This is a genomic window from Bacillus sp. AC266, from assembly GCF_979253805.1.
This window is the reverse complement of record NZ_CEEDEC010000001.1, coordinates 981,994-1,039,664: the sequence shown is the minus strand read 5'-3', so window position 1 is coordinate 1,039,664 and position 57,671 is coordinate 981,994. Positions and strand designations below refer to the sequence as shown.

At 33.3% G+C, this 57,671-nt stretch carries 56 protein-coding genes and 4 pseudogenes (1 of these 60 running past the window's edge); 40 read left to right on the top strand and 20 right to left on the bottom strand.

The genetic code is table 11. The features are described 5' to 3' along the window. Both AC0IXC_RS05325 and AC0IXC_RS05320 read right to left on the bottom strand, forming a co-directional pair. Window positions 1-789, bottom strand: the 5' portion of a protein-coding gene (locus AC0IXC_RS05325) for a nucleoside hydrolase (RefSeq protein WP_471652677.1). It extends 153 nt beyond the left edge of the window; the window shows 789 of its 942 coding nt (coding positions 1-789); it begins with the start codon at window positions 787-789; its stop codon lies off the left edge, out of view. A gap of 33 nt (window positions 790-822) precedes the next feature. Next, window positions 823-1,425 (bottom strand): DUF2441 domain-containing protein, encoded by a 603-nt coding sequence (locus tag AC0IXC_RS05320; protein ID WP_016102044.1) that lies wholly within the window; start codon window positions 1,423-1,425, stop codon window positions 823-825. 229 nt (window positions 1,426-1,654) lie between these two features. Here AC0IXC_RS05320 and AC0IXC_RS05315 point away from each other — a divergent pair, with 229 nt between their 5' ends. The 4 genes from AC0IXC_RS05315 (at window position 1,655) to AC0IXC_RS05300 (ending at window position 4,100) form a co-directional block, all read left to right on the top strand. After that, window positions 1,655-2,140: a DUF2798 domain-containing protein gene (locus AC0IXC_RS05315; protein WP_471652676.1), complete on the top strand. Its 486-nt coding sequence runs from the start codon at window positions 1,655-1,657 to the stop codon at window positions 2,138-2,140. A gap of 398 nt (window positions 2,141-2,538) precedes the next feature. Then, window positions 2,539-2,679: a proline iminopeptidase gene (locus AC0IXC_RS05310; RefSeq protein WP_201033169.1), complete on the top strand. Its 141-nt coding sequence runs from the start codon at window positions 2,539-2,541 to the stop codon at window positions 2,677-2,679. A gap of 84 nt (window positions 2,680-2,763) precedes the next feature. Further along, window positions 2,764-3,291: a GNAT family N-acetyltransferase gene (locus tag AC0IXC_RS05305; protein WP_471652675.1), complete on the top strand. Its 528-nt coding sequence runs from the start codon at window positions 2,764-2,766 to the stop codon at window positions 3,289-3,291. A gap of 305 nt (window positions 3,292-3,596) precedes the next feature. After that, window positions 3,597-4,100 (top strand): GNAT family N-acetyltransferase, encoded by a 504-nt coding sequence (locus tag AC0IXC_RS05300; RefSeq protein ID WP_002031876.1) that lies wholly within the window; start codon window positions 3,597-3,599, stop codon window positions 4,098-4,100. A 333-nt stretch (window positions 4,101-4,433) separates the two neighbouring features. Here the strand turns inward: AC0IXC_RS05300 and AC0IXC_RS05295 are convergent, their stop codons facing one another. Together AC0IXC_RS05295 and AC0IXC_RS05290 are read right to left on the bottom strand one after the other, a co-directional pair. Further along, the gene (locus tag AC0IXC_RS05295; protein WP_088039354.1) at window positions 4,434-5,255 is read right to left on the bottom strand and encodes a class I SAM-dependent methyltransferase; all 822 of its coding nucleotides are present in this window, start codon (window positions 5,253-5,255) and stop codon (window positions 4,434-4,436) included. 45 nt (window positions 5,256-5,300) lie between these two features. Then, a complete protein-coding gene (locus AC0IXC_RS05290) occupies window positions 5,301-5,741 on the bottom strand; it encodes a MarR family winged helix-turn-helix transcriptional regulator (protein WP_050000737.1) in 441 nt (146 codons plus the stop codon). A gap of 672 nt (window positions 5,742-6,413) precedes the next feature. Between AC0IXC_RS05290 and AC0IXC_RS05285 the strand changes: the two genes are divergently transcribed. Together AC0IXC_RS05285 and AC0IXC_RS05280 are read left to right on the top strand one after the other, a co-directional pair. After that, entirely contained in the window at window positions 6,414-6,821 is a 408-nt protein-coding gene (locus AC0IXC_RS05285) for a GNAT family N-acetyltransferase (protein ID WP_002085668.1), read from the top strand. An 82-nt stretch (window positions 6,822-6,903) separates the two neighbouring features. Further along, entirely contained in the window at window positions 6,904-7,557 is a 654-nt protein-coding gene (locus AC0IXC_RS05280; protein WP_002031870.1) for an MBL fold metallo-hydrolase, read from the top strand. Window positions 7,558-7,683: 126 nt separating this feature from the next. Here the strand turns inward: AC0IXC_RS05280 and AC0IXC_RS05275 are convergent, their stop codons facing one another. Next, entirely contained in the window at window positions 7,684-8,307 is a 624-nt protein-coding gene (locus AC0IXC_RS05275; protein WP_471652674.1) for a TetR/AcrR family transcriptional regulator, read from the bottom strand. Between the two features lie 122 nt (window positions 8,308-8,429). On the opposite strand from AC0IXC_RS05275, the gene AC0IXC_RS05270 reads away from it, so the two are divergent. The 7 genes and pseudogenes from AC0IXC_RS05270 to AC0IXC_RS05240 all read left to right on the top strand — a co-directional run bounded on the left by AC0IXC_RS05270 (window position 8,430) and on the right by AC0IXC_RS05240 (window position 16,929). After that, window positions 8,430-10,664, top strand: coding sequence for an MMPL family transporter (locus AC0IXC_RS05270; RefSeq protein ID WP_328068374.1), 2,235 nt, complete (start codon window positions 8,430-8,432; stop codon window positions 10,662-10,664). Between the two features lie 448 nt (window positions 10,665-11,112). After that, on the top strand, window positions 11,113-12,693 hold the full coding sequence (locus AC0IXC_RS05265; protein ID WP_002031867.1) for a spore germination protein: 1,581 nt from the start codon (window positions 11,113-11,115) through the stop codon (window positions 12,691-12,693). Beyond that, a complete protein-coding gene (locus tag AC0IXC_RS05260) occupies window positions 12,690-13,793 on the top strand; it encodes a spore germination protein (protein ID WP_326996787.1) in 1,104 nt (367 codons plus the stop codon). Before AC0IXC_RS05265 ends, AC0IXC_RS05260 begins: the two co-directional genes overlap by 4 nt. Then, on the top strand, window positions 13,777-14,982 hold the full coding sequence (locus AC0IXC_RS05255; protein WP_033709055.1) for a Ger(x)C family spore germination protein: 1,206 nt from the start codon (window positions 13,777-13,779) through the stop codon (window positions 14,980-14,982). The genes AC0IXC_RS05260 and AC0IXC_RS05255 overlap by 17 nt, the downstream gene beginning before the upstream one ends. Before the next feature lie 198 nt (window positions 14,983-15,180). After that, window positions 15,181-15,279, top strand: a pseudogene (locus tag AC0IXC_RS05250) (GNAT family N-acetyltransferase); the annotation flags it as partial. Between the two features lie 54 nt (window positions 15,280-15,333). After that, a complete protein-coding gene (locus tag AC0IXC_RS05245; RefSeq protein WP_471652673.1) occupies window positions 15,334-16,230 on the top strand; it encodes a GNAT family N-acetyltransferase in 897 nt (298 codons plus the stop codon). Between the two features lie 186 nt (window positions 16,231-16,416). Next, complete coding sequence (locus AC0IXC_RS05240; RefSeq protein ID WP_002141729.1) at window positions 16,417-16,929, top strand: GNAT family N-acetyltransferase; 513 nt, start codon at window positions 16,417-16,419, stop codon at window positions 16,927-16,929. A gap of 228 nt (window positions 16,930-17,157) precedes the next feature. Here AC0IXC_RS05240 and AC0IXC_RS05235 read toward each other — a convergent pair whose 3' ends face one another. After that, entirely contained in the window at window positions 17,158-18,048 is an 891-nt protein-coding gene (locus tag AC0IXC_RS05235) for a DMT family transporter (RefSeq protein ID WP_471652672.1), read from the bottom strand. A gap of 114 nt (window positions 18,049-18,162) precedes the next feature. Between AC0IXC_RS05235 and AC0IXC_RS05230 the strand changes: the two genes are divergently transcribed. From AC0IXC_RS05230 to AC0IXC_RS05210, 5 genes are all read left to right on the top strand, one after another. Further along, entirely contained in the window at window positions 18,163-18,780 is a 618-nt protein-coding gene (locus AC0IXC_RS05230; RefSeq protein WP_471652777.1) for a helix-turn-helix domain-containing protein, read from the top strand. A 485-nt stretch (window positions 18,781-19,265) separates the two neighbouring features. After that, the gene (locus tag AC0IXC_RS05225; RefSeq protein ID WP_471652671.1) at window positions 19,266-20,216 is read left to right on the top strand and encodes a hypothetical protein; all 951 of its coding nucleotides are present in this window, start codon (window positions 19,266-19,268) and stop codon (window positions 20,214-20,216) included. A 241-nt stretch (window positions 20,217-20,457) separates the two neighbouring features. Further along, window positions 20,458-20,607, top strand: a complete 150-nt coding sequence (locus AC0IXC_RS05220) for an aspartyl-phosphate phosphatase Spo0E family protein (protein ID WP_098767787.1) — start codon at window positions 20,458-20,460, stop codon at window positions 20,605-20,607. A 114-nt stretch (window positions 20,608-20,721) separates the two neighbouring features. Then, complete coding sequence (locus AC0IXC_RS05215; protein WP_326996783.1) at window positions 20,722-21,450, top strand: alpha/beta fold hydrolase; 729 nt, start codon at window positions 20,722-20,724, stop codon at window positions 21,448-21,450. A 60-nt stretch (window positions 21,451-21,510) separates the two neighbouring features. Continuing rightward, complete coding sequence (locus AC0IXC_RS05210; protein WP_471652670.1) at window positions 21,511-22,905, top strand: protoporphyrinogen oxidase; 1,395 nt, start codon at window positions 21,511-21,513, stop codon at window positions 22,903-22,905. Window positions 22,906-22,970: 65 nt separating this feature from the next. On the opposite strand, the gene AC0IXC_RS05205 is transcribed toward AC0IXC_RS05210, so the two are convergent. After that, window positions 22,971-23,519 (bottom strand): hypothetical protein, encoded by a 549-nt coding sequence (locus AC0IXC_RS05205; protein WP_326996782.1) that lies wholly within the window; start codon window positions 23,517-23,519, stop codon window positions 22,971-22,973. Window positions 23,520-23,749: 230 nt separating this feature from the next. On the opposite strand from AC0IXC_RS05205, the gene AC0IXC_RS05200 reads away from it, so the two are divergent. Beyond that, a complete protein-coding gene (locus AC0IXC_RS05200) occupies window positions 23,750-24,301 on the top strand; it encodes a GNAT family N-acetyltransferase (RefSeq protein ID WP_002031946.1) in 552 nt (183 codons plus the stop codon). A 43-nt stretch (window positions 24,302-24,344) separates the two neighbouring features. Here AC0IXC_RS05200 and AC0IXC_RS05195 read toward each other — a convergent pair whose 3' ends face one another. Next, complete coding sequence (locus tag AC0IXC_RS05195; RefSeq protein ID WP_000286202.1) at window positions 24,345-24,530, bottom strand: cold-shock protein; 186 nt, start codon at window positions 24,528-24,530, stop codon at window positions 24,345-24,347. A gap of 86 nt (window positions 24,531-24,616) precedes the next feature. Then, complete coding sequence (gene cspD / locus AC0IXC_RS05190; RefSeq protein ID WP_002012849.1) at window positions 24,617-24,820, bottom strand: cold-shock protein CspD; 204 nt, start codon at window positions 24,818-24,820, stop codon at window positions 24,617-24,619. A gap of 382 nt (window positions 24,821-25,202) precedes the next feature. Between cspD and AC0IXC_RS05185 the strand changes: the two genes are divergently transcribed. The 3 genes from AC0IXC_RS05185 (at window position 25,203) to AC0IXC_RS05175 (ending at window position 27,620) form a co-directional block, all read left to right on the top strand. Further along, window positions 25,203-26,099, top strand: a complete 897-nt coding sequence (locus tag AC0IXC_RS05185) for a CPBP family intramembrane glutamic endopeptidase (RefSeq protein ID WP_033709068.1) — start codon at window positions 25,203-25,205, stop codon at window positions 26,097-26,099. A gap of 17 nt (window positions 26,100-26,116) precedes the next feature. Continuing rightward, window positions 26,117-26,758, top strand: coding sequence for a chloramphenicol acetyltransferase (locus AC0IXC_RS05180; protein WP_471652669.1), 642 nt, complete (start codon window positions 26,117-26,119; stop codon window positions 26,756-26,758). Between the two features lie 256 nt (window positions 26,759-27,014). Continuing rightward, on the top strand, window positions 27,015-27,620 hold the full coding sequence (locus tag AC0IXC_RS05175; protein ID WP_002031938.1) for a PRK06770 family protein: 606 nt from the start codon (window positions 27,015-27,017) through the stop codon (window positions 27,618-27,620). Between the two features lie 113 nt (window positions 27,621-27,733). On the opposite strand, the gene AC0IXC_RS05170 is transcribed toward AC0IXC_RS05175, so the two are convergent. Beyond that, entirely contained in the window at window positions 27,734-28,603 is an 870-nt protein-coding gene (locus AC0IXC_RS05170; RefSeq protein WP_341085884.1) for a LysR family transcriptional regulator, read from the bottom strand. Window positions 28,604-28,732: 129 nt separating this feature from the next. Between AC0IXC_RS05170 and AC0IXC_RS05165 the strand changes: the two genes are divergently transcribed. Beyond that, window positions 28,733-29,776: an aspartate-semialdehyde dehydrogenase gene (locus tag AC0IXC_RS05165; protein ID WP_471652668.1), complete on the top strand. Its 1,044-nt coding sequence runs from the start codon at window positions 28,733-28,735 to the stop codon at window positions 29,774-29,776. 109 nt (window positions 29,777-29,885) lie between these two features. Here the strand turns inward: AC0IXC_RS05165 and AC0IXC_RS05160 are convergent. Continuing rightward, window positions 29,886-30,316: pseudogene (locus AC0IXC_RS05160) on the bottom strand (hypothetical protein). A gap of 375 nt (window positions 30,317-30,691) precedes the next feature. On the opposite strand from AC0IXC_RS05160, the gene AC0IXC_RS05155 reads away from it, so the two are divergent. Next, the gene (locus AC0IXC_RS05155) at window positions 30,692-31,822 is read left to right on the top strand and encodes a C45 family peptidase (protein WP_326996781.1); all 1,131 of its coding nucleotides are present in this window, start codon (window positions 30,692-30,694) and stop codon (window positions 31,820-31,822) included. A gap of 44 nt (window positions 31,823-31,866) precedes the next feature. Then, complete coding sequence (locus AC0IXC_RS05150; protein ID WP_113768944.1) at window positions 31,867-32,130, top strand: hypothetical protein; 264 nt, start codon at window positions 31,867-31,869, stop codon at window positions 32,128-32,130. Window positions 32,131-32,229: 99 nt separating this feature from the next. Here AC0IXC_RS05150 and AC0IXC_RS05145 read toward each other — a convergent pair. Next, window positions 32,230-32,324, bottom strand: a pseudogene (locus AC0IXC_RS05145) (tyrosine-type recombinase/integrase); the annotation flags it as partial. Between AC0IXC_RS05145 and AC0IXC_RS05140 the strand changes: the two are divergent. After that, window positions 32,322-32,636 (top strand): hypothetical protein, encoded by a 315-nt coding sequence (locus AC0IXC_RS05140; RefSeq protein WP_193653904.1) that lies wholly within the window; start codon window positions 32,322-32,324, stop codon window positions 32,634-32,636. The pseudogene AC0IXC_RS05145 and the gene AC0IXC_RS05140 overlap by 3 nt on opposite strands. Window positions 32,637-33,788: 1,152 nt before the next feature. After that, window positions 33,789-34,040: a DUF3947 family protein gene (locus tag AC0IXC_RS05135; protein ID WP_002085634.1), complete on the top strand. Its 252-nt coding sequence runs from the start codon at window positions 33,789-33,791 to the stop codon at window positions 34,038-34,040. A gap of 363 nt (window positions 34,041-34,403) precedes the next feature. On the opposite strand, the gene AC0IXC_RS05130 is transcribed toward AC0IXC_RS05135, so the two are convergent. After that, on the bottom strand, window positions 34,404-36,311 hold the full coding sequence (locus AC0IXC_RS05130; protein ID WP_471652667.1) for a YVTN family beta-propeller repeat protein: 1,908 nt from the start codon (window positions 36,309-36,311) through the stop codon (window positions 34,404-34,406). Window positions 36,312-36,743: 432 nt separating this feature from the next. Here AC0IXC_RS05130 and AC0IXC_RS05125 point away from each other — a divergent pair, with 432 nt between their 5' ends. Together AC0IXC_RS05125 and AC0IXC_RS05120 are read left to right on the top strand one after the other, a co-directional pair. Next, the gene (locus AC0IXC_RS05125; protein ID WP_162836442.1) at window positions 36,744-36,896 is read left to right on the top strand and encodes a hypothetical protein; all 153 of its coding nucleotides are present in this window, start codon (window positions 36,744-36,746) and stop codon (window positions 36,894-36,896) included. A 1,146-nt stretch (window positions 36,897-38,042) separates the two neighbouring features. Further along, the gene (locus AC0IXC_RS05120) at window positions 38,043-38,339 is read left to right on the top strand and encodes a heterocycloanthracin/sonorensin family bacteriocin (RefSeq protein ID WP_471652666.1); all 297 of its coding nucleotides are present in this window, start codon (window positions 38,043-38,045) and stop codon (window positions 38,337-38,339) included. A gap of 308 nt (window positions 38,340-38,647) precedes the next feature. Here AC0IXC_RS05120 and AC0IXC_RS05115 read toward each other — a convergent pair whose 3' ends face one another. Next, entirely contained in the window at window positions 38,648-39,550 is a 903-nt protein-coding gene (locus tag AC0IXC_RS05115; protein ID WP_471652776.1) for a LysR family transcriptional regulator, read from the bottom strand. A gap of 129 nt (window positions 39,551-39,679) precedes the next feature. Between AC0IXC_RS05115 and gabT the strand changes: the two genes are divergently transcribed. The 6 genes from gabT to AC0IXC_RS05085 all read left to right on the top strand — a co-directional run bounded on the left by gabT (window position 39,680) and on the right by AC0IXC_RS05085 (window position 47,292). Continuing rightward, window positions 39,680-41,005, top strand: a complete 1,326-nt coding sequence (gene gabT / locus AC0IXC_RS05110) for a 4-aminobutyrate--2-oxoglutarate transaminase (protein ID WP_201067276.1) — start codon at window positions 39,680-39,682, stop codon at window positions 41,003-41,005. A gap of 14 nt (window positions 41,006-41,019) precedes the next feature. Then, the gene (locus tag AC0IXC_RS05105; RefSeq protein ID WP_201067278.1) at window positions 41,020-41,709 is read left to right on the top strand and encodes an MOSC domain-containing protein; all 690 of its coding nucleotides are present in this window, start codon (window positions 41,020-41,022) and stop codon (window positions 41,707-41,709) included. A 262-nt stretch (window positions 41,710-41,971) separates the two neighbouring features. Beyond that, entirely contained in the window at window positions 41,972-42,856 is an 885-nt protein-coding gene (locus AC0IXC_RS05100) for a GNAT family N-acetyltransferase (protein WP_002031966.1), read from the top strand. A 33-nt stretch (window positions 42,857-42,889) separates the two neighbouring features. Then, complete coding sequence (locus AC0IXC_RS05095) at window positions 42,890-43,486, top strand: DUF1349 domain-containing protein (protein WP_002127357.1); 597 nt, start codon at window positions 42,890-42,892, stop codon at window positions 43,484-43,486. A 262-nt stretch (window positions 43,487-43,748) separates the two neighbouring features. Beyond that, the gene (locus tag AC0IXC_RS05090) at window positions 43,749-45,503 is read left to right on the top strand and encodes an ABC transporter ATP-binding protein (RefSeq protein ID WP_471652665.1); all 1,755 of its coding nucleotides are present in this window, start codon (window positions 43,749-43,751) and stop codon (window positions 45,501-45,503) included. Continuing rightward, window positions 45,496-47,292: an ABC transporter ATP-binding protein gene (locus tag AC0IXC_RS05085; RefSeq protein ID WP_326996772.1), complete on the top strand. Its 1,797-nt coding sequence runs from the start codon at window positions 45,496-45,498 to the stop codon at window positions 47,290-47,292. The genes AC0IXC_RS05090 and AC0IXC_RS05085 overlap by 8 nt, the downstream gene beginning before the upstream one ends. A 65-nt stretch (window positions 47,293-47,357) precedes the next feature. Here the strand turns inward: AC0IXC_RS05085 and AC0IXC_RS05080 are convergent, their stop codons facing one another. Further along, entirely contained in the window at window positions 47,358-47,645 is a 288-nt protein-coding gene (locus AC0IXC_RS05080) for a tyrosine-type recombinase/integrase (RefSeq protein ID WP_445662205.1), read from the bottom strand. A gap of 262 nt (window positions 47,646-47,907) precedes the next feature. Then, entirely contained in the window at window positions 47,908-49,128 is a 1,221-nt protein-coding gene (locus tag AC0IXC_RS05075) for an ATP-grasp domain-containing protein (RefSeq protein WP_061675815.1), read from the bottom strand. 123 nt (window positions 49,129-49,251) lie between these two features. Between AC0IXC_RS05075 and AC0IXC_RS05070 the strand changes: the two genes are divergently transcribed. Beyond that, entirely contained in the window at window positions 49,252-50,349 is a 1,098-nt protein-coding gene (locus AC0IXC_RS05070) for a YheC/YheD family endospore coat-associated protein (protein WP_471652664.1), read from the top strand. A 271-nt stretch (window positions 50,350-50,620) separates the two neighbouring features. Beyond that, complete coding sequence (locus tag AC0IXC_RS05065) at window positions 50,621-51,151, top strand: hypothetical protein (RefSeq protein WP_002031980.1); 531 nt, start codon at window positions 50,621-50,623, stop codon at window positions 51,149-51,151. Window positions 51,152-51,860: 709 nt separating this feature from the next. On the opposite strand, the gene AC0IXC_RS05060 is transcribed toward AC0IXC_RS05065, so the two are convergent. Both AC0IXC_RS05060 and AC0IXC_RS05055 read right to left on the bottom strand, forming a co-directional pair. Then, window positions 51,861-52,721 carry an exosporium protein D gene (locus tag AC0IXC_RS05060; RefSeq protein ID WP_088039370.1) on the bottom strand — a complete coding sequence of 287 codons (861 nt, stop codon included), beginning with the start codon at window positions 52,719-52,721 and terminating at the stop codon, window positions 51,861-51,863. A gap of 174 nt (window positions 52,722-52,895) precedes the next feature. Then, window positions 52,896-53,480, bottom strand: a complete 585-nt coding sequence (locus AC0IXC_RS05055) for a LysE family translocator (RefSeq protein WP_001128091.1) — start codon at window positions 53,478-53,480, stop codon at window positions 52,896-52,898. Window positions 53,481-53,597: 117 nt separating this feature from the next. Here AC0IXC_RS05055 and AC0IXC_RS05050 point away from each other — a divergent pair, with 117 nt between their 5' ends. Then, the gene (locus AC0IXC_RS05050; protein ID WP_326996768.1) at window positions 53,598-54,155 is read left to right on the top strand and encodes a helix-turn-helix domain-containing protein; all 558 of its coding nucleotides are present in this window, start codon (window positions 53,598-53,600) and stop codon (window positions 54,153-54,155) included. Between the two features lie 322 nt (window positions 54,156-54,477). Here the strand turns inward: AC0IXC_RS05050 and AC0IXC_RS05045 are convergent. After that, window positions 54,478-54,928: pseudogene (locus AC0IXC_RS05045) on the bottom strand (BclA C-terminal domain-containing protein). A gap of 323 nt (window positions 54,929-55,251) precedes the next feature. Here AC0IXC_RS05045 and AC0IXC_RS05040 point away from each other — a divergent pair. Next, the gene (locus tag AC0IXC_RS05040) at window positions 55,252-56,298 is read left to right on the top strand and encodes a DUF4183 domain-containing protein (RefSeq protein WP_471652663.1); all 1,047 of its coding nucleotides are present in this window, start codon (window positions 55,252-55,254) and stop codon (window positions 56,296-56,298) included. Between the two features lie 65 nt (window positions 56,299-56,363). Here AC0IXC_RS05040 and AC0IXC_RS05035 read toward each other — a convergent pair whose 3' ends face one another. After that, the gene (locus AC0IXC_RS05035) at window positions 56,364-56,654 is read right to left on the bottom strand and encodes a DUF4183 domain-containing protein (protein ID WP_002189596.1); all 291 of its coding nucleotides are present in this window, start codon (window positions 56,652-56,654) and stop codon (window positions 56,364-56,366) included. A 477-nt stretch (window positions 56,655-57,131) separates the two neighbouring features. On the opposite strand from AC0IXC_RS05035, the gene AC0IXC_RS05030 reads away from it, so the two are divergent. Then, the coding region (locus AC0IXC_RS05030; protein ID WP_471652661.1) for a collagen-like repeat preface domain-containing protein at window positions 57,132-57,671 on the top strand (540 nt) is incomplete at its 3' end.

Genomic DNA, 57,671 nt, shown 5'->3' with positions numbered 1-57,671 from the left:
TGTTTTTGCAAGATCAGCTTTCCCAACAAACGCAGCAGTTAATACATCCCACAAATAGTAGGTAGAGTTAGTTGAAAAGTGAACGAGAGGGGGGACCATTGCATAGCATTGACCAAGGAAATCAACACCAATATACTTACGCTCTTTTGCCCACTGTTCACGTATGTCTATAGTTAGCGGAACCTGGTTTGTACTTTCTAGAGTTACTAAATCAATGATTATATTAGCATTCCAAACACGAGCTACTGCTTCGGGATCCCAAAATGAATTCCACTCGGCTGTTCCGTCATGTTCTGGCTCATGTACATTGCCTGCAGTACGAAATGTACCGCCCATCCAAACGAGACGTTCAATTTTATCTTCGATTATTGGAGATTCATATAGTGCACGAGCAAGGTCAGTCGGGGGCCCTGTAAATAATAAAGTTGTTTTTCCATCAGTTTGTAGAAGAGTCTCTATTATATGATGATGTGCAGGTTTTTTTGATGCAGGTGTAACAACTTTCCCAAACTCATTTAAAATTGGTAAAGCATCTACATAAAATGCATGCATCCGCCATTCTTTTGGAAATGGGTTTTTCCCACGAGAGTTGGACGCTGCTACCTCAATATTATTTTTGCCGAAGCGATCTATAATTTTACGACTGGCAGACATTGCTGGTTCTAAATAACAATCTGCAGGAATAACTGAAACACCTGTAAGTTCTACATTTTCCATCTGGAGTAGTAAAAATAGTGATATTAAATCATCTACACCACCATCATGATTGAAGTACACTTTTTTCATCATTTTAATCTCCATTCTTTAATATTTAACCAGGAATTAAATTTTAATTGATGAAAAATCATCAATAATTTCCACCACTTCAATTCTCCCATTAATCAGTAACTCAGGAAGTTCATTTCTAACGTTTCCTTTCCAATACTCTCTAGCTTGTTCCATTTTTTGAGCGAAAGGAATACCATCTTCTTTCGGCAAAAGGTTTCCATCACCTTCAAAAGAACTTCCGATTACTCGTAGTTTAACAATCTGCAAAACTTCTCGATTATAAGAATCAAATAGCGCTTTCCATTTCAAAGCATCCTCATAGCTTTTGGAAGCATATAAGCAAGACAACCTTGAGGGATATTCAGGAAATTCTTGCAGTCTAACCATTTCTACAATCGTTTCTCTAACCGCTCTAATTGTTTGATCTATATAATTCAGAACTACTTTAGCATTTTCATTATTTATATGTAATTCCTCATTGATATAATGCCTTTTTAAAATTTGAATGGAGTCTTCATCATTAGAATTTAATTGTTCTCTTTCAAAAAAGAAGTGATAGAGGGTATTAGTTTGATTTTTGTCAAAGTGAATGATTTTTCCGATACTCATTGTTTTCCTTGTAACGATGTGATATGCGTAAAATTCTGCTTTATTCATGGTTATCCTCCTAGTAGTAATTATCATATAATTCAATATTAAATTTAATAATTCAACATCAGAATATATAAAACCTTTGTAAGTAAAAAGTTATAAAGTGGGAGGATTGGAGTGAAGAGTGGAAGAAATGCACGTAAACGCTTTAAAAATGTTCACAAAATGTTCACTTACGAAGGGGTTTCCAATATCGATATAATGACAAAGACTCAAAGAGAAGGGATGATGAAAATTGCCAACAACAAGAAAGGAAAACCTCCAATTTGGTATGATGATGTGCCTCGGGATGGTTATCGTTATGACGTTTTACAATTTATTAATGAATGGAGCAGGAGGACCAATTCATATTAAGGAAATCGCATTAGAACTAATAATTGGATTTATTATTGCGCTATTAATTGAAATATGTATCGTTGGACCGTGTGCGAAAAAGATTGTATTTGCATTACCATTTGATAAATCAAAAAAAGTAAACATGATTATTGCGATGGCAACAACAATGGTAATCGGAATGGTATTCTTTATGTCATTTTACGGAATGGCTATGATGTATTTACATAATGGGTTACATGGTGACTCATTCGCTTCAATTTATTTCTCGATTTTCATTAAAAATTTCATTATGGCGTACCCACTTCAATTAATAATAATGGGACCTCTTGTACGTTTCTTATTTGGAAAGTTTGTTTTGAAGAATCAAGGTGTTAATGTAGCGTAGTCAAAAATGTTTTATTTGATTATGAAAATTAAACAATAAAATGAATTCAATGTATCGAAAGAATTTGAAATGCATGTTAACAAATGTATTATTGAAGTTATGTGAAAGTGATTTAGTTAGGATAATAAACCTCTTAGTGTATGTTGTTAAAAAGCTGTACCTTTTTTGTATAAGGGTACAGCTTTTGTTGTAATATTTGTTTGGAATTTATATGGGGAAATGTAGCGATTATTCACCTGTAAAAAAATTAATATCAATTTAAAGGAGAGAGTTAAGTATGTAAAGAAAAAATATAAGTGAATGTGATCTCGATTTGTGGTGGAATAAAATACATTTAGTAGTTAGTTAAAAATGAAAGTCTAATAGTAAGGGTATTATACATAAGGGAGAGACGCAAAGTGATTAATTATATGTTAAAAGATGGTGAACGATATTTAGAAATATCTGATATTGTTATATTTGAAAATAGTGCACATTTTCCAGATGTCGAAGAAACAGATAATGTATGTGAAACGATTATAGGGTTTTTAGAAATATAGTATAAACACACGGATAGGATTAATTGCTTGAATATTGAATTATATAAGGTGTGAATTGTTTATTTAAGAACGGGAGGAAGCAATATGATTGAATACAGAAAAGCAAGAGTAGAAGATATACAAGGGATTATTAAAGTGTGTTCAGATGGTTATAGAAATACATATCCAGGTTTGTTGCCCCAGCAATACATAGAAAGTACGATTAAGGAATTTTACAATGAAGACAGGGTGAGAAATGAAATATTAAATATTAGCCAAGAGTGGAATGGCTGGTTTGTTGCAAGTGATAATGGAGAAATACTCGGTGCTGGTGGAGGTGGTTTCATTGGCAAAGAGACAGCAGAGTTATTTGTAATATATTTAAATCCAAATAGAAAAAGAGAAGGCATTGGTACAGAATTACTTTCTATAATTGCAAATGATCAAATTGAACGAGGTGCAAAAGAACAATGGGTTTCAGTTGCAAAAGATAATGATATGGGAATTCCATTTTATGAAGCAGTTGGATTTAAATACCAAGATGAAAGACCAGCTTATGGGCTACCTGTAGGCGAAGGTTTCACATCTATTCGATACAAACGTGAGTTAGCAATTAGCTTAGTTGAAAGATAAGGAAAAAAGACCTCGTCCGAATTAAATTTAGTTTATAGTTGTTGAAATCAATAAAAGTAAAGGCAAGGACCTATTTGATATGTATAATATGTTTTTTCCTTTATATTATAGTTAGTTTTGAAAAAAGTTTGATAAAAAGGTCTATTTTGTAGGGTAATTACCTATGCATAAAATAACACTAATTTTTTGTACACTGTTGCTATAAATTCTCGTGAGAGTTGGAAAATAGCCGGGTTTCCAACCTGATGTGGTGATGAGGTGCGAAGCTATTATGAGTGCAGTGATATAACTAGGAGGTTTCCACTATGACAGCTTTATTTAAAGCTATGGAGTTCCAGCTGAAAACTGAACGACTTGATCTGAGTATGTGGGAGGAATCCGATTCAGTCTGGATGAGAAAATTAATTGGCGAACGTGGTGTGGATATACCAACCCTTGACGCCGTTCGTAGCATGCTTATAGAGATGCGTAAGAGAGCAGGCGAAAATGGCATTTCCCTTCTCACTATTCGCCGACGAGACGAAGGTGATTTCATCGGATATTGTGGCTTGATTATCGGTCGTTCCACACTGGAAGAGCCGGAGATCGCATACGAGTTGTTCCGCAGTGCTCATGGCAAAGGCTATGCGACTGAGGCAGCATCTGTTGTGCTGGACGCTGCGATTGCTACGGGGCGCCACAGACTTTGGTCGACTGTAGGCGCTTGGAATGTTGCGTCCTTCCGGGTGTTAGAAAAGATAGGATTTAAGAGGCATCACAGTACGTGGGACGAGCGCGGTGAGATTGTTTGGAACGTACGCGACCTTTAGAAATCCCGGACCTAACTCGAAACTATTGAAAAGGAGAAGAGGTCATTAGTTTGGGCAAGAATCCAGATAAAGATAAAATAACTGATTTATAATTCAAATAGTGACAAACTATAACTGAAGCATGTCCTCCTCCCAAAACCAATCGAACGTTTCAAGTTATATATCTTTATTATACTGATTAAACTAAATATTTATTGTTTACTTATTTCATTCATTATGTAAATAAAAAAGGATAGTTAGCCCTCATAATGGACTAACTATCCTATAGATTATTATATGAATTTAATAAAATCGAGGTCTTCTTTTATATATGATTAATATATTATAGATTTATCATTTTTTAAACCGTATATGAACGAACTTCAACATCTTTATTAAATTTACAATCCGCATCATAATTCGTGTACTTCCATCCCAATCTTTATTTGTAGGTATATGTTTAAAGAAAGGGGAGCAGCTTAATATTTTTATGTTAGAAGACCACTTTTCTATTGTCTTTGGATTATTTACGTAAAAATACATCATAGCGCCGTTATTACCAGATTTTTTTACAGTAGCATTCGAAAGTGTCAGTGCGAACTTTGATTCGGCATCAAAATATAACTCTCCTCCAGGAAAACGTTTTGCCATAGCGACAAATATCTCCTTCAGTTCTTCTTCTTTAAAGTAATAAAACACACCTGCTGATATAAAAAGAATACCGTCTTTTGGATCATATTTTATATCGTTGAACCAAGAAGTGTCAAAAAATGATTTGGCAATGCTTATATTTCGTGGTGTATCTTCAATTAATGTTTTGCGGAAAGCGATCGCATCAGGCAAATCAAGGTTATACCACTGTATAGTACCGTTATCAATTCTTGAAAAAGTAGTGTCTAGTCCAGAACCGATATTTACTATAGTAGCATTCGGATGTTTTCTAATAAATTGTTTAATAGTATCGTCTATTTTTCTTGCACGGGTAATGTAAGTGATACATCCATATTCGCCAAATGTATCTGCTATTTTAGAAAAATCAAAGTCGCATTCTTTAATAATCCGAATAGCTTCCGTATCATCTAAAATATCCTTGTTTTTCTCACTACCATATGCTCGTCCCCATAGTGGAATAAGCATAGTACTTTGAACTGATTGTAAATCTATTTCTTTAACCATGAAACGTCCTCCATTTAATAATAAAAAAATATCATATATATATGATTAGTCGTTATTTAGCATTTTTGATAGCATTTTATTTGTTTTATACAGTCCGTAAGTTAAATCACGTTGATCTTCTTCACTGAGTTTTTCAAGATTACTAGTGAAATTATTATAAATTTGTTTCCATCTTTCATAATGTACTTTTTCAGCTTTATCTGTTAAGGAAATTAAAACAGCTCGTTTATCTACTGTATCTTGTTTTTTTACAATGTATCCGTTTTGCTCTAAATTACGAACGGTTACACTTAATTGTTGTTTAGGTATGTTTAAATAACTAGCAATCATTTTTAAATTTACAGCGACTTTTTGCTGGGCAATATACTCAATTATGTGTTGCTCTAAATGTGTAAATTCAGTGGATTTCTCTGATAATAATTTAAAAGTACCTGACATATTTAATAATAAATTCATGTATTCGTTTATTAATTCTTTATTAGTCATTATTTTTCGTGTCCTTTATCAATTTAGTAATTATTTTATTACTATTTTTACTTGAAATCAAATAATAACATTGATATTAGTAATTGTTTATTTACTAATATCAATGTTATTTAAATCGTGAGCGATGCATTAGAGGAAAAGTTAAAGTTTTTTATGAGCGGTGAGTAGAAAGATTATAAAATATTACTTTATACATAAAAAACTAATGAAGCCAATGTCTTTTTCAGTCATTATACTATTAATAATTTTATGGTAAAATCTTTTACATAATGAAATAAAGGGGTAGTATTCTATGGGTTATTTCTCAAATAGTTTATTAGTTTTGTTTGTTCTTATCGTATGTAGCTGTATGATTTTTGGTTGATAATATAATGATGGATTGATATAAAAGAAGGTATCTCACAAAGATGAGATACCTTCTTTTTCTTATAATTGTAATTTAGATTCAGTATTTGGTGATGGTTGAAATGTATATATTTTATACTCACCATTAGTTGATATATTAAACAAATATTAAATAGAGAAATATATATGGTACCAATCTTATTAAGTTCCTTATGTTTTTAAAGAGAAGGAGTTTCATTTTTTCTTATTGAAGTATTGTTCTAGTCAGTTTAACGACGGTCAAAATTTTTTTGGAATAAAACAAAAAGGATGATAGGGAGTATTTACATGAAAACTATTTTAAATTACACGATTGAACCCCCTAAAGATTTCAATGAATTATTAACTATGTATGAATCTTTAGGATGGAATTCTCTTGAATTATCGGTTAATGAGTTAGAGCAAATGTGTAAGCAAAGTTGGTATGCAATATATGTTTTTGATGACCAAAAGTTAGTAGGGATGGGACGTGTTATATCAGATGGTGTAATTACTGGCATTATTTGCGGAGTGTGTGTATTACCGGAATATCAGTCCAAAGGCATTGGAAAGGAAATAGTGGAACGATTAATCCGGCACTGTGAACAAAAACGAGTTATTCCACAACTTATGTGTGTTGAAGATTTAAAATATTACTATGAATCAATTGGATTTGAGGAATTTTCGATTGGTATGACGAAACATATTAAACGATAGCGAGGCTTTGTAATTTAGAATTACTTGTTTATCAGGCCAATTTTTAGATTTCAAAAATTTCATTATAAAGGAGAATAATGTTATGGAGATTGCTAAAGGGGTAGAGATGTTACATCTTGAATTTCAAGAGTATATTATTCACCCAATTCTTTTATGGGATGATGAAATGGCAGTTTTAATAGATACTGGATTTCCTGGACAAATTGAAGATATACGAATAGAAATGGGTAAGGTTGGAGTATCGTTTGATAAACTAAAAGCCGTGATTTTGACGCATCAAGATATAGATCATATAGGTAGTCTTCCTGAACTATTACAAAACTGTGGAAGTAATATAAAAGTCTATGCTCACGATCTAGATAAGCCATATATCGAGGGGGAGTTACCTTTGTTGAAGGATGCACAAGTACAGAATCCACCAAAAGGAAAAGTGGATGATACTTTGGTTGAAGGCCAAGAACTTCCATATTGCGGTGGTATTCTTATTATTCATACCCCAGGGCACACTCCTGGTCATATTAGTTTATATTTGAGACAAAGTAAAACTCTTATCGCTGGGGATTCAATGTATAGTGTAAACGGAATTTTAGGGGGAATTCATGCCCCAACTACTTTGGATATAAAAGAAGCGCAAAATTCTTTGAAGAAGTATTTAAATCTAGAAATTGATTCTGTAGTTTGTTACCATGGTGGATTAAGTAAGGGGAATATAAATGCACAAATTCAAGAGCTATAGATAAGAATTTTTTGTTAATCGGTGCTAAAGTATAATTTAATTGCTAGTATATAAATAAAACCCTTAAATTAATAAAGAGCATGTTTGAAGGAATTTCAAATATGCTCTTTATTAAATATAATCAATTTAATTTTGATGACTTAATCCATTCCAATAAAACGAAACGATTTCTTTTGCTAATTCATCTATATTTGCAAGAGTAGGATTGTGATTCTCATCTTTAAAATTCCCGATTGATAATAAAGCGACGAAAGCATGGGCAGCAAATTTAGGATTTCCTTTAGGAATTTCTCCAAGGAGAATTGCGTTATCTAGCGCTTTTTCCAACACTTCATACATGTTATCCTCGGCATTTTTTAATTCCTTTAATTGCTTTTCAGATAAAGAAAGTTTTGCATCTTTCATAAAATTATTCATATCAATATCCATCGTTGCGTGTAAGTATACTGTAGCAAAGTTCAATAATCTTTCTTCCAAAGTTTTATTCGTAGAGAGTATTTGATCCATATTTTCTCTTATGCGCACCATCATTTGAATCATAGTAGCGGTAAATAGATCAGCTTTTGTTGAATAGTAATAGTAGACAGTTGCTTTTGTAACTCCACATTCTTTCGCGACCTCATCCATTGAAACAACTTGATAATTTTGAGTGAGAAATAACCTAGTTGCAACTTCTAAAATGATTTCTTTTGTAGACTTTGTATTTTTATTTTGACGAGGCCTTCCGAGAGGACGTTGTTTTTGATCCAAATACATTCGCTCCTGACATTTATTATTGAGATAATTATAACATAATTTTTTAATCATTCTTGATTAATTAACCGACCAGTATATATAATTAATATTGGAGGAAAAAAGGAAGGTGGGGTTTTATGAAAAAGCACCCGTTACATATGTTAGGGAGGCTTGTAGCAGGGAAGAATACGCAATGGATAACTTTATCGGTATGGATTCTTATTACATTAGTACTTTCATTTACGTTACCACAAGTAAACAGTACGAAAGAACCGAATCCGAAAAATTTACCTGAAACAGCTATGTCACAGCAAGCTGAAGCACTTATGAAAAAAGAATTTCCTAATAATGCAGGAAACCCGTTGTTAGTTGTATGGCATCGGGATGGTGGATTAGAGTCAAAAGACTACAAATTAATACAGGACGTTTATAAAGAGTTAAAAACGGACCCTTTAAAAGAACAATCATTGTTACCACCATTTGATACAATTCCAGAGCAAGTATTATCAAAAAGTGCATCAAAAGATGGTACATCATTTGTCACACCAATATTTTTTAATAAATCTGCTGGAACGGATATATTAAAAGGTAATTTAGAAGAGTTACGAAAAATAGTGAATAGTAAAGTGGATGAAGATCCGTTCAAACAAAAAATTACCGACTCTGGTTTACATGTTCGATTATCTGGACCTGTAGGTATTCAAACGGATGCGGTAAGTTTATTTAGTCAAGCTGATGTGAAATTATTAGTTGCTACTGTACTACTAGTATTGGTTTTATTAATTTTACTGTACCGTTCACCAATTTTAGCAATTTTACCTTTACTCGTTGTTGGTTTTGCATACGGAATTATCAGTCCGACACTGGGCTTTTTAGCAGACAATGGATGGATTAAAGTAGATGCACAGGCTATATCGATTATGACTGTCTTACTGTTTGGAGCAGGAACGGACTATTGTTTATTTCTTATTTCAAGATATAAAGAGTACTTGCTAGAAGAAGAAAGTAAGTATAAAGCATTGCAACTTGCGATAAAAGCATCAGGTGGAGCAATTATAATGAGTGCACTTACTGTAGTATTAGGGTTAGGAACGTTATTACTTGCTCATTATGGAGCTTTTCATCGATTCGCAGTTCCATTTAGTGTGGCTGTTTTCATTATGGGAATCGCTGCTTTAACGATTCTTCCAGCATTATTATTAATTTTCGGTAGAGTTGCATTTTTCCCGTTCATACCGAGAACAGCTGAAATGAATGAAGAGTTTGCAAGAAAGAAAAAGAAAGTAGTAAAAGTAAAAAATACTAAAGGATTCTTTAGTAAAAAACTTGGGGATATTGTTGTACGTAAACCGTGGACAATTATTATGCTAACCGTATTTTTATTAGGAGGCTTGGCTTCATTTGTACCGCGTATTCAATACACGTACGACTTATTAGAATCATTCCCGAAAGATATGCCATCACGCGAAGGATTTACATTAATTACGGATCATTTTTCAGCTGGAGAATTAGCGCCAGTAAAGATTGTAGTTGATTCAAAGGGAAAAGATTTACCTATTAAACAAGAAATAGAGAAATTATCTTTTGTTAATAAAGTGAAAGAGCCAATGAAGGGAAAAGAAAATAATCAATTGCAAATGTATGAAGTTTCTTTAGTGGAAAACCCATACTCAATTGAAGCATTAGATCAAATCCCTAAATTGAAAAATAGTGTAGAAAAGGTATTAAAAGATGAAGGAATTAGTAAAGCTGAGAATCATTTATGGATTGGCGGAGAAACAGCTTCCTTATATGATACAAAGCAAATTACTGAACGGGATGAAGCGGTTATTATTCCGGTTATGATTAGTATCATCGCTTTACTTTTACTCGTGTATTTACGTTCAATCGTTGCGATGATCTACTTAATTGTAACTGTCGTTTTATCTTTCTTCTCTGCATTAGGAGCAGGCTGGATTTTACTGCATTTCGGTATGGGAGCTCCCGCGATACAAGGTGCGATACCGTTATATGCATTCGTATTTTTAGTTGCTTTAGGAGAGGATTATAATATCTTTATGGTTTCTGAAATATGGAAGAATAAAAAGAAACAAAATCATTTAGAATCAGTTAAAAATGGTGTTATACAAACAGGTAGTGTAATTACATCCGCAGGTTTAATTTTAGCAGGAACATTTGCAGTATTAGGTACATTACCAATTCAAGTTTTAGTTCAATTCGGTATTGTGACAGCAATTGGTGTATTGCTAGATACATTTATTGTAAGACCACTGCTTGTACCTGCGATTACAGTCGTTTTAGGACGCTTCGCTTTTTGGCCAGGAAAGCTTTGGAAAGAAGAAAAGCAATTACAAAAAGAAGATACTTTATAAAAGAAGATATTTTATAAAAGAAGGTTGCCGATAAAGTCAGTAAAACTGATTTTTAGGCCACCTTCTTTTTTGTTGGTCTGATATAGAATGATCATTTTGAATATACAATGAAAAATATAGATGAAATGTAAAATGAAGTTTTAAGTGCATTAAAATTTTTCTTATCAGACATAATAATTCGTAAGAAATTCCAATTGAGTGAGGAATTTCTAAAATTATTTATCGTTATAGGATGATTAAAATGTGGGACATGATTGTTTTGTATGTACCTGAGTGGAAAGTTTTTATACAAGCCTTTATCGTACTATTTATTCCATATATAATTTCAAGATTTTTTAGTTGGATTCGCACATTAGAAAAAGAATAATATAACGAACTACATTCAAGTGAAAACAAATATTGATATGTAAAGAAGAATGGTATAAGAAGCTTTTTTGGAGAAAGAGTGATGAAGGTGAAAGCTCAAGATTCAATGGTTAATCAAAGAAAAGATCAAAGTAATACATATGAAGATGAGCCCACTAAAGTTCCTGAATCCTATTTTACAGGTAATTTCAATTTAGATTTAGAGGTTATAAAAAAAGAGGCTCTTGATAATTCGGACGTTTATTGTCGAGAGTTTAATATCGGCGGGACTAGCATCCGGGCAGTTCTTGTTTTTGTAGAAGGATTGTCAGATAAGGATCTTATTGATATGCACATTATGAAATCATTAATGTGTAAGTTTCCTGATGAGTATAAAGATGAATCGTCTAATATGAAAGATAGTGTTTCAAAAGAGTTTATTAAAAACCGAGTTCTTCCTATTAGTGGAGTGGAAGAAGTGCAATCTGTGCAAAAAATGATGTCAAAGGTGTTAATGGGTTCAACGGCGTTATTTATTGATGGACTATCAGATGTATTAATACTTAATACAAAAAAAGGGAAAACACGCAATGTTGAAGAGCCGATATCAGAGGGGACGGTCAGAGGTCCACGGGTAGGTTTCACAGAAGTTTTGTCGGATAATACTGCTTTGTTACGGTTACATGGTGAAAACGAAGGATTATCTTTAATAAAGTTTCATGTGGGAGAACGAGCAAAAAAAGAATTGGTCGTTGCCTTTATGAAAGAGATTGCTGATTCGGAATTAGTAGAAGAAGTTAAGAAGAGAATTCAGAAAATTAATATTGATAATGTGCCAGAGTCAGGTTATGTAGAACAACTTATTGAAGATAATTATCTAAGTCCTTTTCCGCAAGTACAGAGTACGGAACGCCCTGATAAAGTAATCGCTGCACTAATGGAGGGAAGGGTTGCAATTCTATTGGATGGAACACCTTTTGCGTTAATTGTTCCGGTTACATTTAGTATGATGATGCAATCACCTGAAGATTATTATGAGCGCTGGATACCAGGTACGCTGATTCGGTTATTACGCTTTGTAACAGCCTTTATTGCTCTTTTTGCTCCAGCTCTGTACATTTCATTTATATCGTTTCATCCCGGATTGATTCCGACTAAGTTAGCAATTTCAATTATAGGAGGACGAGAAGGCGTCCCGTTTCCTGCAATTATAGAGGCCTTGTTTATGGAAATTGCTATCGAAATTCTACGAGAAGCAGGGCTGCGATTACCTAAACCAATTGGTTCAGCAATGGGAATAGTAGGAGGGTTAATCATTGGACAAGCTTCTGTAGAAGCAGGAATTGTGAGTCCAATTATGGTAATCATTGTGGCGGCCACAGCTATTTCTTCTTTTGCACTTTCTCATTATAGTACAGCAATTCCATTACGTATTCTTCGCTTTGTAGCTATGTTTTTTGCTTCTGTATTTGGATTATATGGAGTTGTGCTATTTTTCCTCTTTATATGTAGCCATATTGCAAGGCTTAAAAGTTTTGGTGTCCCTTATGCTAGCCCAGCTGTCTTATATCAATTTACTGATTGGAAGGATTTTATGGTTCGTATGCCAATTCAGATGATGAAGCGGCGTCCGAAAATGTTGAAATTAAAAGACTATGTACGGAAAGGAAGTGAAGAGGAATGATTACGAACTCAAAGGATAAAATTCCTACTTCACAAGCAGCTGTTATTCTTATCAATTATATACTTGCGATCGGAATTCTCACTTTACCTAGAACCGCGGCTGAGAAAGTGAATACACCTGATGTTTGGATAACGGTTATTTTAGGTGGATTAATTGCGATGGTTGCGGGTGTAATTATCGTGAAGTTAAGTCAACAATTTCCTGAAAAAACATTTTATCAATATAGCCAAGAACTTGTAGGGAAATGGCTTGGAGTGTTAATTAGTTTATTGATTATCGGTTACTTTTTTACACTCGCTTCATTTGAACTAAGAACGTTGGAAGGTATAACAAGTTTCTTTCTACTAGAAGGTACGCCTGACTGGGCTATTATTATGCCATTCATGTGGATAAGTCTTTATTTAAATTTAGGCGGAATAAATGCGATAGCACGTTTATTTGAAATTATTTTTCCAATTACAGTTTTTATTTTTTTAGTGACATCTTTTATGAGCACTGGAATATTTGAACTCGATAATCTTCGTCCTGTATTAGGATTAGGTATTGTTCCTGTACTAAAAGGTCTAAAAACAACAACTATGGCATATTCGGGAGCGGAAATTATGTTGTTACTATTAGCATTTATGAAGAAGCCATCTCAAGCTGTAAGGGTTGTAATAATTGGCACTATGATTCCTTTATTTTTTTATGTCATTACAGTTGTAATGGTTATTGGTGCGTTTTCTATCGATGGGGTATTGATGAGAACATGGCCTACAATTGATCTTATGAGAAGCTTTGAAATTCAAGGGTTAATTTTTGAACGGTTCGAATCTTTGCTATTAGTAATATGGATAATGCAAATTTTTGCAACATATACGATTTGTTATTATGCAGCTGCTTTAGGATTAGCGCAGCTTTTTAATAAAAATATTCATTCCTTCTTGTATGGATTACTCCCAGTAACATATATCGTTGCCGCAATTCCGAAAAACATAAATGAGTTATTTGAATTTGGAAATATGATTAGTAACGCAGCAATAATTTTATTTGGTATTCTTCCGTTTCTTCTCCTTATGATTTCGAAGGGGAGGAAAAAAAGGCATGAACCAAAATGTTAAAGGTAGAAAAAATATAATTAGAATAATGTCAATCGTTTTTCTCTTATTACTGACAGGATGCTGGAGTAGTCATGAAATTGAGGAGTTAGGTTTCGCCGTAGGTATAGCAATAGATAAAGAAAAAGAAACAAAGATTGAGAAAGAAATTGAAGAAAAGGGCGGTGGATATAAAAAGAAGAATTTAATAACAACCACCTACCAATTTGTTAAAGCACAATCATCATCAGATGGAGGGAAAGGTGGAGTATCACAACAAAAAGGTTATATGAATGTTGCAGAAACAGGAGATTCTCTTCATCAATCAATACGTGAAGTTGCATTAAGAAGGCAAAGGCCTATCATTTTTCATCATACGAAAGTAATAGTTATTAGTGAAAGTATTGCTCGAACATATAATTTAACGCAGTTATTGGACATCTATGTTCGTGATAATGAAATGAGACCTAGTTGCCTTATTATGGTTAGTAAAGGGCTAGCTAGTGATGCGTTAAAATCAAAAGAATCAGGAGAAATTCCAGCATTTCGCTTGATTGAAATCGAGGATAATGAATATAGATCCTCACGAATTTTACCGCCGATGCCACTTGCAAAACTACCAGGAAAGGTGAAATCCGGGGCGAGTTTTCTTTTACCAAATGTGATTTCTATAAACGGAGAAGTGAAATATGTAGGTGCTGCTGTAATTAAAGGGCGTACAAAAAAACTTCGTGGATTTTTGAATGAAAATGAATTAGAAGGCTTAATGTGGATCACTGCAAAAGGGAAAAGTGGCTTAGTGAAAAGTTATGATAAAAAGACGAAAAAATTAGTTATGTATGAAGTGAAATCTATGAAAAGTAAAATTACGCCCCATGTTAAAGGGGATAAAATCTCTTTCGATGTCAATGTGCAGTCTGTGGGACGGCTATCTGAAAACTGGTCTGAATCAGAGGAAGCTTTTAAAAATACATTTCTCAAAAGGACGGAGCAATCTGCGGAGCAAGAAGTGAAGCGATTAGTGAAGCATACATTACAAAAAATTCAAAAGGAATATAAAACTGATGTCGCTGGCTTTAATACTAGTTTGAAAATCGAGTATCCAAAAGTATGGAAGAAAGTTGAAAAGGATTGGGATAAAGTGTTTAGTAAGGCACCAATTAAATATAATGTTAAGCTAACCATTGAAGACTATGGTACGGAAGGCGCATAACGAAGAAATAATTAAAAATATACAAAAGCTCTGAAGCATGAATTTTTTATAAAAATGCTCCAGAGCTTTTTATTGTGCAAGTTTATTGTATTTAGCAAATGAATGAGAAGATAAATATCCCGTTTTAATATTCTTTATTTTGTAATTATTTATAAATGCTAGTAAATATAATCGCTAAAAATAGGAGTAATGAATGGAAAATTAGATTGGGTAAATGTATTGGAACCATTTCATCCAAGTAAAGATGATGTTCCTTATGTAATAATGGGAAAAGTATTAAAAACAAAAGTGAATTAATAACTTTGTTGTACATATAAGTTATTGGTTTGTAACATTTAAGGGGAAAACAAAATGACGATAATATCTATTGAAAAAGCTACAATTTTAGATGCTGAAAAGTTGACAGAAATAATGAAAAGAACATTCGATGAAGAAGCAAAACAATGGTTGTGTAATCAAGATGGTGTAATTGATTATAATATTCAACCACCAGGATATTCATCAGTTGAAATGATGAAATATTCGATTGAAGAACTGGAATCTTTCAAAGTGATAATGAATAAAGAAATTATCGGGGGAATTATAGTTACGATTTCTGGTAAGTCTTACGGTAGAATTGATCGTATATTTGTAGATCCTAAACATCAAGGAATAGGAATTGGAGCACAGGTTATTGATTTTATAGAAGAAGAGTTTACAAGCGTAAGAATTTGGGATCTTGAGACGTCTAGTAGACAGATTAATAATCATCATTTTTATAAAAAAATGGGCTATGAAACAATTTTTGAAACGGAAGATGAGTATTGTTATGTGAAAAAAATAAAGATAGCTTTAAGCGAAGAAAACTTAGTTAAAAATAAAGATATGAAAAATGGTCAATACGAAAACTGTAATTTGGCAAATACAGAGTATTATCAAGTAAATTTAAAAAATAGTTCATATGTTAGCAGTAATGTAAGTCAATCAACCTTTAGAAATATTAATTTTAGAAATTCCTCATATGCAGATTTAAATATTTCTGGCAGTAAATTTAATTTTGTGACTTTAGGTGGAGTTCAATTTAGAGATACAAGCCTTGGAGAGGATAAAGATCCTATTTCATTTGATAGATGTGATTTGGAAAGTACTACAATACGTAGTAGTAATCTGAAAAATATTGAAATAGAAAATTGTGATATTACTGGTATGAAAATAAATGGTATTTCAGTAGAAGAACCGCTTGAGTTGTATAATAGGGTAAAAAATTAAATAAAAAATCACTTAGCATATTCTAAGTGATTTTTTCATTTTGAACGAGAGGGAATATAAGAGATGATGTTCAAAAAGCGAATATTATATCGAAATAATTATATAAAAATAACACAAAGAAATAAGGGTTGGCAGGATTTTAATATGGGATATTAGAATATGAATATTTGAATGGAGGGGAAAAAGATGGAGATTAACGTTAGAGCAGTAGAAACACAAGATGCTAGAGCAATTCATCGTATATGCATACAAGATGATGTTTTACCTTATATGGTTTTCTTACCTAGTATGCGTGTAGATGCAATGGAGAATAGAATTCGAAATTTAGCACAGAATCAATTTGAATTTGTAGCAGAATATGATGGAGAAGTTGTTGGATTTGTCGGTTTAACCCAAAGTCCAGGGCGAAGATCTCACTCGGGTGATTTATTCATCGGAGTAGATAGTGAGTATCACAATAAAGGAATTGGAAAAGCACTTCTTACAAAAATGCTTGATTTAGCTGATAATTGGCTAATGTTAGAGCGAGTGGAGCTTGGTGTATTAGAAACGAATCCTAGAGCCAAAGTATTATATGAAAAATTTGGATTTATCGAAGAGGGTGTAAAGGTTGGGAATTTGAAGGCTCATGGGAAATTTGTTAACGAAATCATGATGAGTCGTTTTAGACCAAATGGTTTGATTGTACATAATAAATAGGTGTGTAAATTGAACAGAAATATCGATTTGTTTTGAAAAAAGTATGGCAAACTAATGTCATGCTTTTCTTGTTTATCCCGCTATTTGTGGGCAGTAAAACTCCCACCTCAAAATTTGGCTGGAGCAAAGAAGTTATGTGGGAGTCGGGCTGCCCGTAAACGCCCGATTGGTGAAGGCTAATAATCAGTGGGGGATGAATAAAATCCCCACTGATTATTAGCCTTCACTTTATAAATTGTGATTCAATTGTTTCGGTTGTAATAAAAATATGGCTAATCCAATGAAAATAAGTAGAATTCCTAGTCCTTGCTGTAAAGAAATTGTTTCATCTAAAATGAAATAGGCTAAAATACAAGTTCCAATTGTCTCTCCTAAAATACTCATCGAGATAACAGTAGCGCTCATCCATTTTAATAACCAATTGAAAATTGTTTGTCCTAAAATCGTTGCAATGAATGCAAGACCTATAAAGGACCACCATGTTTGTGCAGTGTAATTGAAGAAAGATGACTGCTGTGTGTAAGCAAATATACCGAGAAAGAGTGAACTACTGCCATAACTAATTACCGAGTACGGTATTAGGGATAGGTCTTTACGAACATATTGACTGATGAAAAAGTAAGCTGTTATGACACCAGCAGCAATAAAAGCTAAAATATCGCCGTATAAAGCCTCACCACTAATTTGAAAATCTTTCCACCCAATCACGATACTTCCTGAAATTGCAATAAGGCAGCCTATAATCGCACCTTTCGTAAACCGTTCCTTAAATAAAAAATAACCACCGACCATTGAAAATAAAGGTTGCAACGTTACGATAACTGTAGAACTTGCTATGGAAGTATACTGTAATGATTCAAACCATAGTACATAATGAGCTGCTAGAAATAATCCAGATAAGAGTCCAAATCCCCATTGCTTTTTTGATAATGAGCGAAGTTCGCTTCGATTGTTTGTATTAAATATTAGAAACGGTAAAAGAATTACCGTAGCAAACAATAATCGATAAAAAGCAGTGATTGCTGCAGGGGCATCGGCTATTTTTACGAAGATAGCTGAAGTAGATAAGGCGAACACGCCGAAAAATAAGATGAAATATGAAAGAATAGGTGATTTCAAAGTTTGTCCCTCCGATTGGTTGTTTATTATAATGAACTGTATATAATATAATGTACAAAAGTTAGTATATAAGCCTAAGATGAAATAAGGAAGGATTAATTGCCACTGTTTAGTATGTCAGTACAAAAGGGACAAAAGATGTATTATGATGGACGAAAGGAAGTTGTAACAATGATTCATTATCGGCTAGGTCAAACTGTTTTAAGTTATCGTAAGAAAAATAATATGACAATTCGTGAATTTGCTGATTATGCAGGAATCAGTACTTCACTTATTAGTCAAATTGAAAGAGGACATGCCAATCCTTCTTTAAATGTATTGGAATTAATAGCGAAAGCATTAAATGTACCGCTGTTTACTCTTTTTATTAATGATATTGATACAGACTCACTTATTTCTAAGAAGAAAGATCGGAAAAAAGTATATCGAGAAAATAATGATCATATTGTTTATGATGTGTTAACACCAGATTTTATGAAAGCTCGCATTGAAATGTTAATGATGGATTTAAACGGATATGCAAATACAACAGAAAGTCATTATTCCCACGAAGATAAGGAAGAAATTGCAGTTGTAATGAAAGGGGAAGTGTATGTGGAATTGGAAGGGAATGAATATTTTTTAGAAGAAGGAGATGTTGTGCGTATTCCACCGAACGTGAAACATAGATTTTTGAATAAGAGTGATGAAATGAATCACATCTTATTTGTATTAACACCTTCGTTAAGCTAAGGAAGTAGCTTAAGGATACATACTAAGTGGTAACATAATAGAAAGTATCAATTACATAAAGATTCGCGTGTATAATAAAACAACTATCTATAAATACATACACATTTGATTTTCACATTGTATGTTTAAGAAGATGAGAGATTTGACAAAAAATAAGATAGTTCCATGACTATCAAACCAAATAATTCAGATAAAAAAAGAGTGAAAATTTTTAAGGATTTGGCAGGAGTAAAACGAGAGATTGTTCGTTATTTATTTCATAATCAAAACAAACACAATTGTGGAAGATTGAGACTGCATTAGGGATGAATAAGTATCATCTCAAAATATTATTAGAAGCAAATTTAATTCTTGTTGAGCGACAGGGGCAATTTTAATTTATAACTGTAAAGGAGGAAATTTTTCAAGAGTTTTCACCTGGCTTTTTGCCGACTTTGTAGATGCTAAAAAACCATTTTTATTAGGGTTTAGAGGGGATAAGAGAGATGGAAAATATAAGTGTATTAAAAGATGGGCTTTCAATTATATCTCAATGTAAAAAAGAAACAAATGATATTTGGCATGCACATTTCGGAGCAGCTGCCATTGCTAGTTATTTTTTTACGAAAAACAATAACATTGATGAAAAAACTGCCTGTAACATTTATTCTCAAGCGAAAATGATGCTCCATAAGCAAAGGTTAGGCGAAACAATTGATAATAAACAAGGTGTCGATTATCAAAGTGCTGAAGAAACGATAATTAAATCTTTGGAACAAACGATTGATGAACTCCATTGGGTTGGTCATAATGTAATTTACGCTTCTTTAAGTTTACTAGCCATTAAGGAGTTAAGTCATTGGGGGAGTGAGCAAGATATTAATAATATAGCAAACCTTATATTATCGTTTCAAAAAACAATTCCCGGTAGATCTTGGATTGGTTTTACAACTCAAGAAGTAAAGCAACTAATTATAAATAATGAGGAGATTCAAAGCGAAATTAAAAACCCGAAGCAATTATCTGATTTTATTTTAAGTGAATTATCTGAATTTAACGTTATATATAAGGCAGAATCACATCACGATTTAATTGGTCATATGCTTACCTTCTCACATGCGATTAATATATTATATGACTTAGGGCATATAGAATTATTTCAACGAGGAATAAAACCACTATTAAAGCTAGTTTATGTACTTAGAAAAAGTCGCAATTTAATGCCGAATGCCCAAATAATATTGAATTCTCCTGTAGATCGTTTACCTCTTACAAAAGCAAAAAAAGTTGATACACTTCCGCTAGATAATGCATTCTGGCTTAAAGACTACAGCGAATTTAATTGGGATTTTGGACACATATTTAAATTTTCATATAGTTATTTTGATCACTTAACAAGGGTTCCAGAATATAAAGATAAAACATTTGAGAAATTCTGTTGTATTATTAATGAGTAAAAGTGTCTAACTTTAAATTAATAGTAAATGGTACACATTCATAAACTAACATATTTATAAAAAATGGTAGAAAATTATAATGACCTGTAATAATAGGCTTAGTTTAAGTCTCTTTTTTTGTTAGTAGTATATTGTTTTTTCAAATATGTAAGATTTTACATTAGCATGAGACTTTTACTTATTATGTAAGTAGGCTATACTAAAATACATATATTTTGAAATTGGAGCGAATAAAGACGACATGGAATTAGTGAAGTTAGAAAAAGTAATTGAATTGAAAAAAGAAGAATTATTGAATCTAGTCTCAAATTATGGACTTCAACATGAAAAAGTAATAGCACTCAGCCAAGAAATTGACAAATTAATAAACTGGTTTATGTTTTTAAAATAGAAAGAACTATGACGTGAGTTGAATATGTTATAGTTCTTTTTTATTTGGTAATTTAGAAATATATTCGATATACTATCAATAAATAGAATATTCAGTTTCAAAGGAGGGGGATAAATGATACTACATACGCATATTTCAGGTGAAGGGGAACCAATTGTGCTTTTACATTCTGGTGGTATGACAGGTTTAGTAGAGTTTGAAGAACAGGTAGAATTTTTTACAGAAAAACAATATAAAGTAATTCGTCCTGATTTGAGGGGACATGGAGAATCAGGAGGTACATTAGATAATTATTTTCTTTGCTCTGCTGATGATTTGAATGATACACTAGAACATTTGCAAATTAATCGTTGTCATATAGCGGGTGTTTCACTAGGGGGGATAGCCGCTTTATTATTTGCAAAAAAATATCCAAATAAAGTGAGGACATTAACTTTTTCAGGTATCTTTCCTATTGAGCGAGATAATTGGGAAGAGTCTCAGGAGTATGAAGTAAAGTGTCATCAACAGTTGATGGAAAATGAAGAAGTTGTAACTTATATGAATCAAATTCATGTAAAAAGTGATTGGAAAGGGTTGCTGAAATCGTGGCAAGTTAAGGAGTGGTACCCATTTCATGAAACAGGTGATGTAGCTAATCTTCAAGTACCTACACTGTGTATTGTTGGGGGAGATTCAGCAGATGAAGTTACAGCCGCTACAACGTTTAAACAATTAAACAACAATATACATATTGCTGTTATTCCGTTTGCAGGTCATTTAGTGCATAATGATCAGCCTAAAATATATTCATATATATTGTCTAATTTCTTACAGAATGCGCAAGCTGCTAGTCGACTATGATAATTTTTGGTTATAATAATAAAGGAATTATTAATTGTATCGGTTAGGGGCGCAGCAAATATGAAAACAGTCGTTGTCATCGGTGGAGGTATTACTGGACTTTCTACTATGTTTTATTTAGAAAAATTAAAGAAGGATTATAATTTAAATTTAATCCTTATTGAGAAAGAAGAGTATTTAGGTGGTAAAATCCACAGTGTGGAAGAAAATGATTTTATTATGGAATCTGGAGCAGATTCTATTGTAGCTCGTAATGAACATGTTTTGCCGCTTGTAAAAGATTTAAATTTAGAAAATGAAATGGTATATAACGAAACAGGTATTTCTTACATATACTCTGATAACATATTACATCCAATTCCTGCTGACACTATATTTGGGATTCCTATGAGTGTTGAATCATTATTTAGCAGTACGCTAGTCTCAAAAAAAGGGAAAATCGTTGCTTTAAAAGATTTTATTACGAAAAATAAGGAGTTTACAAAGGATACATCACTTGCTGTATTTTTAGAAAGCTTTTTAGGGAAAGAATTAGTGGAAAGACAAATTGCACCTGTGCTGTCAGGTGTATATTCTGGTAAATTGAATGAGCTTACAATGGCATCTACGTTACCATATTTACTTGAGTATAAAAATAAATATGGAAGTATTATTAAAGGTTTTGAAGAGAATAAAAAACAATTTCAGTCAGCAGGAAATAAAAAGTTTGTATCATTTAAAAGTGGACTATCTACGATTATTAATCGCTTAGAAGAAGTGCTGACGGAGACTGTCATTAATAAAGGTGCTGTAACAACAGTGATAAGTAAAAAAGGGGATCGGTATGAGGTTTCTTTTGCAAATCATGAGACAATACAAGCTGATTATGTCGTTTTAGCAGCTCCACATGATATCGCACAAACGTTATTACAGTCTAATGAGTTAAATGAGCATTTTAATAAATTTAAAAATTCATCGCTTATAAGTATTTACTTAGGTTTTGACATACTAGATGAACAACTACCGGCTGACGGCACAGGTTTTATCGTAACGGAAAACAGTGATTTACATTGTGATGCTTGCACATGGACAAGCAGGAAGTGGAAACATACATCTGGTAAACAAAAGCTATTAGTAAGAATGTTTTATAAGAGCACTAATCCAGTATATGAAACGATCAAAAGTTATAGTGAAGAAGAATTAGTACGAGTTGCTTTATATGATATTGAAAAGAGCCTCGGAATTAAAGGTGAACCGGAAGTAATTGAAGTTACAAATTGGAAAGATTTAATGCCGAAATATCATTTAGAACATAATCAAGCTGTTCAATCATTACAAGAAAAATTGGCCGTGCTTTATCCTAATGTATACTTAGCTGGTGCTTCATATTACGGTGTAGGAATTGGTGCTTGTATTGGAAACGGAAAGAATACTGCCAATGAAATAATTACGACATTGAATGAACAGTCAAAATAATAATATTGAATACATATGTAAATAAAATGTCCCTCCAACATAATGGAGGGACATTTTATTTGTGATTATTTAACATTAATTACAATCTTTTTATGATTGGCTTTATTCTCTTTAATAGTTAATGTTATTTTTCCAGATTCTTCAAAGGAATACGGTGAGAGCCGATAAAGTTCTTTAATACTATGTTTTTCTTTTAATTTATTTGTAGGAATTAAGGTTATATTAGGCTTCCATGTTTCCTGTTTGCCTGAAGGGTAGTCTACTATTATTTCTGGATTATTTAATTGTATTGTTTCCCAAGAGACAAAATACAGTTCAACTTCTGCATCTTTTTTTAGTAATTCTTCTGAGAAATAACCAAACTCACCAACATTACCAAAAACAGTGAAATTTTGATTTTGCAATTTAATATCTAAATATCTAGGTTGATATGTTGCTGCGTGATACATTCCGTATGAAAGAGAGAGTGTGGCAGCGATTAATATACCAACTGAAAATATCTTAAAGCTATTTCCTTTAAAACTTGTCATCATAAATGAGTTTGGTGTGAATTTTTTTGCGAATAAAAAAATGAGTAAAATGAGCAAGAGGGATAAGCCAATGAAAATATACATAAAGTTTAAGTACCTCCGTAAGAAATATTTACTATTTTTCTATATTTTAACATGAGAAGGTATAAATTAGGGGTGGTTTTTAGAGGGGAATTAATAAATACAACGAAGTTATATATTATTAATAGGATAAACATCGCTAGAAATATTTGATTTGTGGGACATTAAGGACTTTCCTAATTATAAATACTTTTTCTGCTATAATAAATGAGTAGAGAGAAAGGAGTGATCCTATGGTATTTCCTATGTTAGAAACAGAACGCTTGCGCTTAGTTGAAATAGAACAATCTTATTGTCAAAAAATATATGAAATATTCTCATTAGATGAGGTAACGTGTTATTACGGTATGAATTCTTTTACTGAGTTTGGACAAGCTTCACGTATGATTGAATCTTTTTCAAAAAATTACTTTGAGAAAAAGGCAATGCGTTGGGGGATTGTATTAAAAGACACAAATAATTTAGTAGGAACAATTGGATTAAATAATTTACAACTTTGGAGTAAACGCTCAGAGATTGGATATGATTTGCATCCTCGTTATTGGGGGAATGGTTATGCTTCTGAAGCTGCTCGAGAAATTATTACTTATGGATTTCGAGATTTAGGTTTATTTAGAATTGGAGCTATTACATATCCTGAAAATATAACTTCGTGTAATATGTTATCTAAATTAGGTTTTCAACAAGAAGGGCTGTTACGTGGATACATTCATCAAGGAAATAAACAACACGATGCATTAATGTATTCTATTGTACGAACAGATGTAGAGGATATTCATTATTAATAAAAAAGCCCCTCTTATTTAAAATAAGAGGGGCTTGTAAAAATCAACCTATTTTAGGTAATAAACGTTCTCCGCTTTTCATACTACTTTTACATAAAGGGCATTTAGGCTCTTCTTCAAATGAAAAGTTCTTTCTCATCCATCCTAAACAATCCTCTGATTCACATTCCCAAACAGGGGTTTGTTCTGGTGGTACTTCTGCTACATCGTTCTTTCGATTGCGATACATGTAACCACTCCTTTTATGTAAAAATTTTTAGTTATATATTAAAAAGGTTGTTAACCGAGCTGGTAACAACCTTTTTATTGATTGAATTATAGCTTTACAACGTTTTTAGCTTGAGGTCCACGGTTACCGTCTTCAACTTCGAAGCTAACTTCTTGACCTTCGTCAAGAGATTTGAAGCCGTCGCCAGTGATAGCTGAGAAGTGAACGAATACGTCGCTACCGTCTGCAACTTCGATGAAACCGAAACCTTTTTCGCTGTTAAACCATTTTACTTTACCTGTTAATGTCATGGTAATGCCTCCTAAAATTTAAAAAGATTACAATATGATCGGCCTTATTCGATTGAAAATAAAAGTTCACATATTATCAAAAATCCATAAGGAGTACAAAACATTCCTGATTGATACTTGATAATATGCAAAGAAAATATAGTGCTAAATTGACCTTAATTACTATCCTACAACAAATGGTGGGAAATAGCAAGTGCTGGTAATATCAGTGAATTAATTGGGCGATACTGGTAAAAGGCACGAAGACATCTCTTTTATTTATATATTATTCCTAATCTGAATTTATTCCAAACAGAAATCATTTATTTTAAAAAATATGTTTAAGGGAAACGATATATATTTTAAGAATACAGATGGTTACAATAATAAGGAGGATAGAATATTGCTAAATAAACAATTTAAAATAATTGAAGCAGCAAAAGAAGGAAGAAGAAAAGTTCATCCTATTTTCGCTGTTATACTTGCAATTGTATTTTTAACTTTAGGTGAATTTTTCATGTTGTTTATGCTGTTTTTACCGAAAGCGGATACATCATTTGTAAAGGCAATTTATAATAATATTGAGATGATATTAACGTTTGGTGGGGCTATATTTTTTATTTTTTTATGGATTAGGTTTGTAGAGAAAAGGTCATTTTCATCCATTGGTTTTTGGAAGGTGCAATGGATGAGAAAGTATTTGAGAGGTGCGTTAATAGGATTTGTCTTCATTTCAATACCAGTAATTGTGCTTATATTAACAGGGATTGTAAAACTACAAATGCAACAAATTACGGCAACCGCCATATTTGGTATTGTAGGATCTTTAATTGCTTTTTTAATACAAGGTGCAACGGAAGAAATTATTGTACGAGGCTGGTTATTTCCAGTTATTTCTGTTAGAAGTCGTATATGGGTTGGGATTATAGTGACGTCCTTTTTATTTGGTTTTCTGCATTTACTTAATCCTGGCATTACAATCCTTTCAATATCGAATATAATATTAGTTGGTGTATTTGCAGCTTTTTACGTATTAAAGGACAGTAGTCTTTGGGGGATTTGTGCATGGCATTCCATTTGGAATTGGGCACAATATAATGTCTATGGTTTTGCAGTTAGTGGCATGACGATATATTCAACACCACTATTTAAACCTGTAACAAATGGCAATGAAGTCCTTCATGGAGGCTCATTTGGGATTGAAGGTAGTATTATTACAACAATAATGCTTTCTATCGCTTCAATTGTTTTATGGAGACAGTTATGGGGGAGAAGAGTGAAACAACGAGATTTTAGTTAAGGAAAGTGGGAGAAACTATGGGGATTATAGCGTTTGAGGGAGCGAGTGCTGTTGGTAAGAGTAGCACATGCCGTGAACTAGAAAACAATTATGGAGCATTCATTATACCTGAAGTGAATTTTTTATTTGAAAGACCAAAAAATGAACATAGAACATGGTATTTTGAAAAACAAGTAGAGCGCTGGAATATAGCAGTGCAGAAGTCGCAGCAATATGAATTAGTAATACTCGATGGGGATATATATCAGCCACTTAGTTATAATTGGTGTTTTCATTTTGATATATTTAATCAGCCGTTATCTTTAATAGAAAACTTTTATAAAGAAAAGATGATAAATAGAGAAATTGGTTTTCCAGATCAATATTTTTATTTATATACAAGTGATGAAGAGCTTAGAAAACGGAAAGAGTCTGATGGGACGAAAAAAAGAAGAAACTTTGAAAAACATTTACATATATCTAAAGCATTTCAGCGTTATTATGAAAATCTCAATACAGTCACAGACGGGTACTGTAAATTGATTGAAGCAAAAAGTATAAAGTCGAATGAATTAGAAATTATGAAAAGTTTAAACAGCTTAAAAGTATGTGAAGAAAGACGTTTTGATGTTTCGAGGTTAGATGCTATTACGAAGTGGTTAAAAGAAAATCGTGCATAAAGTAAAAACAACGAGTGTTTTAGAAGGCGCTCGTTGTTTTTTTGTTTCCATATAAATATAAAGGGAAATTTTGTAGAATATCTTTATTTTTTAACAGAATAATCTTTCAATTTCACAAAAAAAGAAATACAATATAAGGAAATATATATAAATAATATGATAGGGGATGGGATGAACTATTTTGAATGAAGGAACTGTTTTATATAAGAAATAATGAGGTAGTAAGAACAGAGATATTTGGGAGGAAACAAGCAAGATGAAAACATTATTTAAAATCATAGGAATTATAGCTGGTATGGCGGTAATCGGGGTAGGTGTAACGTATGGTATGCTGTATTATCTGAATAATAGTAAACCAGCTGCGAAAAAGGCATCACCAGCCGCTCCGGCAGTAGAAGTGCTAGCTGATAGTAATGTAAAAGCCGAAGATGCAAAGATGTTAGAAAATGGAAATTACTCATTGCCGAATAGTGGTTTTAATAAAAACTTCAAATGGACAGATGAGAACATACAGACAGCACTACATGAAATGGCACATCAAAAAACGAAAGCTGATCAAAAATGGGGCTATATTTTTATTACACAAGAACGTATTGAAAGTTTACTTGAAATTATAAATAGTAATGATGTTGCACAAAAAAGTACATATGTGGATATTTTAGAACGATGGAAACAAGGAAAATATGAAAAGGTTGATGTAGACCACAACAAGATTTGGAAATTACAAAGTGGGAATTTAGGAGAAGGGAAAGGAGTAATGTCAGAAAAGGAGCAAAAAGAATTAATTAATCAAGTTTTTATACAAAAAGGTACATATTCAGGTAGTAAATTAATTGCAGGTGAGGTACAAGCTAATAAATAATATACATATTGATTTTGAAACACCTGTATTGTTATGAACACAAATGTTTTAATAAAAATGAGTAATTGCTTTTTAGAGCAGTTACTCATTTTTGTTATTACTCGCTTACTTTTCTATTCTATTCTCTCTAATAATGTAAGAAACGATTGTAAAACTGGTGATATCCATCTAGATTTATGATAGATTACGTGGCTTTGAATGACTGCTGGAGTTTCGATGGGCTGAAAACAGAGTTGCTCTTTTTGACAACTTTCTTGTACAACGATGTAAGGGAGAATTGAAATTCCTAACTCACACATCACAGATTGTTTAATGACTTCAACATTGGAAGTCTCGAATGTTTTAGCGGGAATATTCCCGCTTTGACGTAAAAAACGATCTACCATTGGTCTATAGCCACAGCTTTGTTCTGTAAATATAAATTGAGTATCTTGTAATAAAAGGAGTGGATCAGTGTTTGAAGGGAAATGAGCAGGGAAAATCCATCCAAATGTTTCATTACATAAATTGCACGTAATAAAATCATTATGCTCTATACTTTCTCCAATTATGAAGATAACATCGGTTTCTCCTTCATGTAATTTTTTCAATGCTTGCTCATTGGTATTTGTCTCAAGTACGATATTTACTTTCGGATTTTCCTGTTTGTAAGTACGTAATAATTGTGGTAACCGATACACTGCCAATGATTCATTAGATGTAATAGCCAATGTTCCTTCTAAATGGTCACTGTTTTGAGGGATTTCTTGCGCTTTATCATAAATAGTAAGTAATTCTAATGCATACGGATGAAATTGATGACCTGCTTTTGTAAGAAGTATTTTTTTTCCTAATCGATCGAATAGGGGAATGTTTAAATCGTTCTCTAACGCTTTAATATGGGCTGTCACAGTAGATTGCGCATAACCTAATGCATGAGCAGCTTTAGAAAAGCTACCATATTTAACAATGGCACAAAATGTTTTAACATGTCTCATTTCCATAAATGATACCTCTTTTATTATCATGATTTGTGAATGATTATATCATGTATTTCAATTTTTCAAATCATTAAATTTCTTTTAAAATTAAGTTGTGGAGAAATTCATTCAATTGAAAATGGAGGAGGAAAAATGAGTGAAAAGAGCTATCATGTAGCTGTAGTTGGAGCTACAGGCGCAGTAGGGCAAAAAATCATTGCATTGTTAGAGAGAGTAACGAAATTTAATATAGAAGAAATTACATTACTCTCGTCAAAACGATCTGCTGGTAAGATAGTACAATTTAAAGGACGAGAGATTAAAATACAAGAGGCAAAATCAACTAGTTTTGAAGGTGTAGACATTGCCTTTTTTAGCGCTGGGGGAGAAGTTTCTAGACAATATGTAAATCATGCAGTTTCTAGTGGTGCAATCGTAATTGACAACACAAGTGAATACCGAATGGCACACGATGTACCACTCGTCGTTCCAGAAGTAAATGCACATACTTTAAGGGAACATAAAAGGATCATTGCAGTTCCGAATTGCTCAGCACTACAGATGGTAACAGCTCTTCAGCCAATTCGAAAATCATTTGGTTTAGAACGAATTATTGTTTCAACGTATCAAGCCGTATCAGGCTCAGGAATTCATGCGATTCATGAATTAAAAGAACAAGCTAAGTCAATGCTTACAGGTGAAGAAGTGAAGAGCACTATATTACCAGTGAAAAAAGATAAAAAACATTATCCAATTGCATTTAATGTATTGCCGCAAGTGGATATATTTACAGACAATGATTTCACATTCGAAGAAGTAAAGATGATTCAAGAGACGAAGAAAATTTTAGAAGATCCAAATCTGAAAATGGCAGCTACTTGCGTCAGAGTTCCAGTTGTATCGGGGCATTCTGAATCAGTTTATATTGAACTTGAAAAAGAAGCGACCGTTGCAGAAATTAAAGAAGTACTACTGAATGCACCAGGTGTTATTTTACAAGATAATCCTAGTGAACAAATTTATCCAACGCCATTATATGCAGAGGGTAAAAGAGATACATTTGTAGGTAGAATACGTAAAAATCCTGATACATCAAAAGGATTCCATCTTTGGATCGTTTCTGATAATTTATTAAAAGGTGCTGCTTGGAACTCAGTTCAAATCGCAGAGACATTGGTGGGAAATGGGATTATTTAGTATGGATTTATATAAATATTGAAAATAGAAGGATATTTGGGAAACCGTTAATTATAATGGTTTCCTGTTTTTTACTTAATGAGTATTTTCCTCTTACTTCAATTAAAATTTAATTTAAGTTAGTTTTTATAGTGTTTTTATAAATATCAACTTTATCTGCAGAGAATTTTAAAAATCTAGGCTCTCCGTTAATTGTGAGATTAATATTAAGTGATAAAGGCATTTCAACCTTTTTCACTACATCTTCTATAGCAATATACTCATCTTCTTTTTCGTTATAAAAACAATGGAACTAATTAATACCTCATTATTTTCAATATCAATACTACACATCATAGGGAATTTCTCATCATTATGTATTATTAATTCGCCAAGTACTATTGAACCGTTTAATTCTTCTGTAAAATTTATTGTTTCCACTGGTTTTACCCACGTTTCATCGCACTCTTCATTTTCCGCTTCATCTATTGCCCATTCCCATATTGGGTTTTGTTTCAGGTCCTCAATAGTTAATTCATCAATTGGTTTGCTATTACACATTAATATATACTCCTTTGCCCTGAAAATGGATGAGTAAAAAATTTATTCATTAATTGTAAAATGTGGCTATTTGCAATCCTATAAATACAAGTTTGCTCGTTTCAATAAATAGTTGATCGCAAATAAGAAGTTTCAATGTAGAGTATTATCCATTTGATATTATTAAATCTAGTTTTGTAATGTTGAACTTATTTTTACAACCTATTAAAAGTCTATTCTTACGGTAATCTTAACAAGGTTTTAACTAGACAGTAAATAATGCCTTTTGAAAAGGAAAACCGTGGTTGTGATGGGGGAAATAGCAAAAAACATCAAGAATGAACAAAAGTGTTTTGGTATGATATGGAATATATTCAATGTGAGGGGGAGATTATGGTGTATCAAGTAAAGGGGTACTTTTCATCGCTAAAAGGAAGTCATTATGAAGTTGGAAAACAGCAAGGGGAGTTTGTGAAAAATCATCCGTATCTCATTCCACAATTTATGCAGCAAGAAAATTTAATATCAGATAGCCATTGGACAGAATCTAGAAAAGTACTAAAACAATATTGTCCAGGAATTAATGAAGAAATTGAAGGGTTTTGCGAAGTATTGAAAATCCCTTCTAGAAATATGATGTATTATTATCAAACACTATTAAAAGCAGGTTGTAGTCATTGTGCAGTATTACCTAGAAAAACTGATTCAGAGCATACATATGTATTAAGAAATTATGATTTATCACCGAGAATAGATGATATGCGTTTTTGCTCGACGCATGTTGAAGGTGCATATGCACATAGTGGCTTTTCTACTCAATATTTTGGACGAACAGAAGGAATTAACGAGCATGGGTTATCTGTTACATTTTCGGCATGTGGTCAACCTGTAGGGAATATTGATGGTTTAAGAAAGCCGATGGTAAATGGTTTGCAATGTTTTGCGGTAATTCGGGTATTATTGGAGAAATGTCAAAATGTGCAGGAGGCTAAGATATTAATAGAAGAAATGCCAATTGCAAGTAACATTAATATAATTGTAGCTGATCCTTTAAAAGCGGCACATATAGGGATTTTTGATGGTTTTAAATCAACAACAACTAAAGAAGACAGTCAAGGCTTTATCGTATCAACTAATCATGCGGTTAGTTCATCCATTCAAAAATTAAATAACAGGAGACTAGAGCAATCTACGAAGAGATATCACATTTTACATGAGCATTTAAACCGAAATGAACAGGTGAGTATGGAATCTTTAAAAGGATTGGTAGAAGAAGAATATCCTGCAGGGGTGACGGTGCATAATTATGAAGAATGGTTTGGGACTTTGCATTCTGTATTATTTGATTTACAGGATCGTACATTGAATATTTGCTTCGGATCGCCACTTTTCAACGAGTGGCACTCATTGAAAGTTGGAGAAAGCCTTCCGTTTTCTCAAGTGAATGTGAACTTTGAAAATAGTGAATATACTGATTTTTGGAGAGAAGAGAAAAGTGAGTTGATTCCTAAAGAACAAAAGGAATAATGTGGTAAAATGGAGGGGTCGGAAATAGACAGGAGGGGTTGATATTGCTACAAGCCATGTTACCATTTGTTCTTATCTTATTTTTAGTCGTTTCGATGTATATAACTTATCAAAAAAGAAAAAAATCAGGGATAAAAGGATTAAAAAGTGCATTAACTTCTAGTTGTTGCTTTTTAATTGCAATCTTAAATTTGTTTGCATATTGGTTTCATTTTGGTGGTATTTTTACTTGGTTATTTTCAATTGTATTATTGCTAGTTGGAGCATATTTTACAAAATATATTCCAATCTCAAAAAAGGTGCACTAAAATTATATGAGTTTAATATGTAATGTTTTATTTCAATGTGCTATAGATGCCTTTAAATCAATGCTTTTGAGCATTTTGATATGTGTTTGCAAACACATATCAAAATATACTCTTCGCGAATGTTTTCACTGCATCTTCTTGCATATTGGGTAAGACATGAGAATATACCCTTAAAGTTAAAGAGATATCAAATGCCAATGACAGAATTCATGAAGTTTGTAAAGTGCGAGAACGAAGATGTTTTTGACATCAAGCAGATGTACAACGCGGAAAAAGCTTTCAAGAAAGTGCAGAACCACCGAAATCTACATTTTGCTTACATGGGTATGCGAGTAAATGTAGCTGGCAAGTGGGGTACAATCGTTGGAAACTGGAAAACTAATTTGTTCGTTTTGTTCGATGGGGAAATAGAAGCGTACAACTGCCACTCTTATTGGGAAATTGCTTACTTCGATGAAGAGGGCAATGTGGTTCATAGCTGTCAAAAGAGAGAGTATGCGATATAAGTAAAAAAGGACGAGCAGTCGTACCTACTGTCCTTGATAGGAGAAAAATTATTCTGGACTAGAACTACGAATAACCAGAAAACGCACTTTTAACCAGTGTTGTCAAAGATGTAATAATTTATGCAACAAAAAAGCTTAGTCGGAATTCAAAACACCAAAATGGCTTGCATTGGTAAACAGGCTCAAAAGTAGTATATGCAAAATGAAAAATTCCATACAAAAAGCAGACAACAATTTTGGTTGTCTGCCAGTGAGTCGAATGAGTTAGCTAATTGTGATAAATCGCTTTCTCATTACAAGAAGAGTGAAGCTGCTAGTTCAAACAGCTTGTAGGTAGTCTTTTCGATATTTTAAAAAATATACAGAGAAAGCAGATAAGTGACGAATCTACCTGCTTCTGCTGTAACAAAAGAAAGAAGTATTAGCCGTGGATACGGCGGCTTGAAAATAGTATGTATTGGTTTTGAAAAAATATTCAAGGAGTGAAGGGAAATGGGATGGGGACAAATTTGAGGGCTATTCACTCGAACAGCTTCGTACCCGTCACAGTCGTTATCCTATTGTGACGGGTATCTGACTTATATTATTGAGGGAACGGGACGGAAGGATGCCACGGTATTGTTACAGGAATCCAGACGGACCTGCGCGCTTACCCCAGCACTCGCGAGCTGCGTCACGGCATTCAAGATAGCAGATCTTCTGCCAGATTTGACGGCTACGTTATAGTTCACGACTAGGGGACGAACTGGGTTCCTGAGGGGGAAATCGATTGAGAATTGCTTGATGATAGGTTGTTCTTAACGTGACGTGCGCTGTCAGCGTGATACCTTCTATAGTAATACCAGTCAGCGTTGTCCCGTTAAATGAGGTGAGTTTGACTGTAAGCATGTAACGGTTTTGCATATTTATTTTTCCTTTATTATTAGACTCAATTTATTTTATGCTTGTCTAACAATTTAGTGTAGACACTTGCATCATAATAAGTTGAAAGATATATAAGATTATATTTTGATAAGGCGTGGGGATAAAAAGAAGGCAGTTGAACAAAAACGTTATTTGAATAAAAGCTAGTGGACTAGTTTTTAACACTCACTGAAATTAATACTCATAATATACTTTGTAATAACTTATATGGAAGTGAGTTGAATACTAATGTTTTATTCATATTTTGATACCCGAGATAGAATGCGTCCGTATGGTACGGCGGGTATTACGTATAGCGGAGCACAAAGTACAATTCAAGCTGTTCAACAAGCGTTACAAGCACAGCAGCAAATGCAACAAATACAGCAAGGCATACAACCGTACTATTTATCTATGGAGTATTATTATCCAATGCATCATATTACACCATACGGAATTTCTGTTTCAACAATTCCATATGGAACTGTATACAATTTATAAAAATATGCGGGGGAATAAATTTGAGTATTTATATAAGGGCGCAAGTACAGAGCGCCCTTATAAGAAATGATTCGTATCTGATGAATTAATATTCAATTAAATGTGTAATTAAGATTAATATAAAAATTTTATTTTGTATGTATTTGAAACACGAAAAGAGCACTTAATAAAGTGCTCTCATGACGAGATCATTCACTCAAAAGAAAGGAATACACCATATCATACGAAAATATTTTGAAATGCTCTTGGGTAAATTAATTATTATTTGTAAAAAAAAGCAGCTAGCAAAAGCTAACTGCTCGGATATGATGGGGATTAATGGAAGAAAAGAGAAATATGATTAGTGTCTCTCTGTTTTTTATATTATTCGCAAATAAATCCGGTTGCTATACCAGTTGGAGCAACACCTACTGGGACCGTATCAATAACCGTATTTGTAGCAGTATTGATGACAGAAACAGTATTACTAGCTTGGTTTGTAACATAGGCGCGAGTGCCATCTGGTATGATAGTCACTTGGTCTGGTGATAGTGCAACCGGAATGGTATCGATGACGGTGTTTGTCAACGTACTTATTACAGATACATTATTACTTACTTTATTTACAACGTAAATACGAGCTCCATCCGGTGTAATAGCTATACCAACAGGTTCGGTACCTACGTTAATTGTATCAATAACGGAATTTGTAGCGGTGTTAATAACAGAAACAGTATTGCTGTTTTGATTTGTGACATAAGCACGAGTCCCATCTAGTGTGAAGACGATTATCCTAGGTCGAATACCGACATTAATGGTACCAACAACTGTGTTGGTAGCAGTAGCGATAACAGAAATTGTATTACTTAATTCGTTTGCAACATACGCAAGGGTCCCATTTGGAGAAACAGTAATTCCTTGCGGAGCGATTCCAACATTAATGGTACCAACAACTGTGTTGGTAGCAGCGTTAATAACAGAAACTGTATTATTACCATGATTTCCAACATAAACAGTTGTGTTATCGGGAGAAACAGCTACACCAATCGGGTTAGTTCCAACAGGGATGGTATCGATAACTGTATTAGTGGCAGTATCAATAACGGAAACTGTATTAGAAAAAATATTAGTAACATAAGCACGAGCCCCATTTGGAGAAACTGTTACTTCAAGAGGGGCATTATCTACAGTAATTGTAGCGACTACTGTATTTGTCCCGGTGTTAATAACAGAAACTGTATCATCTGCAGGATCATCAATGGCTCCTGCGTTTGTAGCATAAACAAGGAAATTACATCCAGGTCCCGTCGGCCCAGTAGGCCCAGTAGGTCCCGTCGGTCCAGTTGGCCCCGGTGGGCAATCACAATCTCCCGATGGCCCAGTAGGTCCCGGTGGTCCTTCAGGCCCTTGAATACCTTGCACGCCTTGAGGTCCAGTAGGTCCTGCAGGCCCTTCAGTTCCTTGAATGCCCTGCACGCCTTGAGGTCCAGTAGGTCCTTCAGGTCCTTCAGGCCCTTCAGGCCCTTGAATGCCTTGCACGCCTTGAGGTCCAGTAGGTCCTGGTGGCCCAGGAACTCCTGTTCCTGTCCCTGAACCAGTAGGTCCTGGTGGTCCTTGAATGCCTTGAATACCTTGCACACCTTGAGGTCCAGTAGGTCCTTCAGGCCCTTCAGGCCCTTCAGTTCCTTGAATGCCCTGCACGCCTTGAGGTCCAGTAGGTCCTTCAGGCCCTTCAGTTCCTTGAATGCCTTGCACGCCTTGAGGTCCAGTAGGTCCTTCAGGCCCTTCAGGCCCCGTAGGCCCCGTCGTTCCAGTAATGTTTAATAGTGAACTATTCAAGACTCCTTGTAAAATTAAGCTAAATGTCTGCTGTAACAAGGGGTCCGATATATTTGAACAACTAATAAGTGAAGACAAGTTTTGGAATAGAAATTGGAATAATGCTGAGATTTGAGTGAGAGTTGCAGTAGGTAAGGAATTGATTAATTGGTTTATAGTTCGTAAAACTAAATTTCTATTTGGTGTATTTGGTTGTACTGCTATTAATAAATCATTTAATGCCTGTAATGCTGTTTGGAGTATTTGTCTAGTTGTAGGATTTGGTGTTGTGAAGAAAGAAAGGATAGCTTGGTTTAATTGGTTTATTATTTGCAATAATTCTTGTTGTTGAGAATTTGAGAAAAAAACAGGTGTACAACAATTACTTTGATTACAAGGGGATACAGAAATAAAGCAGGGGCGCTGAAACTTATCACACGAATTTGGTGAATTTGACTTATTATTATGTCTCATAAATAACTCCTCTAAAAAATTTTAAATGTTAGATATGTCTTGATAATTTATATTAGCAACTGAGTTTAAAGTATTTATGGGTATATGTTTAATATGAAATGTTCAGAAGTTTTTCTTCCTTCAAAGTATATGTCAATAAAGTGAAGATGATCTTATTTTACATGTAATCATATATATAAATAAAATGAAGATACTTTTATAGTACATATAATCAATACTTAGTTACTAATAGGATGTTGTAATCATAGGAATAGAAGATATTATGACATATGATTTTATTAATATGACTCGCATTCCATATAACGGGCATCTGATTTGAATTTTTTCCAGTATCTTAATACATTTAAGAGACTGGATTGTTTAGTGGAAATAAAACTTAATAAAATAATCCTTTTATAAATAAGTAGATCGAACGGAGGGGAACCGTATCGTATGAATCAATTGTCATTTTCTGAAGACATCGATGAAAAAGAGATGCGAAGACTTGTGGTGAAGGAGCTGAAAAACTACAAAGCATTGTGCGTTCGGATGAAAAATCAAGAAGAACAGGCTCAAACGGGGGCATCGTTCTTTTTCCTAAAATGAAAGGTGACGATAAGAATCATGAGATACGTTTTAAACAAATTGAACGGACATTGAAATATGCTCTTGATAATGATCAACGTCAGATAATTGAATTGAAGTATTTTGGGAGTGAGAAAGTCAAAGATTCCTATGTTTATAATGAATTGATGATGAGGCGTGATAGTTTTTATGAGAATAAAAAAATAGCTATCCGTTTGATAGCTACTGCTTTAGGGATTATATGAACGTGGTTTTATTTTAGTGAAGATGAAATTATGATCTTTTGTGTTACTGATATAAATTGTTATATGATACGTGTAATCCATCTTACTCGCTCTGCCTTGTGGCAGGGCTTTTTTATATAATAATATAAATTAAGTAGTTAAAGAGGTGTGTTTAAATGAGCTGGGAAGAATCATAAAGAAGAGAGCAACCATGTCCATGTGGTAAGGGAAAATATATTGAAATTATGAAGGTGTATGCAATAGAAGAAATATAAGAAAGTGCTAACACGTATGCGGAATAGACATAAAACATCGCTGATTTGCCATTCATAAAAATAGACTTTTCTTAGCAGAAATCACTAATTATAAATACTTATAAAATTAGCTCTGATATAGCAGATATTGAAGCGAAGAAAAATAAAGATGGGAGTGCATATTGGAAATACGAAGATGACCAAACAAAATTATGGAATATACGACTATAGAACTAGAAAATGATGACATAAATCTAAATATTATTGTTTAAATTCATATTTTATAATGTCCATTTAGCCCGCATTAACTGCCCGTAAACCCCCTCTGATTAAAGTTTCACTTTATAAAAATGAGCCCATAGTAAAAATAACCTAAAAATAGGCATATGAACAAGGTGCATCATCTAGTGATAGGTCATATTTTGTTGGTGTACGTATTGAACTTAGTTTATCCCGCTATTTGTGGGCAGTAAAACTCCCACCTCAAAATCCAACTGGAGCAAAGAAGTTAGGTGGGAGCCCTGCTGCCCGTAAACGCCCGATTGGTGCGGGCTAATAATCAGTGGGGGATGAACAAAACCCCTACTGATTAAAGTTTCACTTTATAGCGCTATTTCTACTTAGATTTAACGAACAGAAATATAGGAAAGTATCGATGGGGTTTTAGTTTATAAACGGAGGTCATGAAGATGAATAATTTTCAACAAGAACTACAAGCGTTAAGCCTTAATGATTATCAGCCTGGAAATATTGTGTATTGGGACCAGCAAAACCAATATCCATATTACTATATTACAGATGATGCTCGTCGCTGTGGCGGTGGTCGTTGTGGTGGTTGTGGCGGCGGTGGTCGTTGTGGTGGATTCCGTTGTTTTGGTTGCTTCGGTTGCTTTAGTTGTTTTGGTTGTGGTGGTTGCTCTAATTGCTCTAATTGCTCTAATTGTTTTGATGGTTTTAATGGTACTACTGTAACATTTGAATATTGATAAGAGACAAAAAGGAATCCATTTTGAAAAAAGATTGATCGAAACGGATTCCTACTTTGTGAAGCATTATATAATTTTTATAAAAATGTGCTAACAAGTTTGCAAACGGACTTGCTAACACCTATACGAAATAGACATAAAGTATCGCTGATGTGTAGCTTAATAATACGATAATAATTTAGCACTTATAATGAATAATAGGTTATTAGAAAAGAAACCATAAAATGTAATGTTTTATATCATAATAAAAAGAGATTATTCTAATAGGTCGTTGTGTAACGGCTGCATAGGATAATCTCTTTTTATGCTTATTTTTGTAAAGAATGTACTGTTATTTTGAGTTGCTCAATAAATTTCCGGGTAGCAGCGCACATATATTTATCTCTTCTATAAATAAGTCCTATATCTATTGTTGGAGTGGGGTTTTCAATTTTAATAGCTTGTATGTGCTCATTTTGCAAAAAGTCTATATACGGTTTTGGTAACACGGTAATCCCCATACCTTGTGCGACCATTTGAATTAAAGATTCCATTGTACTAATTTCTAAAATTGGCCTTGGTTTAAAGTTAAAGTTTTGGCAATGAGATGTAATTAGTTCTGTTAAATAGAAATTTTTAGGTAGAAGAATTAAAGGATAGTCCTGTAATTCTTCAATAGATACATACTTACGTTCAGTTAAAGAATGGCTGGTTGGCACAACTAATGTAAGTTCACTTTTATATAGTGGGATAGAAACAATCTCTTTATCTTGCACCGGGAGAAATGTAATACCAATATCTAATTCATTTTGTAATAATTTTTCACGAATTTCTCCTGTACGAAGCCCCAACACAGAGAGTTCGATATTTGGATATTGCTTATTGAAATCTAATATAGCTGGTGGTAGTAAATAATTTACTACGGTTAACAAAGATCCTATTGTTAAGGAACCATGATGTAATCCATTTAAATCTTGAATGGCAGAACGAGCTTGTTCGACTTCGTGAAAGATTGTTTTACTGTGCGATAATAAAACTCTTCCTGCTTCAGTTAAAGATATTTTTTTACCAATTCGATCGAAAAGGGGCATGCCTACTTCATGTTCTAATGCACGTATTTGTTGGCTTAGTGAAGGTTGTGAAATATTTAATTTCTCGGCTGCTCTTGTGAAATGTAATTCTTTCGAAACAGCTAAAAAGTATTCTAAATGTCGTAATTCGATTGAAATCACCTCAAGTTTAATCATAGGATATACCTATCATTATTATATAAATAATTGAATTGAACAATGGTTTTGTGGGATATATAATCACTTTATCAGAAATGGATTGATTAAAAAATTAGGTGAGGTGAAGAAGAATTGTTGAAATCTAGTGTATTACCGGGCAGTTATTCACAAGTACTTCAAAAAAGGTATGAGGAGGCTGTACCGACAGGAATATATCATTTAACGCCTTTATATGTAAAAGAAGCAAGGGGAGCGATAATAACAGATGTAGATGGAAATCAGTTTATTGATTTTGCTGGTGGAATTGGTATGCAAAATGTTGGACATTGTCATCCGAAAGTTGTAAGAGCGGTACAAAAACAAGCAGAATCATTTATACATCCTTGTTTTCATGTAACTCCATATGAAAATTATATTACTTTAGCGGAGAAAATTAATGAGAAAGTGCCAGGTACAAGTAAGAAAAAAACGATGTTTGCCAATAGTGGTGCGGAAGCGATTGAAAATGCTGTAAAGATCGCACGTAAAGTAACAGGGAGGAGTAAAGTAATTTCGTTTGAACGAGGATTTCATGGGAGAACATTAATGACAATGTCTCTATCGACCAAAGAAACTCCATATAAAGCAGGATTTGGTCCGTTCGTTTCAGACATGCATATATTGCCGTATCCGTACTATTACAGAGCTGAAGAAGGAGTTTCTCCTGAAGAAGTGGATTCTCAAGTCATCTATCAGTTTGAAAAGTTTTTAGAAGAAGTATCACCTGAAAAAGTAGCAGCGATCGTAATGGAACCAGTACAAGGAGAGGGTGGGTTTATTGTTCCTTCCATTTCATTTGTAAAACGATTACGAGAAATTTGTAATCAATACGGTATTTTAATGATAATGGATGAAGTGCAAACTGGATTTGGCCGAACAGGGAAATGGTTTGCAACGGAACATTTTCATATAGAACCTGACATAATGACTTTGTCAAAATCAATTGCTGGCGGTTTACCATTAAGTGCTATTGTCGGTCGTGCGGAGTTGATGGACATTCCTGGGAGAGGACAAATTGGTGGAACTTTTGCCGGGAGTCCGTTATCATGTGCAGCCGGTCTTGCTGTATTTGAAATAATGGAAGAAGAAAATCTAGTTGAAAGGGCTCAGCAAATTGGAAATAGAATAATGTCACATCTACATCAAATGCAATTAAAGTACGAAATGATTGGTGATGTTCGTGGAATCGGTGCGATGGTTGCAATGGAACTTGTAACGAATCGCATAACGAAAGAACCTGCAAAAGAACTAACAGTAAAGCTAATTGAAGATTTTTGGAAGAATGGGCTTATAAGTATTGGAGCGGGGATATTTGATAATGTACTACGCTTTTTACCACCTCTAGTTATCTCAAACGAAGAAATAGATAGAGGATTTGAAATAATAAATGAGTCTTTTGAAAAGTTTTGCCGCAAGTAAGAGGAGGGATTTGAATGACTAAAGTATATGAAATCCTATCTTTAAATCTAGGATTGCCAAAAGAGGTTATGTATGGTGGGAAGTTAATTCAAACAGGGATAAATAAAAAGCAAGTAAAGGAACCTGTTTTTTTATCATTTTCAAAGTTTAATGGAGATGGACAGGCGGATTTAGTTCATCATGGAGGGGTAGATAAAGCGGTTTGTGTTTATACTGGTGACCACTATCCTTACTGGGAAAAAGAGTTGAATCAGGAACTTGTATATGGGGCTTTCGGTGAAAATATAACAGTAAGCGGAATGCGTGAAGAAGATGTTTGTATTGGTGACACGTTTCAACTCGGAGAAGCGATTGTACAAGTAACGCAGCCAAGACAACCTTGTTTTAAATTAGCCAAGAAATATAATATTCCAAAGTTGCCATTATATTTTCAAGATACAGGATACACAGGTTTTTATTTTCGAGTATTAAAAGAAGGGTGGATATTACCGGTAGATACTTTAAAATTGTTGAAGCTTGATCCAAAAGGTGTGTCAGTTTCGTTTGCGAATCGCATAATGCATAAAGAAAAACAAAACTCTGAAGGATTAAAAAGGATTTTAGAAGTAAATGCACTGTCTACTAGTTGGAGAAAGACGTTTGAAAAGCGAGTGAAGGGAGAAGAAATTAGTACGAAGGAGCGACTTGAGGGAACCGAAGAATAGGTGAATTATATTTGCATAAAATGGTGTATTTCTATTATCGGAAAGATAAGTAGGAAGCACCATTTGTTATATAATAAACATGATATTATTCAAAAATCTTAATACTAGTTTATTCGACTTGTTTTTTAATAATCAAAACATAAAATAAATTAAACCATTTTTAAAAGTTTTATGATACTATATTGATTTGAAAGGCCTATTTTTTGAGAGTAGGTCATATAAGTATATCTAAATTAATGGAATCGACGTATGGAGGGACAACATGGGCAATGTTGAAAAAATGGCAAACTTTCTATTAGAAGAACCGAGAAGAGAACAGTTATTTCCTTTATTTGAAGAAGTGTTTGGGATTACGAGCCAAACATTGCAGGATTTTTCAGAGAAAGGGTATTGGGATTATACATATAAAGCATTATCATTTTTACAAGATGATAATGCGATTGCAAATGTTGCGGCATTTTCACTTCCGCTTTTAATTAATGGTGAAAAAATAAATGCAACGGGTATTCAATCAGTAATGACACATCCGAATTATCGTAGACGAGGATTAATGAAGCAATTGTTTAGTAAGATGATAGAGGAAATTGATGAGCAATGCGAGTGTGCGGTCTTGTTTACGGAAAATCCGGAACTATATAAACCATTTGGTTTTCAAATTGTGCAAGAATATTTGATGACAGTATCATACGAAAATAAAGGCTACAAAGATTCTCAACTTAAAAAGTTAGATTTTTATAATGAAGAGGATAGACAATTAATACATGAGATTATTGAAAATGGCCAAAGGCTTTCTAATAAATTTTCAACGTTAAATTACCGCTCTTCGTTTTATTTAAATATGTATGATTCAACATGGAATGAAAACCTTTATTATTCAGAGAAATTAGATGCGCTGATTGTTTTTACAGTAGAAAATCAAAAACTAAAATTATTTGGAGTATTTGCGCCGGTAATTCCGATTTTAGATGAATTATGTGAGGAAATCTCTGGGGAATTTACGGAGATTGAATTTTATTTCTACCCAGATCAATTAGGAATTGATGATGTACAATATACAGAATTACAGACTAGTAAGTATTTAATGGTTCGAAGTAATAAAGAATTAGATTTTAAAGGTTATAAATTCCCGGTATTAACTGAGTTTTAAATATTAATTTAAATGCTTTTTTATGGAGGAATTATGAAAACATCATATATACCAAATCATATTGAGCAACTTACTGTAATGAACGCACCTAAATTTTACAAACTTGAAGACAATGATACATTCATTGTCCATTCGAAAGAAGAAACAGATTTTTGGCTGAAAACCCATTATGGTTTTGAAGTAATGAATGGCCATGTATTTTATGATGAGATAATGACAGATTTTCAGGCTGAGGTTCAATTGCGCATGAATCCAAATGCGACATACGATCAAGCGGGTTTATTTGTTATGATTTCTGAGAAGTGTTGGTTAAAAACATCTTTAGAATATATTCCTGAGGGCCCATCACATTTAGGTGCTGTCGTAACGAATAATGGCTATTCTGATTGGTCAACGCAAGACTATCCAAATGAATTTGCTAAGCAACAATTACGTTTTCGAATTATTCGAAAACTTGGCGATTATACAATATATGTGAAAACGAGTCAGCGATGGGAACAAATAAGAATCGCTCATTTGATGGAGGACATAGGTAATGAGCCTGTTAAAATTGGTTTTTATACGTGTAGTCCTTCTGAAAATAATGGATTCGAGACCGAGGTTTTTGATTTTAAAATTGAACAAATATAGATGGGAAAACCGCATTCTTACTAAATGAGAATGCGGTTTTTATTAAGTTAAAGAGTATTCACATCAACTGGCAGTGAAAATGCCTGGTAGATTAAAGTTCCATTTTATTGACTAAAAATGATTTAAAACTTATCATTTAATAATGTTAAATATTAATTTGCCTAATATAATAGGACTAATGGAGAAATTACAGACTATATCGCTCAAATAAGGAGGACTATAAATTATTCGATGGTAATTTCATGAAAAAAGGAGATTGTGTATGAAATCATTTCGCAAGTTGTTACAGTATTTAAAACCATACATGTTCTTCGCTATTATTGGACCGCTATTTATGGTACTTGAGGTTGCGATGGACTTAATTCAACCGACAATAATGCAACATATTATTGATGTTGGAATTGCAAACCGGGATTTGAATTATGTAATAAAAATGGGGCTTCTTATGATAGGAGCAGCAGCAATCGGTTTAGTTGGAGGACTTGGTTGTATGATGTATTCTACAAAAGCTGCTGTTAATTTCGCTACAGACATACGAAAAGATGTGTTTGCGAAAATAGAAACATTTTCTAGCAAAAATCGTGATTCATTTGGAACAGGTAAATTATTAACAATCGTGACAAATGATATTACATCTATTCAATCGGCAATGACGATGACGTTACGTGTACTTGTCCGTGGACCGTTATTATTTATTGGAAGTATCATTATAGTCTTTGTAACAGCGAGAGACCTATTTCCAATTTTACTTGTTGTGGTACCCGTATTATTAGTTGCAATTGTATTGATTGCAGGTCAATCGAGCGGTTCATTTAAGCGAGTACAAGAAGCATTAGATAAAGTAAACACAAAGCTACAAGAAAATTTATCCGGTGTACGTGTTATAAAAGCATATGTAAGACAAAAATATGAAATCGCACAGTTTGAGAAAGTTAATACAAGTTTAACTGAAATAAATATTCGTGCAATACAAATTATTTCATTGATGATGCCAATTATTATGCTAGTTGTAAATAGCGGAATTGTAGCAACTTTATGGATTGGTGGCGAGAAAGTTTTTAACGGTACACTCCAAGTAGGGGCCATTTTAGCTTTTATTAACTATTTAAATATCATTTTAATGTCACTTATGTCTATTAGTATGGTATTTATTCAAATTGCCCGTGCTTTTCCATCAGCTGATCGTGTACAACAAGTCTTACATACTGAAGTTGATATTACAACTGAAGGCGACGTATATGAACCAAAACAAGTGGGTGGTAATGTAGAGTTTAAAAATGTTAGCTATAGTTATACGAAAAATAATGAATATGTTTTAAAAGATATTTCCTTTACTGTACGTAAAGGTGAAAAAATAGGGATTATTGGATCGACCGGAAGTGGTAAATCTACATTGGCGAAACTATTGCCACGACTTTACGATGTTGATCAAGGTGAAATATGTATAGATGATGTTAATGTGAAAGCATACGATTTGCAAAAACTTCGTGCTTCCATTGGCTTCGTTCCACAAAAGGCACTTCTTTTTTCAGGCAGTATAGAAGAGAATTTACGTTATGGCAAAGAAAATGCAACTTATGATGAATTGGAATTAGCATCTTCATCTGCTTGTGCGACTGAGTTTATCAATAAGCTGGAAGACTCTTATGAATATAACTTAACACAAGGTGCAACCAATCTATCTGGTGGTCAAAAACAACGTATATCTATTGCAAGAGCCCTAGTGAGAAAGCCATCTATTCTTGTATTAGACGATTCTACATCGGCAGTTGATGCGAAGTCAGAAGCTGTAATACAGGAAGCGTTAAGGACAAGATATAGTGGCACAACGACATTTTTAATTGCATCAAAAATATCTTCTATTATAGATGCTGATATAATCCTCGTTTTGAATAACGGTGAATTAGTTGGAAATGGTACGCATGAGGATTTATTGGCAACTTGTGAAGTGTATCAGGAAATTTATCTTTCCCAAGGTGGTAGCCTGCAGCAAGAAGGAGGGGAAGAGCGTGCGTAATTTTCAAGGACAATTTGGAAATAAAGGTGGACGTAACAATCTGAAAACGGGAAAAACTAAGAATACTAAAGGAACTATAATGCGAGTATGGAACTATATGGGGTATCAAAAAGCATCTCTTATGTTCGTTATTATTCTTGTATTTATCACGACATTACTAGGTTTACTTGGACCATATTATATGGGGGTCATCATTGATGAATACATTGTACCGAAGGATTTAAGCGGGACAGCCAGAATGTGCATGCTACTCATTGCGATATATGGGATAACCGTATTATTAACATGGTTACAAACATTTGTAATGATTAATGTTGCATTAAAGACTATACAAAAAATACGACAAGATATTTTTGAAAAAATCCAAACACTTTCTCTACGATTCTTTGATGTACGTTCTCAAGGTGATTTAATGAGCCGTGTGACAAATGATATTGATAACTTAAATCAAGCTTTGACACAAAGTGTTGTGCAAATCATTTCATCAGCGTTAACGTTTATAGGTGTAACAATTGCGATGTTTTCATTAGATTGGATTTTAGCGATTGTAACTTTAATTACAGTACCTATTATGTTTTTTGTTACGAAAAAACTAGTTGCTTATAGTGGGAAAAACTTTGCGAAGCGTCAAAAGGATTTAGGAGAATTAAATGGATTTATTGAGGAAGCTATTACAGGCGCAGACGTAACTACGTTATACGGAAAAGAAAAAGAAACCGTACATAACTTTAATGAAATTAACGAACAGCTAAGAATTTCAGCAACGAAGGCTGAAACGTTTTCAGCATTTATTTTTCCAAGTATGAACTTTATTAATAACTTAGGAATGGGGCTTGTAATTGGAACTGGATCGGTAATGGTATTAAACGGAATGACAACAGTAGGTGTCATTGCAGCTTTTATTAATTATTCTCGACAATTTTCAAGACCACTTAGTCAATTTGCAACTTTAATGAATACGATTCAAGCGGCAGTTGCTGGAGGAGAACGTGTCTTTGAAATTATGGATGAAGTACCAGAAATTCAAAATAAAAAAGATGCAGTACTTGTACAAAATTTACAAGGACATGTTAGGCTTGAGAAAGTTTCATTTGGATACGCACAGGACAACATGATTTTAAAAGATGTGAGTCTCGAGGCGAATCCTGGGGAGACAATCGCTTTAGTCGGTCCAACTGGATCAGGAAAAACAACAATTATTAATTTGTTAACTCGCTTTTATGACATTCAAAAAGGGCAAATTAGCATTGATGAAAAAGATATAAAGGATTATGATATTAATTCTTTGCGGAGTAAAATAGGGGTTGTTTTACAGGATACGTATTTATTTGCAGGAACGATTATGGAAAATATTCGATATGGACGTTTAGATGCAAGTGATGAAGAAGTAGTTGCAGCAGCAAAAGCAGCATCAGCACATTCTTTTATAAAACATCTACCGAATCAATATGAAACGGAAATTGCTTCAGAAGGTTCGAATTTAAGTCAAGGACAAAAACAACTCCTTGCGATTGCACGAGCGATTTTAGCAGATGCAGATATATTAATTCTCGACGAAGCAACATCTAATATTGATACGAGAACAGAATTACAAATTCAATCTGGATTAAATAATTTAATGAGAGGGCGAACAAGTTTTGTAATCGCTCATCGGCTGAAAACGATTGAAAAAGCAGATCAAATACTTGTAATAAAAGATGGAAGTATTTTAGAGAGAGGAAATCATGAAACTCTCATGGAAGATGGTGGGTTTTACTTTGATTTGTATACGAGTCAGTTTAAAATTTAACAAAAACATTGATGTGGTGAGGTTTCTCTAGAAAAGAGAAACCTCATTTTTTATATTTGCAAACATTACCATCCGAATAGTCTTTCACTAAATGTTTTAACAGCGTCCTTTTGCAGACTAGGTGAAAAATGTGAATAGCGATTTAAGGTTATGAAAACGTCCTTATGATCCAATCGTTCGCTTACAATCTTTGGATGTACTCCTTGTTTTAAAAGAAGCGTTGCATGAGTATGGCGTAAATCATGAAATCTAATGTTTTTTAATTCGGATTTTTTCAAATAGGTTTTAAATGTATCACGAAAACCACTTTTGTCTTCTTTTTCCTGTCTCTGAATCAGTTCCGATATCGACAATAATACACCACTTTGTTCCTCTTTTTCGAATATGTCCTTTCACTTAAAACATTCCTTCATTGATTTTTGAATCATGTTGTAAAAGTATATTTGTAATTTTGCTGCTATGAAAATTACATGTTTGGACATATCGGCGATGGATATATTTTACCATATATAAATTAAATCATTTTGGAGTCATCTATTTAGTAAAGAAATTAAAATTATAAGAAATATGATTTTTAGTATATTTTCATCAGTTGGTGTATATATGTTGTATTTATTATTTTTGGATTTCAAATGAAATTTCTTTAGCTGCTTCTAAAGCTATTTTTTTAGCTTCTGTTTTAAAATAGGCTGCAGCTAAAACGTATCCACATCGATGTCCCATTGATGTAGGTGGTTTTAAGATAGTTCCTTTTTTAGGTTTTATATAAACTTTCTCTACACCAGGATATTTAGAACTACGGTTTTTCCCTGTAACTCGAATTAGTTTTCCTTTAGATTTAACTGTTAGGTAATGAGCGTACACATATTTATAATGTTTTTTATTTAGTGAAGGTTTATTTCCTAACATTAACTGAATAGTCTCTTGCACTAAGTTGATTCCATGTCCAATTTCAATTATGTCATTCATTGCTCCACCTGATATTCTGGGATTTATCTCAATTAATTTCCAAACATCTTTTATTCTCCGGAGTTCTAGATGACACGCTCCATTTTTCATATTAAAGGCCTGAATAACAGAATTAACTGCATTGAAAAGACTATTATATAGTCTTTTGTCTACCTGTCCTAGTAAAGAATAACCAGTAACAATAAAACGTTCAAAAAGTGTAATTTCTTGTTCAATTACTGCTATAATATGGACTTTTCCATCTTGAACTAAAATTTCAACTAAGTACTGAGGTCCATCTATATATTCTTCAAGTAGAATTTCTTCATTAGGTAGTTTTTTTAAAAGACTTTGTATAGATAAGATTAATTGATCTTTATTTTTTACTAATAATACATCTTTGGATCCTGTTGATTTAGGGGATTTTACAATAAGAGGGAAATTTATCTCTTTAGTTTTTTCAAGAAAAGATGATAATGATTCTGTTGGTTTGTAAATTAAATAGTTGAGTGAGATTGGTAATTCTTTAAGTACATTACGAGTTAATATTTTGTTTTCCATATGATGGATAGCTTTAGTAGATACAATATTTGAGCAAAATCTTTCTGATAAACGTGCAGCCACATAAACAAAAGGGTCAATAAAACTAAAGATCCCTTTTATGTTTTTTCCTGATGTATTTAATTTTTCAATTGTTGTAATTATATTATCATAATCATTTATATCAGTGAAAATCATCTGATGTACATCAGGGAATATAGTGCGTTCATTAATAAATTTTGTTTTTTTAGTTAATAAAACAGTAAAGAAATTAAGTTTTTCAGCTGCTTTGATTGCTTCCCTACTTGATCCAGATTTATTTGTTTCAATGAAAACGATAGTATCCATTTTATGTCACCTTAACCTTTATCATTTTATAAAATCTCAGGTTTATTATTTCTATAGGTAGAATATTAAAATGAGGTTAAGCTTGTTCTGGATTTTTCGAAAAATGGTTGAATGAGGAAGAACATGAATATATATATAATGAATTTGATATTTGTTTTGAAAAAAATCTTTAGAAAGAAGGGAAGAAGAACTAACATGACTATAATTGGTATGCTTCATCATCGGAAAGATCCGAATGACGTAAAGAAAGCATATACTTATGCTGCTGTAGCTAAAGCTGAAGGTGTGGAATTTTTTTATTTTACTTTAGGAAAAGTAAATATAGAAACGAAGAAGATTTTAGGTAAAACTTATGAAAATGGTAAGTGGATTGAACAAGAATTTTCTTTTCCAGATGTTATTTACAATGCAAGTGTTCATGTTAGTGATAAAAATCAGCAAATCTATGATTATCTACATGAAAAAGTTCCTTTTACAAGTCATTCAATTGGAAATAAATTAAGTGTATATAACAGAATAAATAGAGCGAAAAAATTTAAGCAATATCTTATTCCTTTTTATGAATTAAATGATGTTAATAAGTTTTTTGACATGATTAATCGTTATGAAAAACTTATTATTAAACCAATTTCTGGACATCAAGGTAGTGGTATTATTTTCATTGAAAAAAATGGGATGAATTACAGTATGAATGAGTCAGAACAAATTTCATCTATTAATAAAAAACAATTACGGAGCTTTATATCTGATAAGATTCAAGAGCAAGGTTACATAATTCAACAGTTTATTTCATGTCAAATAAAATCTGGGCATGTTTATGATTTTCGATTGCATGTTCAAAGAAATGGGGAAGGCAGGTGGGTTGTTACTTCTATATTCCCGAGAATAGGTCCATTAGGAAGTATTGTATCAAATATGGCTAAGGGTGGTTATAGTACGTATTTAGATGTTTTTTTAAAAGCGGAGTTTGATAACGATTGGTATAATATTAAAAGGTATTTAGAACGATTTGCAGTAACCTTTTCTAACCATTTTAATTCTTTATATGAGGATATACTATTTGATGAGTTAGGAATTGATGTAGGGATTGATAAGGATCAAAAATTGTGGTTATTTGAGGTGAATTGGAGACCAGGGGTACCTAATATATTTAATCTTGAATTAGATGTAGCTAGAAATTTAGTTCACTATGCTAGATATTTGGCTGATAAATATAAATAAGAAAAGGAAAATATAATGAAACCTAGAAACCTTTATATACCAATGTTTCTACTAATCTCTCTTTCTATATCTCCTATAAGGTTTTTCTCCATGCATTCCGAAATTCGGCGGATGCTGGACTGTCGCCAAGCCAACGTACCTAATATGAGGTAAATACCGGAACCTGGTAATACATCCTTCATTGTGGGCGGGGTCACATATTTATAAAAAAATACGCTTGTCCAATCCATTATCATTCTCCAGTCATTTAATACTACAAAGGGGGGAGAATATGGAAAACAATGAAAAAATCACGTTTCGATTTGTAAAAAAAGATGGAGAAGAAATTAATTTGGGAAATCTTGCTGATAAACGAAAAATTGTCATTGTCATTAATAATCAGATTACATTTGCACCGAATACAACACAAATTGCCAGTGGAGCCGGACAAAATAGTGCAGCAGGAAGTAATGCAGCAATCGATTCATCGAATACCCGACAGCAAGAAACGGTGGGCGCTGGAGGCGAAGCCATAAATAAAGGAATTAGTGGGGACCAGATTGAGCCGCATAAAATGAAAAAAGAAACTTCGGATGAAGAGGCAGAATTTGTACTTATCATCAATAATCAAATTAATAAAACCCGTAAGGAACAGGCTGGTGCTACTCAAGTGGCAAGTGGTGGTGGAGAAGACAGTGCAGCGGGAACCAACGCTGCCATCGAAAGCTCTAATACTAAACAGCAACATGCAGTAGGAGGCGGAACGGATAGTTCGGCAGAAAATGCAGGTGAAGAAGGCGACCAAATAGAAAAATGCGATTAAAGAAAAGAGGCTGTAATTATTTCGCAGCCTCTTTTTCTTATTATGGATTAATTGGTCTATTACTTACCCAACCAAATTAGGAATATATTAAATATCTTGATGGATCATATACTGTCCATAATCCTATCCGTTGAGAAGTATTTGGATTTTTATATACTGCGATTGATCTATAAGGTTTTCTATGACTAGCTAAAGTATTGTCAATATATACTGCAAGGTCATAAGGCTGAAGTTGTATTTAATAAAAAGTTGTAGCTTCTGATTTTGATGATGCGAAAAATCAAATTCGTCAACTCGAATTGTCTTTTGCCAAAGAAGCATGTGCTTCTTTTTTTGAAGAGCTATTAGTATTTGTACAGTTTCTAGTAATAAGTTTTGGATTATACATTCAAAAACAGAAAAAATATATCCAACCTTATTTAGCAATGAAGTTTAGTAAGAAGCGTGTGGATATAAAAATCGTTATTGGATAAAAAATCAAAAGAGCACGCCTATAAACGTACTCTTAGAAAGATAAGAAACTTATGAGTGGAGGAAATCTCCATATAATAACATATGCTTGTCTACTTTAAATGTGTAAAATTTATAAACAAAAATGCTATTTTATTAAGAAACGAGAAACGGTAGATAAGTAAGTACGTATATTATCGGATGTTAGTTGTTTTAATGAAAAAGAAACCTTTATAAAAAGGTTTCTTTTTCATTAAAATTAACAATCATAATCATTGTCGTATTCATGGTTACATTCATCGCAAGGGTTGTTCTGGTCATCACAGCAAATACAAAACGTTTTATTGATAAATATATCAATAAAATCAAAGGAATCGGAATTATTTGTGAGGGTAAGTTCTTGGAAATCTTCTACTTGAAAAATCCTTGTTTCATTAGGAACTATCGTAGCGATAATTGGTGTGTTAGAAATCCTTGTTCGAATAGTTACTTCAATGGGACCGGAATCGTTAGGAACAGATATTTGAAGTAATGTTTTGTTGTGATTAATAGTAAGATCTTCAAAAACCACTCTTGAAGAGTTAGGGGGTACGATAATATCTAGAGGTACATTTCCAGTTGAGGAAGTTCCCGAACCGGCTATGGTATGAGTCTCAATAAAACAGTTACTCTTTTGGTTAAGAGAATGTGATTGTTCTGCATAGTAATCATTTTGGTCATCACAGCAGATGCAAAACGTTTTTTGAATAAAAATACCAATATCGCTACTTGTATTGGTATTATTTGTGACAGTGAGGCTTTCAAAATTTTCTACTTGAAAAATCCTTGTTTCACCTGTAGCTATTGTAGCAGTAATTGGTCTACGAGCATTTCTTGTACGAATAGTTATTACAATCGGTGCAGAGGTGCCAGGAACATGAAACTGAAGTAATGTTTTGTTGTGATTATTAGTAGAATCTTCGAAAACTATTCTTGAAGTGTTAGCTGGTACGACAATATCTAGAGGTATATTTGAACCGGCAATCGTATGCGTTTCAATGAAACAGTTCTCTTTTTTGTGGTGAGAATAAGAATAGTTTTTATAGTATTTTTTTCCATGTTTATAAAAATAGTCAGCCATTCTTTAATCTCCTATCTTTTATTTGTCTATATATAGTATTTAATAAAAGTAAGAAATGTTTGTACAAGGTAGAAAAAAGTTCTATTTAGGAGAATAAGAGAAAAAGCTTAAGATATACGTACTGTAGCGTTTGGTTCAGTTAAACAAAATATAAGAATTAGAATGAGTATAGAGCTAGTTTATAACGATTGATATAGCACTGAAAACCAATAAAACAGCCATAATGATGTTAAATAATTGAGTATGTTTTAATAATAGTTTTTGGAACATTGAACCAAACAGGCTCCAACTAAATGTACTCATTAAACCGACTACACCTAGAAATAATGAAAAAAGTAGAAAACTTGAATATGAATTGTAGTAAGGGAGAATAAAAGTAGAAACTACAGTCAGTCCGAATAATATCCCTTTAGGGTTAACAAACTGAAGAAAAATCCCCACTGTAAATAAGTTTTTATTATCTTTTTCATCGGGATCCGTACTGCCTTTACTAGTGAGTATTTTAAAAGCTAAATATAACATGTATGCTACTCCTAAAATTTTTAAAGGTAATTCGATTTTAGGTAAAATATTAATTAGTACTATATTAAAGAAACTACATAAAGAAGTGAGGAGGAAAAAACCGAAAGCTACTCCAAAGCAAAATTGCATGCTCCTTTTCAAACCAAGTTGATTTGCGTATGTCATAGCTAAAAAATTGTTAGGACCGGGTGTGAAGCTACTAATAAAAACAAATAATAAAAAAGAAAATAAAGGCATTTCAAAACCCCCTAAGTATTTTTCGTGTGTTATAATGACCGAAAAGAACAATATAACGTGTGCTTTTTATTATACATAACGGTCGTTATATTGTATATAGTGTAGGGGTGTTTTTTTATGGAAGAAATTCAACTTATTTTGGCGAAAAATATAAAGGCAATACGTGAGAAAGAAAAATTAAGTTTAGAAAAGGTTTCCCAATTAACAGGTGTGAGTAAAACGATGATTGGACAAATTGAAAGAGGAGATTCAAGCCCGACACTAACAACAATATGGAAGATAGCGAATGGTTTAAAAGTGTCTTTTACGTCTTTAATTAATAATCCACAGCCTGATACGAAAGTGGTTTTACGAAACGATGTTCAAGTATTATCAGAAGACAATGGGAGATATAAAGTGTATCCTTCTTTTCCTTTTCAAGATGATAGGAACTTTGAAATCTATACGGTTGAAATTGAACCGGAAGGAAAATTAAGTTCGGAAGGCCATAAAGAAGGGACCGAAGAATTTATAACGGTGTTTGAGGGAGAATTGACAATTGAAATAAATAATTGTCAATATACATTAAATAGCGGAGATTCAATTCGCTTTAAGGCGGATAGACCGCACTCTTATCATAATTCCGGACGAACGCTAACTCGGTTAAGTATGACCATTTATTATCCAGCTTCATAAACTTGCTATTTTATTTAGAATATAAAGAGATATGTTTTGATAAAACCATCTATAAGAGATGGTTTTATTTATTACAATTTACAAAAAAAGACACTCATTTGAGTGTCAACACAGTATTGCTCTCGCGTATAGGATTGGAGAATATTTCTCAAATACGTATTGAGATGGTTCGTAAAGGAGAAACCGTCTTCATAAATAACTTAACATTGATAGCGTATAGAGTAAATTGATAATGTTTATCCGGAATATTTAGTATAGATAGTTTCTACTATCTATATAGGGGAATGGCATTTAAAGCTAAGAAGAAAAAATGAATCATTTATTAATCAACTCGTATAATTGTTAGAGAGGCGCCAGTTGATCCACCACCGATTAAATTGACAATTGATAAGAGACCGAATAATTGAAGAGAAATAGTATTACCTGCATTTAATATTGTAATTAAATTATTATTATAACTTGAAGTAGATAGGGCAGGAGATAGAATTGAGCTCAGAAGTGATGTAGATCCGTTTAAAAGTAGTCTTGAACCCGCAAGAAGTGCAATTGTAGTATTAATTTGATAAGAAAGATAATAACGTCCCGTTACAGGGACTGTAAATAAATCATTTGCACTATTGACTGCAAAGCTATCAAGGCTTTGATTGTTTGAGAGTAGTATGTTAGTACCACCCTAGTACAACTGAAACTGTTCCATCCACTGTATTATTTGCAAACATAGAATTTGTTGTAACGTTTATGCCGGTACTACCCGTGGGTCCGGTATTACTCATGGGTCCAGTACTACCAGTAGGACTAGTTAGTCTATAAGGAAGGATAATTGTATGTCATTATTTCGGGGATTTTCTCTATCTTTATTTTTAATTAAAATCACCTCATTTTTATGATAAAGGAGATACTTTTCATATATTCTATTAATAATATTTTTTATAGTAACGGCATGCTGTTTAAAATACATTCATTTTTAGTAAATTACATTAAATTTGATTTTGTACAAAGATTTTAATCGAGAGATTAATAGTATTTTTTTAGATAATTCTTTTAACATTTCGGAACATCTAACATTTAATAAATACTATAGAAGGGAGATGCAAATTTGAATCGATATGACAAATTACCAATGTCTAAGGAAGTTATGGATTCTAAAAATATTGGTCCTACATTTCCACCTCTTCCGTCTATTAATTTTCCAACCGGAGCAACCGGAGCGACCGGAGAAACAGGGGCAACCGGAGCAACCGGAGCAACCGGAGCAACCGGAGAAACCGGAGAAACAGGGGCAACCGGAGCAACCGGAGCAACCGGAGCAACCGGAGCAACCGGAGAAACAGGGGCAACCGGAGAAACCGGAGAAACCGGAGCAACCGGAGCAACCGGAGAAACCGGAGCAACCGGAGAAACCGGAGAAACCGGAGCAACCGGAGCAACCGGAGAAACCGGAGCAACCGGAGCAACCGGAGAAACCGGAGCAACCGGAGCAACCGGAGCAACCGGAGCAACCGGAGAAACCGGAGCAACCGGAGCAACCGGAGAAACAGGGGCAACAGGAGCAACCGGAGAAACAGGGGCAACCGGAGAAACAGGAGCAACCGGAGAAACAGGGGCAACAGGAGAAACAGGAATAACGGGAGAAACAGGAGCAACCGGAGAAACAGGGGCAACAGGAGAAACAGGAATAACGGGAGTAGCAGGAGCAACCGGAGAAACAGGAGCAACCGGAGAAACGGGAGAAACAGGAGTAACCGGCCCAACCGGAGAAACAGGGGCAACCGGAGAAACAGGAATAACGGGAGTAACAGGAGAAACAGGGGCAGCAGGAGAAACAGGAATAACCGGCCCAACAGGGGCAACAGGAATAACCGGCCCAACGGGAATACCGGGAATAATCCCAACAACAAACCTATTATATTTTACTTTTTCAGATGGGGAAAAACTTATATATACTAATGCAGATGGTATAGCACAATACGGTACAACACAAATCTTATCACCAAGTGAAGTTTCTTATATTAATCTATTTATAAATGGAATTCTTCAACCACAACCTTTTTATGAAGTTACAGCTGGTCAGTTAACTTTATTAGATGATGAACCACCCTCACAAGGATCTTCAATTATCCTACAATTTATTATTATTAATTAAAAAAGACAGATTCTTAATGGAAAAAGGAATCTGTCTTTTTTTGTTCTAAATTACATTAGTTAAAATTAAGTGACGATAAATTCAATTGTTATTGGGATTCCACCGTCTAATACATCTCCGCCAGGAATTGTAATAGCACCAGTAGGACCTGTGGTGACACTGGAGTTCACGCTAGGTTGAATTATCCCGTTTACATAGAGGTTGTAATACGTAAAAGTCGGAAAGGCAGTTGCAGTAGTACCGGCATCGTTTAAACAAGCTGTTGCAGTAATTGCAAAAGCTGCACCTGTTCCTGTTCCAGCTCCTAGTGTAGATGTAAATCTTCTAGAAGCGATAAATGGTTGAATAATTGGCAATTAAATTTCACTCCTTTAATTATTTTTTGAACGAAGTATAGAATAACTTGTCCACTATATTGTATGAAAGTTTTTTATAATAGAAACGGCTTCATGATTATAGAAGGAACACAATATTAGTAAAGGTATCATTTTTAATTAGTTGAAAGAATGATGTTGTTACTTGTAGAATATATGCTAATGATTTATTTATGTTTTAATTTTTAAATGAAAATGTGCTTTTGGACCTAATAGATAAACGTGGAAAAATAAAATAAACTCTTAAGTTTAGGTGTTTAATCTAAGCAGTCAATTATTAAAAACATATAATTAATATGTGAGTCATGAACATAATTAAATTACGTTTTCAAGTTTGATTCTAATTCATGTTTCCTATTTTAAGAGAAACATATAACTCAACTACTTTTTACAATCGCATCTTTTATAGTTCTTAGAATAGGAAAACACTCAACTATAAGAAAAGTAAGGAGGAAATAAATGTCAAATAATAATTGTTTTGGTCATAATAACTGCAATCCGATTGTTTTTTCAGCAGATTGTTGTAAAAATCCACAGTCAGTTCCTATTACTAGGGAACAATTAAGTCAATTAATTACTTTACTAAACTCATTAGTATCAGCTATTTCAGCATTTTTTGCAAATCCAAGTAATGCAAACAGATTAGCGTTACTCGATTTATTTAATCAATTTTTAATTTTCTTAAATTCCTTATTACCTTCTCCAGAAGTTAATTTTTTGAAACAATTAACTCAAAGTATTATAGTTTTATTACAATCTCCAGCACCTAATTTAGGACAATTGTCAACATTATTGCAACAATTTTATAGCGCCCTTGCACAATTCTTCTTCGCTTTAGATCTTATCCCTATATCCTGCAACTCAAATGTTGATTCTGCAACTTTACAACTTCTTTTTAATTTATTAATTCAATTAATCAATGCTACTCCAGGGGCGACAGGTCCAACAGGTCCAACAGGTCCAACAGGTCCAACAGGAGCAACAGGAGGCGGAGCGACA

What these genes read in the sequence shown, in the direction of transcription:
- AC0IXC_RS05320 (WP_016102044.1), bottom strand. Translation starts at nt 1,425, where the DNA reads ATGAATAAAGCAGAATTTTACGCATATCACATCGTTACAAGGAAAACA.
- AC0IXC_RS05305 (WP_471652675.1), top strand. Translation starts at nt 2,764, where the DNA reads ATGATTGAATACAGAAAAGCAAGAGTAGAAGATATACAAGGGATTATT.
- AC0IXC_RS05300 (WP_002031876.1), top strand. Translation starts at nt 3,597, where the DNA reads ATGACAGCTTTATTTAAAGCTATGGAGTTCCAGCTGAAAACTGAACGA.
- AC0IXC_RS05295 (WP_088039354.1), bottom strand. Translation starts at nt 5,255, where the DNA reads ATGGTTAAAGAAATAGATTTACAATCAGTTCAAAGTACTATGCTTATT.
- AC0IXC_RS05290 (WP_050000737.1), bottom strand. Translation starts at nt 5,741, where the DNA reads ATGACTAATAAAGAATTAATAAACGAATACATGAATTTATTATTAAAT.
- AC0IXC_RS05285 (WP_002085668.1), top strand. Translation starts at nt 6,414, where the DNA reads ATGAAAACTATTTTAAATTACACGATTGAACCCCCTAAAGATTTCAAT.
- AC0IXC_RS05280 (WP_002031870.1), top strand. Translation starts at nt 6,904, where the DNA reads ATGGAGATTGCTAAAGGGGTAGAGATGTTACATCTTGAATTTCAAGAG.
- AC0IXC_RS05270 (WP_328068374.1), top strand. Translation starts at nt 8,430, where the DNA reads ATGAAAAAGCACCCGTTACATATGTTAGGGAGGCTTGTAGCAGGGAAG.
- AC0IXC_RS05265 (WP_002031867.1), top strand. Translation starts at nt 11,113, where the DNA reads ATGAAGGTGAAAGCTCAAGATTCAATGGTTAATCAAAGAAAAGATCAA.
- AC0IXC_RS05260 (WP_326996787.1), top strand. Translation starts at nt 12,690, where the DNA reads ATGATTACGAACTCAAAGGATAAAATTCCTACTTCACAAGCAGCTGTT.
- AC0IXC_RS05255 (WP_033709055.1), top strand. Translation starts at nt 13,777, where the DNA reads ATGAACCAAAATGTTAAAGGTAGAAAAAATATAATTAGAATAATGTCA.
- AC0IXC_RS05245 (WP_471652673.1), top strand. Translation starts at nt 15,334, where the DNA reads ATGACGATAATATCTATTGAAAAAGCTACAATTTTAGATGCTGAAAAG.
- AC0IXC_RS05240 (WP_002141729.1), top strand. Translation starts at nt 16,417, where the DNA reads ATGGAGATTAACGTTAGAGCAGTAGAAACACAAGATGCTAGAGCAATT.
- AC0IXC_RS05230 (WP_471652777.1), top strand. Translation starts at nt 18,163, where the DNA reads ATGTCAGTACAAAAGGGACAAAAGATGTATTATGATGGACGAAAGGAA.
- AC0IXC_RS05225 (WP_471652671.1), top strand. Translation starts at nt 19,266, where the DNA reads ATGGAAAATATAAGTGTATTAAAAGATGGGCTTTCAATTATATCTCAA.
- AC0IXC_RS05220 (WP_098767787.1), top strand. Translation starts at nt 20,458, where the DNA reads ATGGAATTAGTGAAGTTAGAAAAAGTAATTGAATTGAAAAAAGAAGAA.
- AC0IXC_RS05215 (WP_326996783.1), top strand. Translation starts at nt 20,722, where the DNA reads ATGATACTACATACGCATATTTCAGGTGAAGGGGAACCAATTGTGCTT.
- AC0IXC_RS05210 (WP_471652670.1), top strand. Translation starts at nt 21,511, where the DNA reads ATGAAAACAGTCGTTGTCATCGGTGGAGGTATTACTGGACTTTCTACT.
- AC0IXC_RS05205 (WP_326996782.1), bottom strand. Translation starts at nt 23,519, where the DNA reads ATGTATATTTTCATTGGCTTATCCCTCTTGCTCATTTTACTCATTTTT.
- AC0IXC_RS05200 (WP_002031946.1), top strand. Translation starts at nt 23,750, where the DNA reads ATGGTATTTCCTATGTTAGAAACAGAACGCTTGCGCTTAGTTGAAATA.
- AC0IXC_RS05195 (WP_000286202.1), bottom strand. Translation starts at nt 24,530, where the DNA reads ATGTATCGCAATCGAAAGAACGATGTAGCAGAAGTACCACCAGAACAA.
- cspD (WP_002012849.1), bottom strand. Translation starts at nt 24,820, where the DNA reads ATGACATTAACAGGTAAAGTAAAATGGTTTAACAGCGAAAAAGGTTTC.
- AC0IXC_RS05180 (WP_471652669.1), top strand. Translation starts at nt 26,117, where the DNA reads ATGGGGATTATAGCGTTTGAGGGAGCGAGTGCTGTTGGTAAGAGTAGC.
- AC0IXC_RS05175 (WP_002031938.1), top strand. Translation starts at nt 27,015, where the DNA reads ATGAAAACATTATTTAAAATCATAGGAATTATAGCTGGTATGGCGGTA.
- AC0IXC_RS05170 (WP_341085884.1), bottom strand. Translation starts at nt 28,603, where the DNA reads ATGGAAATGAGACATGTTAAAACATTTTGTGCCATTGTTAAATATGGT.
- AC0IXC_RS05165 (WP_471652668.1), top strand. Translation starts at nt 28,733, where the DNA reads ATGAGTGAAAAGAGCTATCATGTAGCTGTAGTTGGAGCTACAGGCGCA.
- AC0IXC_RS05140 (WP_193653904.1), top strand. Translation starts at nt 32,322, where the DNA reads ATGCCAATGACAGAATTCATGAAGTTTGTAAAGTGCGAGAACGAAGAT.
- AC0IXC_RS05135 (WP_002085634.1), top strand. Translation starts at nt 33,789, where the DNA reads ATGTTTTATTCATATTTTGATACCCGAGATAGAATGCGTCCGTATGGT.
- AC0IXC_RS05130 (WP_471652667.1), bottom strand. Translation starts at nt 36,311, where the DNA reads ATGAGACATAATAATAAGTCAAATTCACCAAATTCGTGTGATAAGTTT.
- AC0IXC_RS05125 (WP_162836442.1), top strand. Translation starts at nt 36,744, where the DNA reads ATGAATCAATTGTCATTTTCTGAAGACATCGATGAAAAAGAGATGCGA.
- AC0IXC_RS05120 (WP_471652666.1), top strand. Translation starts at nt 38,043, where the DNA reads ATGAATAATTTTCAACAAGAACTACAAGCGTTAAGCCTTAATGATTAT.
- AC0IXC_RS05105 (WP_201067278.1), top strand. Translation starts at nt 41,020, where the DNA reads ATGACTAAAGTATATGAAATCCTATCTTTAAATCTAGGATTGCCAAAA.
- AC0IXC_RS05100 (WP_002031966.1), top strand. Translation starts at nt 41,972, where the DNA reads ATGGGCAATGTTGAAAAAATGGCAAACTTTCTATTAGAAGAACCGAGA.
- AC0IXC_RS05095 (WP_002127357.1), top strand. Translation starts at nt 42,890, where the DNA reads ATGAAAACATCATATATACCAAATCATATTGAGCAACTTACTGTAATG.
- AC0IXC_RS05090 (WP_471652665.1), top strand. Translation starts at nt 43,749, where the DNA reads ATGAAATCATTTCGCAAGTTGTTACAGTATTTAAAACCATACATGTTC.
- AC0IXC_RS05075 (WP_061675815.1), bottom strand. Translation starts at nt 49,128, where the DNA reads ATGGATACTATCGTTTTCATTGAAACAAATAAATCTGGATCAAGTAGG.
- AC0IXC_RS05070 (WP_471652664.1), top strand. Translation starts at nt 49,252, where the DNA reads ATGAATATATATATAATGAATTTGATATTTGTTTTGAAAAAAATCTTT.
- AC0IXC_RS05065 (WP_002031980.1), top strand. Translation starts at nt 50,621, where the DNA reads ATGGAAAACAATGAAAAAATCACGTTTCGATTTGTAAAAAAAGATGGA.
- AC0IXC_RS05060 (WP_088039370.1), bottom strand. Translation starts at nt 52,721, where the DNA reads ATGGCTGACTATTTTTATAAACATGGAAAAAAATACTATAAAAACTAT.
- AC0IXC_RS05055 (WP_001128091.1), bottom strand. Translation starts at nt 53,480, where the DNA reads ATGCCTTTATTTTCTTTTTTATTATTTGTTTTTATTAGTAGCTTCACA.
- AC0IXC_RS05050 (WP_326996768.1), top strand. Translation starts at nt 53,598, where the DNA reads ATGGAAGAAATTCAACTTATTTTGGCGAAAAATATAAAGGCAATACGT.